Origin of the sequence: Pseudomonas sp. Os17 (assembly GCF_001547895.1) — a bacterium.
Lineage (GTDB): Bacteria > Pseudomonadota > Gammaproteobacteria > Pseudomonadales > Pseudomonadaceae > Aquipseudomonas.
Genome location: NZ_AP014627.1, coordinates 5542749 through 5598431, shown reverse-complemented (window position 1 = coordinate 5598431; position 55683 = coordinate 5542749). Strand labels below are relative to the sequence as shown.

At 58.5% G+C, this 55683-nt stretch carries 57 protein-coding genes, 1 tRNA gene and 1 pseudogene (2 of these 59 running past the window's edge); 32 read left to right on the top strand and 27 right to left on the bottom strand.

From position 1 onward, the window contains the following. Positions 1–427, top strand: partial view of a GNAT family N-acetyltransferase gene (locus POS17_RS24625; protein WP_060840925.1) — the 3' portion only. 371 nt of this gene lie to the left of the window's left edge; the window shows 427 of its 798 coding nt (coding positions 372–798); the start codon falls outside the window, past its left edge; its stop codon occupies positions 425–427. Here the strand turns inward: POS17_RS24625 and POS17_RS24620 are convergent. The 12 genes from POS17_RS24620 to wbpA form a co-directional block, all read right to left on the bottom strand. After that, the gene (locus tag POS17_RS24620) at positions 424–1293 is read right to left on the bottom strand and encodes a DUF4087 domain-containing protein (RefSeq protein ID WP_060840924.1); all 870 of its coding nucleotides are present in this window, start codon (positions 1291–1293) and stop codon (positions 424–426) included. The genes POS17_RS24625 and POS17_RS24620 overlap by 4 nt on opposite strands. A 78-nt stretch (positions 1294–1371) precedes the next feature. After that, complete coding sequence (locus POS17_RS24615; protein WP_060840923.1) at positions 1372–2001, bottom strand: SMI1/KNR4 family protein; 630 nt, start codon at positions 1999–2001, stop codon at positions 1372–1374. 212 nt (positions 2002–2213) lie between these two features. Continuing rightward, entirely contained in the window at positions 2214–3068 is an 855-nt protein-coding gene (locus POS17_RS31270; RefSeq protein ID WP_159426433.1) for a glycosyltransferase family 2 protein, read from the bottom strand. A gap of 21 nt (positions 3069–3089) precedes the next feature. Continuing rightward, entirely contained in the window at positions 3090–4220 is a 1131-nt protein-coding gene (locus tag POS17_RS31970) for a glycosyltransferase family 4 protein (RefSeq protein WP_148654991.1), read from the bottom strand. Between the two features lie 5 nt (positions 4221–4225). Continuing rightward, positions 4226–6115: an asparagine synthase (glutamine-hydrolyzing) gene (gene asnB / locus POS17_RS24605; RefSeq protein WP_060840921.1), complete on the bottom strand. Its 1890-nt coding sequence runs from the start codon at positions 6113–6115 to the stop codon at positions 4226–4228. Between the two features lie 3 nt (positions 6116–6118). Next, positions 6119–7312 (bottom strand): glycosyltransferase, encoded by a 1194-nt coding sequence (locus POS17_RS24600; RefSeq protein WP_060840920.1) that lies wholly within the window; start codon positions 7310–7312, stop codon positions 6119–6121. Beyond that, entirely contained in the window at positions 7309–8037 is a 729-nt protein-coding gene (locus POS17_RS31265; RefSeq protein ID WP_082729927.1) for a class I SAM-dependent methyltransferase, read from the bottom strand. The genes POS17_RS24600 and POS17_RS31265 overlap by 4 nt, the downstream gene beginning before the upstream one ends. Beyond that, the gene (locus tag POS17_RS31260; RefSeq protein ID WP_082729926.1) at positions 8034–9287 is read right to left on the bottom strand and encodes an oligosaccharide flippase family protein; all 1254 of its coding nucleotides are present in this window, start codon (positions 9285–9287) and stop codon (positions 8034–8036) included. The genes POS17_RS31265 and POS17_RS31260 overlap by 4 nt, the downstream gene beginning before the upstream one ends. Then, positions 9284–10396, bottom strand: coding sequence for a DegT/DnrJ/EryC1/StrS family aminotransferase (locus POS17_RS24595; protein ID WP_060840919.1), 1113 nt, complete (start codon positions 10394–10396; stop codon positions 9284–9286). The genes POS17_RS31260 and POS17_RS24595 overlap by 4 nt, the downstream gene beginning before the upstream one ends. Next, positions 10397–10981: a UDP-2-acetamido-3-amino-2,3-dideoxy-D-glucuronate N-acetyltransferase gene (wbpD, locus tag POS17_RS24590; RefSeq protein WP_060840918.1), complete on the bottom strand. Its 585-nt coding sequence runs from the start codon at positions 10979–10981 to the stop codon at positions 10397–10399. It lies immediately after the preceding gene. A gap of 4 nt (positions 10982–10985) precedes the next feature. Next, positions 10986–11933: a Gfo/Idh/MocA family protein gene (locus tag POS17_RS24585; protein WP_060840917.1), complete on the bottom strand. Its 948-nt coding sequence runs from the start codon at positions 11931–11933 to the stop codon at positions 10986–10988. A 110-nt stretch (positions 11934–12043) separates the two neighbouring features. After that, the gene (gene wbpA, locus POS17_RS24580) at positions 12044–13357 is read right to left on the bottom strand and encodes a UDP-N-acetyl-D-glucosamine 6-dehydrogenase (protein ID WP_060840916.1); all 1314 of its coding nucleotides are present in this window, start codon (positions 13355–13357) and stop codon (positions 12044–12046) included. Between the two features lie 566 nt (positions 13358–13923). Here wbpA and POS17_RS24575 point away from each other — a divergent pair. The 7 genes and pseudogenes from POS17_RS24575 (at position 13924) to POS17_RS24545 (ending at position 20479) form a co-directional block, all read left to right on the top strand. Then, entirely contained in the window at positions 13924–15135 is a 1212-nt protein-coding gene (locus POS17_RS24575) for a glycosyltransferase family 4 protein (RefSeq protein WP_060840915.1), read from the top strand. A gap of 160 nt (positions 15136–15295) precedes the next feature. Beyond that, positions 15296–16154, top strand: a pseudogene (locus tag POS17_RS24570) (dTDP-4-dehydrorhamnose reductase family protein). A gap of 18 nt (positions 16155–16172) precedes the next feature. Beyond that, positions 16173–17183, top strand: coding sequence for a polysaccharide biosynthesis protein (locus POS17_RS24565; protein ID WP_060840914.1), 1011 nt, complete (start codon positions 16173–16175; stop codon positions 17181–17183). Beyond that, positions 17176–18303, top strand: a complete 1128-nt coding sequence (gene wecB, locus POS17_RS24560; protein WP_060840913.1) for a non-hydrolyzing UDP-N-acetylglucosamine 2-epimerase — start codon at positions 17176–17178, stop codon at positions 18301–18303. Before POS17_RS24565 ends, wecB begins: the two co-directional genes overlap by 8 nt. A 169-nt stretch (positions 18304–18472) precedes the next feature. After that, positions 18473–19303: an amidohydrolase family protein gene (locus tag POS17_RS24555; RefSeq protein WP_060840912.1), complete on the top strand. Its 831-nt coding sequence runs from the start codon at positions 18473–18475 to the stop codon at positions 19301–19303. Positions 19304–19449: 146 nt separating this feature from the next. After that, a complete protein-coding gene (locus POS17_RS24550) occupies positions 19450–19890 on the top strand; it encodes a DUF3592 domain-containing protein (RefSeq protein ID WP_231978980.1) in 441 nt (146 codons plus the stop codon). Positions 19891–19894: 4 nt separating this feature from the next. Then, positions 19895–20479 carry a hypothetical protein gene (locus POS17_RS24545; protein WP_060840910.1) on the top strand — a complete coding sequence of 195 codons (585 nt, stop codon included), beginning with the start codon at positions 19895–19897 and terminating at the stop codon, positions 20477–20479. A gap of 24 nt (positions 20480–20503) precedes the next feature. On the opposite strand, the gene POS17_RS24540 is transcribed toward POS17_RS24545, so the two are convergent. The 4 genes from POS17_RS24540 to POS17_RS24525 all read right to left on the bottom strand — a co-directional run bounded on the left by POS17_RS24540 (position 20504) and on the right by POS17_RS24525 (position 23787). Next, the gene (locus POS17_RS24540) at positions 20504–21751 is read right to left on the bottom strand and encodes a 2-aminoadipate transaminase (RefSeq protein ID WP_060840909.1); all 1248 of its coding nucleotides are present in this window, start codon (positions 21749–21751) and stop codon (positions 20504–20506) included. 120 nt (positions 21752–21871) lie between these two features. Further along, a complete protein-coding gene (locus POS17_RS24535; protein WP_060840908.1) occupies positions 21872–22453 on the bottom strand; it encodes a DedA family protein in 582 nt (193 codons plus the stop codon). A gap of 263 nt (positions 22454–22716) precedes the next feature. Further along, positions 22717–23235 carry a hypothetical protein gene (locus POS17_RS24530; protein ID WP_060840907.1) on the bottom strand — a complete coding sequence of 173 codons (519 nt, stop codon included), beginning with the start codon at positions 23233–23235 and terminating at the stop codon, positions 22717–22719. Positions 23236–23277: 42 nt separating this feature from the next. Continuing rightward, positions 23278–23787 carry a DUF2938 domain-containing protein gene (locus POS17_RS24525; protein ID WP_060840906.1) on the bottom strand — a complete coding sequence of 170 codons (510 nt, stop codon included), beginning with the start codon at positions 23785–23787 and terminating at the stop codon, positions 23278–23280. 109 nt (positions 23788–23896) lie between these two features. On the opposite strand from POS17_RS24525, the gene POS17_RS24520 reads away from it, so the two are divergent. The 3 genes from POS17_RS24520 to POS17_RS24510 all read left to right on the top strand — a co-directional run bounded on the left by POS17_RS24520 (position 23897) and on the right by POS17_RS24510 (position 27600). Further along, positions 23897–24562, top strand: a complete 666-nt coding sequence (locus POS17_RS24520; protein WP_060840905.1) for an ArsR/SmtB family transcription factor — start codon at positions 23897–23899, stop codon at positions 24560–24562. 214 nt (positions 24563–24776) lie between these two features. After that, complete coding sequence (locus POS17_RS24515) at positions 24777–26825, top strand: c-type cytochrome (RefSeq protein ID WP_060840904.1); 2049 nt, start codon at positions 24777–24779, stop codon at positions 26823–26825. 205 nt (positions 26826–27030) lie between these two features. Further along, positions 27031–27600, top strand: a complete 570-nt coding sequence (locus POS17_RS24510; RefSeq protein WP_060840903.1) for a hypothetical protein — start codon at positions 27031–27033, stop codon at positions 27598–27600. A gap of 7 nt (positions 27601–27607) precedes the next feature. On the opposite strand, the gene POS17_RS24505 is transcribed toward POS17_RS24510, so the two are convergent. The 5 genes from POS17_RS24505 to gcvA all read right to left on the bottom strand — a co-directional run bounded on the left by POS17_RS24505 (position 27608) and on the right by gcvA (position 32246). Beyond that, complete coding sequence (locus POS17_RS24505; protein WP_173655915.1) at positions 27608–27970, bottom strand: DUF7079 family protein; 363 nt, start codon at positions 27968–27970, stop codon at positions 27608–27610. A 75-nt stretch (positions 27971–28045) separates the two neighbouring features. Continuing rightward, on the bottom strand, positions 28046–28513 hold the full coding sequence (locus POS17_RS24500; protein WP_060840901.1) for a hypothetical protein: 468 nt from the start codon (positions 28511–28513) through the stop codon (positions 28046–28048). Between the two features lie 37 nt (positions 28514–28550). Continuing rightward, positions 28551–30479, bottom strand: coding sequence for an alkaline phosphatase D family protein (locus POS17_RS24495; RefSeq protein ID WP_060842012.1), 1929 nt, complete (start codon positions 30477–30479; stop codon positions 28551–28553). Positions 30480–30582: 103 nt separating this feature from the next. Continuing rightward, a complete protein-coding gene (locus tag POS17_RS24490) occupies positions 30583–31191 on the bottom strand; it encodes a LysE family translocator (protein WP_060840900.1) in 609 nt (202 codons plus the stop codon). A gap of 125 nt (positions 31192–31316) precedes the next feature. Further along, the gene (gcvA, locus tag POS17_RS24485) at positions 31317–32246 is read right to left on the bottom strand and encodes a transcriptional regulator GcvA (protein ID WP_060840899.1); all 930 of its coding nucleotides are present in this window, start codon (positions 32244–32246) and stop codon (positions 31317–31319) included. A gap of 100 nt (positions 32247–32346) precedes the next feature. Here gcvA and POS17_RS24480 point away from each other — a divergent pair, with 100 nt between their 5' ends. Both POS17_RS24480 and POS17_RS24475 read left to right on the top strand, forming a co-directional pair. Next, entirely contained in the window at positions 32347–33507 is a 1161-nt protein-coding gene (locus tag POS17_RS24480) for an MFS transporter (RefSeq protein WP_060840898.1), read from the top strand. 373 nt (positions 33508–33880) lie between these two features. Next, on the top strand, positions 33881–34159 hold the full coding sequence (locus POS17_RS24475) for a DUF3077 domain-containing protein (RefSeq protein WP_016968356.1): 279 nt from the start codon (positions 33881–33883) through the stop codon (positions 34157–34159). Positions 34160–34329: 170 nt separating this feature from the next. On the opposite strand, the gene POS17_RS24470 is transcribed toward POS17_RS24475, so the two are convergent. Further along, positions 34330–34602: a hypothetical protein gene (locus POS17_RS24470; protein WP_231978979.1), complete on the bottom strand. Its 273-nt coding sequence runs from the start codon at positions 34600–34602 to the stop codon at positions 34330–34332. A gap of 218 nt (positions 34603–34820) precedes the next feature. Here POS17_RS24470 and POS17_RS24465 point away from each other — a divergent pair, with 218 nt between their 5' ends. Together POS17_RS24465 and POS17_RS24460 are read left to right on the top strand one after the other, a co-directional pair. Continuing rightward, a complete protein-coding gene (locus tag POS17_RS24465; protein WP_060840896.1) occupies positions 34821–35531 on the top strand; it encodes a response regulator in 711 nt (236 codons plus the stop codon). Continuing rightward, on the top strand, positions 35528–36868 hold the full coding sequence (locus POS17_RS24460; protein ID WP_060840895.1) for an ATP-binding protein: 1341 nt from the start codon (positions 35528–35530) through the stop codon (positions 36866–36868). The genes POS17_RS24465 and POS17_RS24460 overlap by 4 nt, the downstream gene beginning before the upstream one ends. Positions 36869–36967: 99 nt before the next feature. Here POS17_RS24460 and POS17_RS24455 read toward each other — a convergent pair whose 3' ends face one another. Next, positions 36968–37696, bottom strand: coding sequence for a hypothetical protein (locus tag POS17_RS24455; protein ID WP_016968352.1), 729 nt, complete (start codon positions 37694–37696; stop codon positions 36968–36970). A 51-nt stretch (positions 37697–37747) separates the two neighbouring features. Further along, positions 37748–38590, bottom strand: coding sequence for an AraC family transcriptional regulator (locus POS17_RS24450; protein WP_060840894.1), 843 nt, complete (start codon positions 38588–38590; stop codon positions 37748–37750). Positions 38591–38670: 80 nt separating this feature from the next. On the opposite strand from POS17_RS24450, the gene POS17_RS24445 reads away from it, so the two are divergent. Together POS17_RS24445 and POS17_RS24440 are read left to right on the top strand one after the other, a co-directional pair. Next, positions 38671–39297 (top strand): glutathione S-transferase family protein, encoded by a 627-nt coding sequence (locus POS17_RS24445; RefSeq protein ID WP_060840893.1) that lies wholly within the window; start codon positions 38671–38673, stop codon positions 39295–39297. 49 nt (positions 39298–39346) lie between these two features. Then, positions 39347–40246: a DMT family transporter gene (locus tag POS17_RS24440; RefSeq protein WP_060840892.1), complete on the top strand. Its 900-nt coding sequence runs from the start codon at positions 39347–39349 to the stop codon at positions 40244–40246. Positions 40247–40342: 96 nt separating this feature from the next. On the opposite strand, the gene ppk2 is transcribed toward POS17_RS24440, so the two are convergent. Continuing rightward, on the bottom strand, positions 40343–41239 hold the full coding sequence (gene ppk2 / locus POS17_RS24435; protein WP_162492860.1) for a polyphosphate kinase 2: 897 nt from the start codon (positions 41237–41239) through the stop codon (positions 40343–40345). 381 nt (positions 41240–41620) lie between these two features. On the opposite strand from ppk2, the gene POS17_RS24430 reads away from it, so the two are divergent. Then, entirely contained in the window at positions 41621–42085 is a 465-nt protein-coding gene (locus tag POS17_RS24430; protein ID WP_060840890.1) for a hypothetical protein, read from the top strand. Positions 42086–42172: 87 nt separating this feature from the next. Here the strand turns inward: POS17_RS24430 and POS17_RS24425 are convergent. Next, a tRNA-Leu gene (locus POS17_RS24425) sits at positions 42173–42257 on the bottom strand. Between the two features lie 108 nt (positions 42258–42365). Here POS17_RS24425 and queA point away from each other — a divergent pair. The 6 genes from queA (at position 42366) to POS17_RS24395 (ending at position 48478) form a co-directional block, all read left to right on the top strand. Continuing rightward, entirely contained in the window at positions 42366–43430 is a 1065-nt protein-coding gene (gene queA, locus POS17_RS24420; RefSeq protein ID WP_060840889.1) for a tRNA preQ1(34) S-adenosylmethionine ribosyltransferase-isomerase QueA, read from the top strand. 14 nt (positions 43431–43444) lie between these two features. Continuing rightward, positions 43445–44560 (top strand): tRNA guanosine(34) transglycosylase Tgt, encoded by a 1116-nt coding sequence (gene tgt / locus POS17_RS24415; RefSeq protein WP_162470478.1) that lies wholly within the window; start codon positions 43445–43447, stop codon positions 44558–44560. A 47-nt stretch (positions 44561–44607) separates the two neighbouring features. Then, the gene (gene yajC, locus POS17_RS24410; RefSeq protein ID WP_060840888.1) at positions 44608–44946 is read left to right on the top strand and encodes a preprotein translocase subunit YajC; all 339 of its coding nucleotides are present in this window, start codon (positions 44608–44610) and stop codon (positions 44944–44946) included. Between the two features lie 62 nt (positions 44947–45008). Continuing rightward, positions 45009–46877 carry a protein translocase subunit SecD gene (secD, locus tag POS17_RS24405; protein ID WP_060840887.1) on the top strand — a complete coding sequence of 623 codons (1869 nt, stop codon included), beginning with the start codon at positions 45009–45011 and terminating at the stop codon, positions 46875–46877. 9 nt (positions 46878–46886) lie between these two features. Next, positions 46887–47801, top strand: coding sequence for a protein translocase subunit SecF (gene secF, locus POS17_RS24400; RefSeq protein WP_060840886.1), 915 nt, complete (start codon positions 46887–46889; stop codon positions 47799–47801). A gap of 122 nt (positions 47802–47923) precedes the next feature. Next, entirely contained in the window at positions 47924–48478 is a 555-nt protein-coding gene (locus POS17_RS24395) for a glycine zipper 2TM domain-containing protein (RefSeq protein WP_011063221.1), read from the top strand. Positions 48479–48611: 133 nt separating this feature from the next. Here the strand turns inward: POS17_RS24395 and suhB are convergent, their stop codons facing one another. Further along, positions 48612–49427 carry a type III secretion system regulator SuhB gene (suhB, locus tag POS17_RS24390; protein ID WP_011063220.1) on the bottom strand — a complete coding sequence of 272 codons (816 nt, stop codon included), beginning with the start codon at positions 49425–49427 and terminating at the stop codon, positions 48612–48614. Positions 49428–49673: 246 nt separating this feature from the next. On the opposite strand from suhB, the gene trmJ reads away from it, so the two are divergent. From trmJ to hscA, 8 genes are all read left to right on the top strand, one after another. Continuing rightward, positions 49674–50447: a tRNA (cytosine(32)/uridine(32)-2'-O)-methyltransferase TrmJ gene (gene trmJ / locus POS17_RS24385; RefSeq protein ID WP_060840885.1), complete on the top strand. Its 774-nt coding sequence runs from the start codon at positions 49674–49676 to the stop codon at positions 50445–50447. Further along, a complete protein-coding gene (gene cysE / locus POS17_RS24380) occupies positions 50447–51223 on the top strand; it encodes a serine O-acetyltransferase (RefSeq protein ID WP_060840884.1) in 777 nt (258 codons plus the stop codon). The genes trmJ and cysE overlap by 1 nt, the downstream gene beginning before the upstream one ends. A gap of 239 nt (positions 51224–51462) precedes the next feature. Beyond that, entirely contained in the window at positions 51463–51954 is a 492-nt protein-coding gene (iscR, locus tag POS17_RS24375) for a Fe-S cluster assembly transcriptional regulator IscR (RefSeq protein ID WP_011063217.1), read from the top strand. A 50-nt stretch (positions 51955–52004) separates the two neighbouring features. Continuing rightward, positions 52005–53219, top strand: coding sequence for an IscS subfamily cysteine desulfurase (locus POS17_RS24370; RefSeq protein WP_060840883.1), 1215 nt, complete (start codon positions 52005–52007; stop codon positions 53217–53219). A gap of 94 nt (positions 53220–53313) precedes the next feature. After that, positions 53314–53700, top strand: a complete 387-nt coding sequence (iscU, locus tag POS17_RS24365) for a Fe-S cluster assembly scaffold IscU (RefSeq protein WP_003443374.1) — start codon at positions 53314–53316, stop codon at positions 53698–53700. A 42-nt stretch (positions 53701–53742) separates the two neighbouring features. Next, positions 53743–54066: an iron-sulfur cluster assembly protein IscA gene (iscA, locus tag POS17_RS24360; RefSeq protein WP_007929524.1), complete on the top strand. Its 324-nt coding sequence runs from the start codon at positions 53743–53745 to the stop codon at positions 54064–54066. A gap of 8 nt (positions 54067–54074) precedes the next feature. After that, positions 54075–54596: a co-chaperone HscB gene (gene hscB / locus POS17_RS24355; protein WP_060840882.1), complete on the top strand. Its 522-nt coding sequence runs from the start codon at positions 54075–54077 to the stop codon at positions 54594–54596. Positions 54597–54647: 51 nt separating this feature from the next. After that, positions 54648–55683, top strand: the 5' portion of a protein-coding gene (hscA, locus tag POS17_RS24350; RefSeq protein WP_060840881.1) for a Fe-S protein assembly chaperone HscA. It continues 827 nt past the right edge of the window; the window shows 1036 of its 1863 coding nt (coding positions 1–1036); it begins with the start codon at positions 54648–54650; its stop codon lies off the right edge, out of view.

Sequence of the window (55683 nt, the reverse complement as noted above, 5' to 3'; positions counted from 1 at the left end):
CTCTTCGGCGCTGGATATCGAACCGGTGACGGCCTCGACCCTGGAAGACTTCTGCGTGCTGCACGGGGACAGTTTCAAAACGCCTGCGGCGGCCCGACCGGTCAATCAGGCGGCCTTCGGTGGATTGCTCAATGAGGACCGTGGGCACTTGTACCTGTTGCGCGAGCAGGGCATTGCAGTGGCCGGGGCGGCGCTGTTCATCGCTGACAACGCGCTGGCCTACCTGGGCACCGCCTTTACCGCTCGGACCGCCCGGGGCCAGGGTTATCACCGGGCCCTGATCGCCCATCGCTTGCAGCAGGCCGCCGCCCTCGGCGCCCAGAGTGTGGCGGCCACCGCCCTGCTGAACTCGCAAAGCCGGCGCAACCTGGAGCACTACGGCCTGCGCCTGTCCCACCTGCAGACCCTGTATCGGGCCGTGCCTTAGTGCGGGTTCTGTTGCGCCGCTGGCACCGGGTCGAAGCGGATCGAGTGCAGGATCGCGTCCAGGGTCGCGAAGTCCTGGAAGAACCCCACGCTGTCAGCCACCACCTGACGCCGACCACTGTCGAGCAACGCCATCAGGCAGGTGCCACCATAGGCGTGAAAGCCGGTTTCCTCATCGCTGATGCCGCAGGTCTGATAGGCCCGCAAGCCTTTCCAGCCGGGGCCTGAAATGTCCTGCACCGGGCTGGGTGCATCCCTTCCGGCGCTGCGCATCCAGACGCCGTTTTCCTGATAGAAAAACAGCTCCTCGGCGGCCTGTTCCAGGCTGCCCTGCCGCAGGCACAGGTGCAGGGTGTACTCCTCGTTTGGGCGTTTGTTCGGATGGTCCAGGGTGAGGCAGTTCTGCGTCTGGCTGAGCTTCCAGCCTTTGGGGTACTGCAGGCTGAATCCCGGTCCGTTGAAGCGTGGCGAATCCTCGGGCAATACCGGTATCCCGTCTTCCTCCCGCAAGGGTTCATACAGCCTGGGATCGTTGCGACAGGCGGACAGCGGGCGGGCCTGGGCCTTGTGCAACTGGTCGAGGCGATGAGTCCGTGGATCAGCGCTGGCGCTGACACAGGCGCAACCGTAGCCGTAATGATTGTTGGTGCGTACCCATTGCTGGTCGTTGAAGGTGGGCCAGTCGCCTTCGGCCTGATAACCGCCCTGGCTGGCAATTTCCCAGACGCCGTCGCGGTCGGTCAGGGTGGCGTTGGCCGGGGTCGGGTTCTCGAACCAGCCGCAACGACGTTCGACCTTGGCCGGAGCGGCGCTGGCGGGTAAGGCAATCAGTGTCAGGAGTGTGCAGATCAGGGCACGCTGAAACATGGAGCATCCTTGTTCGGGGTTAAGAACCGCAGATTGTGCGCTGGCATTGGCGTTAGTAGAGATCGAGGTCCTTGTTCTTCAGTAGCGCCACTTGCGCACCAAGTCGTCGCCGTAACGCTGGCTGATCAGCGCTTCGGCGCCGTCGTCGTCCTCGTACACCTCGGCTATGCACAGCAGCATCAGCGCATCCAGGTACTCCTCGGGGGAGTCGAAGAAGCGTGTCAGCGCTACACCGGTGTCGTGATCGAAGTAGTAGACCGCGCCGCTGTCCCGGTGGAAACAGAACAGGTTGCCGTTGCCCAGGTAGTCGCCAAAGGCAACCAACTGGTGCGCCAGTGTCAGGTCCAGATCGCTCTCGGGGATATCGACAATGCCAGGGTAGGCCTCCAGCAGAGGCTGGATCGGGGTATGGCCGGGGCCTACGCTGCAAAGGATCTCCGCCAGGGACAGGACCCCCAGCTGCCGATGATAGTCGCGCAGAGAGGACGGCAAGGTACAGCCCAGTCGCTGCTCCAGGGCCACCAGCGCTTCTTCGCTGACGGGGGTTAATTCGGGCTCGTTGACGTGACCTTCCCACAGCGCGCCGTAGGCACCGATGACCGCCAGGTACCAACTCAGCCGTGCACTCTGGTCGGGCAGGTCCTGCCAGGCCAGGGGTGGGCAGCCAGCGGGTGGCCAGTCGGCGTGTGGGGCGTGCTGTTCTGACATGGGGTTCCTTGGATGAGCGTGCGGGGTGGCGGATATGCGCGATGGTGCTGGCGTTCTAGGGGATGTATGAGAGTACTGGTTTGCTAAAAAAGCCAGCATGCAGCATGGTTCGATGCGGATCTCGCGAAGACTGGGCTGCTATGGGCGACCCCAGACGTACTAGTCTGGAGCACCTTCTTTGAATAAAGCCTAACCTAGACGATGACGGCGATTTACCGTCCAGAGAAAAAGCTATAAAAACGCTCTCTAATGGAGTAAAGCCAAGCTGAAGAGTTTAATAGAAGTTTGGCCCGTTCCTTTAAGGATGCTTCTGGGATGAAACATATTATTTTTGAGTAACCAAGATAGCGCAAAAGTTGTAGAAGAAATGCTACAAGAAGTGCTCTCTGTTTTTGAGGGGAAAGTTTTGGTTTGTATTGTTCGTAAAAATAGAATATTGCACGCTGCCTGACCCACATCTGTTCGTTAATTTGTGAGTAGTTGATCCCGCGCTTGTAACTGTTGTTGTCATGAATTCGATAAAAAATTCCAATTTTAGGGACGTGAGTTGCTTCGACGGAAGAGTAGCGTGCGTGGAGCATCATCCACACGTCTTCATTCGGCAAAAAACTTGGGATTGGAAAAGCCAATTGAGCAAATGAACGATTAAACGCCATGCAACCACCTGACTCAAGACCCAGTGCGGGGTTCTTTGGTAGTGTCATTGCATTGTATTTTGAATCAGCGGAGAAAGACTTTAGTTTGCAGTATGAGACTTTTGGTGTGCCTTCTTTCTGTATTGGCGTGATTCGCTCATGAATACTTTCTGCAATCAGTAAGTCGTCAGCTGCCAGCAGGATAAAAATATCTCCAGATGCGTTCTCATAAGCAATATTGAAGGCTTGTGCTTTACCAACGCCCCCGCTTTTTATGAGTTTTACAAAGCTGAAAGCGAGTCTCTCTACAATGTTGAAAGTTTCGTCATCAGATCCATCATCGACAACAATAACTTCGAAGTCGAGATTGTTTATTTTTTCAATGGAACGAAGTGCTGCCTCAATGTAAAGAGCTTCATTTTTGGCGGGCATCAAAATACTTAGCATTTTGTGTCAACTATTTAAGAGTTTTTTTACAGTATCAAATATAAATTTTTTTGTGGAGTCGCCATTTAAGTCTTTGGCCGCTAGGTTGGCCGACTCTTTCATTCGATAGATATCTTTTGATGTCAGCTGAGACAGTTTGTGTGCCATGTTTTTTGGCGAAAAATCGTCGCTGATTATACCCAGGTTATATTGTTTTGTCAGTCGAGCCATTTCGTCAGATGGACCAATAGCAATGGCAAGGCGGGCTTGGATGAACTCGAAAAATTTATTGGGAAGTGCATGCTTGTAGTTGAAGTTTACGGGGGGTAACAAGAATAAGCCGATATCATAGTTGTTGATTTCGAACGATATTTTTTTCATGTCGACAGGCGGGCGAAATTTGATTTTATTATTCTTGGCTGCCATTTTTTTTAATGTTTCAAGGTAACCGCTTCCGTTGTCTACTAACATGAGATCCAAAGTAAAGCGTTCATCAAGATAGTCCATCATTTCGATCATTAGTTCTAGATTTCTTGAGCTAATAGCTGCGCCGTGATGGATTAAGCGGATGACTCCTTCCATAACTGGTGTTGGTGATAGCTCGCTGTAAGCCGGTGCGTTCAGGACAACATTAGAATGTACTCCGAAATTTCTTTCATATTCCTCAGCTATTCCCGTGCAAACAGTAGACATTACAGAAACTTTGGGGATGTACTTTTTACAAATGTATTCGTAGAATTTTGAGAAAAATAAACGCCAAATGAAGCGGTCTTCAAATTCCTTTGGTGAGTACTCGTGGGCATCAAGAAATGTTGGGGATTTTCCTGCGAGGCGAAGAGCAAGCGGCAAACTGTTTATATCGTTTGCTAATACACAGTCAAATTTTTTTCCTTGTAGTAAATTAAGGGTTTTTAGGACGTAGGGCATTTTCCAGTAATAAGTTTCGAAGCATTGGGATATAAGTAAAGTCCCTTTCAAGACTTTTTTAAAAAAATGAGCACCTATAGAGCTGATGTCGATAAACTCAATATCTGGGTACGGAGAGCTACCAAATCCGGCAACAGTTAAATGATATGAACCTCTTAGTGAGTCAATTTGACGCATCACGCGAGGGTCAGTTTTTATGGGAGAAAACGAAATTATTAGTATGTTAGTCATGATTTTCACCCGAAAAAATGTTGGTGCCAGCGAATAAAATTAATCCAGCGCCATACTTGCCAGCTAAAAGCTGCTTTCCCTGAAATTATTTTATCAAACTCTTTTAATATGGCAGATTGATCAAGGAACGGAAGCCCAAGGTCAATTTTTAGCCATTCCCGTATCTGATCGGCCAAATGGGTCAACCATACTTGTTCTGGTGTAGAGAAGCCTATCTTATCTCTGCGATCAAGAATGGCATCGGGCACGATACCTCGCATTGCTGCTCGGAATACTGATTTAGTTTCTCCTTGTTGAGAAATCAGGTAGTTTTCTGGGAGCGAAAGAAGAAAATCTGCCATGTCACCGGTGAGAAATGGTACTCGACTTTCTATGGAAAAACGCATTGAGTTGCGGTCACCATGTCTTAGTAGTGACTGAAGTCCACGGTGGCTTAGAGAGAATGCCAGTTCAGAAGCAAGCTTGCGCCCTTTTATATCATAAGGTGAAATTTGCCGTGGATATCCAATGGTGATTCCGGCCTCACGCAAGATATCCGTATCTATCCATGTTGGCTTAGTGCGCATACCATTTCCACGGCGGAGTAGATCGTACAATTGGCCGTCGACACATTCAGCGACTACTGTTTTTAAGCAGTGTTTCCAGTTTCGATCTGGCCATTTTGACCATTCACGAGAAAAGTTGAGTGCATCTAAGTATTTACGCTGCTCAAGCATGCTCTTTATACGTTTACCCGGATATCCGTGGTAACCAGCAAGTAATTCATCTGCTCCTTGACCGTCAAGGGTCACAGTTATTCCACTGTCTTTAGCAAGTTTAAATACCCTATATTGTGCATAGATACTGGTACTCCCAAATGGTTCACCTTGAGCACGAATCATGTCGTCGAGATCATCGGCCAGTTCATCTGGTTGAACCAAGACCTTGTGTGCTTTGGCTCCGACATAGTCATTGATCATATCGACCCATGACTCTTCTGAAATAGCACTATCTTTGGCAATGAAGCTAAATGTGCTGATATCGGAATTTGGTTCCAGTTTCCGTATCGCGCAAACAACTGCTGAAGAGTCAAGTCCACCCGAAAGAGCCGCACCCAGAGGCACATCGCTTCGTAGATGTAGTTTTATGTTCTCCAAAAAGCGTTCACGCAACTCGTCAGCGGCGCTAGTGAAACTTAGCGTAGATGTCTGCTCAACTTTAGGCGTCCACCATCGACGAGGTTCTGATATAGCGCCAGTAGTTATATCGACCGTCATCAGGCTTCCGGGCATTAACTGATAAATACCATCAATGAAGGTAGAGCTTTTACTATCGTAGTCTCCGTGTACTAGATAGTCGTAGGCTCGCTGAATATTTAGTTTTATTTTTTCTTTTTTAAGTTCTTTGATCGCTGGGAGTTCGGATGCAAAAATAAAGTTGCAGTTTTCTTCTGTGTAATAAAATGGCTTTATACCGAATGGATCTCTAGCGCATGTTAAGACTCCAGCTTGATGGTCGTATATTGCTAGAGAAAACATCCCTTTCAGGAGAGGTAGACATGCCTCTCCCCAACGCTGCCATGCTGCAACTAATACTTCAGTATCGGACTCTGAATGAAAGGATAGTCCAAATTTGCATAACTCAGATCTTAGTTCTTTGAAATTATAGATTTCACCGTTGAATACAATGGTGAAGTTATGATCAAGCGAATGCATAGGTTGATGACCAGCATTCGAGGTATCTAATATAGAAAGCCGAGTATGGCCAAGCCATAGTTCTGCGCCGTTTGGACGATGAAAGCTTTCATATCCTTGGTCGTTAGGGCCGCGCTTAGATAGCGCTTGCAGAGAGGCTTGGAAAAGACGTTGTCTTGAGTTATCAGAACCTGAGTAAACTCCTCCGACGATGCCACACATAATTTACTCACCCTGAATTATTTCTTCATATATATTAAAAATTTTATCGACTACAGCTTTTCTAGAAAAACGTTGTATAAAGTCGTCTCGAATGACTTGCGTATTGAACTCATCTATATGCTCAGAGATGTAACGCATTGCTCCAGCAAGTTCGGAGATGTTTCCAACTTGTACAAGCATGCCATTATTTTCATTAACGATATCTTCCGGGCCACCGCAGCGTGTTGCTATAACTGGCTTACCACAAGCTAGCGCTTCAGCATAAACTACCCCAAAGGTTTCATGTCGGGAAGGTAAAATGAAGACGTTCGACTCCTGAAACTGCTTAACAGCAGAGGCTCTGGATGTGCGCCCTAGCCAACGAACTCTATCGGATATTCCAAGCTTTTCTGCAAGCTGAATATACTCATTCAAGAGGGGGCCATCTCCTCCAATTCGAAACTCAAATTTCTGCGAGTCAGGCGCCCATAAAGAAATAGCATGCAGTAAATGGTCTATACCCTTTTGATGGGATATAACGGCTAAGCTAAAAAATATAAATTTTTTTGACTGGTACAAGGCTGGGTAGAAAAGATCTTCATTCACTAGGTTTGGTACTACCACTGGTGATGAGAGATCGAGCGCATTAATTTTTTTAGCCAATGAAGAGCTAACTGCTATTGTCTTAGCGGCTTTTTTATATGCGAGGTTTACCTTAGGGTTTATTTTTCCTTTTTCAATTAGAAAGGAAAATGGAAAGGGGCTCATATGCTCTGTTAGAACATATGGAATTCCAAACTCTTTTGATAAAATTGAGGCAATATATCCTCCTGGGTAACAAGCGTGTGCATGAATAATGTCGGGCTTTCCATATTTTTTGAACACTGAAAGCATGTTTTTTCTATTAATACTTACGATTCTTTCAATGCCGCTGAATGGAAGTCTCTCTGACCAGTAGAGCATGGGGTTGAATATCTCAATAACACCTGACTTTAATGTGTAAGAATTTCTCTTTGAGAATAACCACCAGAAGAGCGTTTTTATAAATTTTTTTGGAGAGCGGAATGATATTAAGCTGAAGTCATGGCCCCAAGTACTGACAATTATCTGGGTGCCCGGACGACAAAAAGCAATAGCCTCAGCCTGCTCGCGAATAAAAACACCAGCGTGTGCTGATACTTTATTCGGGTACCAAGAGGGGACTACAAAAATTTTCATTCGTCTTTTCGTCCGGTAGCAATAATGCACCAGCCGTCGAGTTGCCCGCGCATAAAAGGGCGTAAAAATAGAACAAGGATATTTAAGAGTGTTATTCTGTTGAGCCCTTCCCAATATATAGCCGGTAAGGTTCCACCAGGAGCCATCTTTATATCCTTGGCGTTAGCGCCGGTCATTACTAACTTTAGCTCCCACGGGGTTATTGGGTTTATATGTCCATAGGACAGGTCGGCATCGGAAAATTGATGAAAGCGACCAGTTCTAAAAAATTGCAGTCGTGACATCCACGATTCAGTATTGGGTGTGGTGATCAGGACAACTCCCCCCGGTTTGAGCATTCGCATTAAGTTTCGAGTATATAGCCACTGATCCTGGACGTGTTCGATAACCTCCACGCCGAGTACCGCATCAAATTTACCCTCGTTGGCGGTTACGAAACGTTCAATTTCAACGGGAGAGTCAAAATTCAACTTGAAAAAATTTACTTCTTTGCATTTGAAGTTTTCGGAGTCCATATCAACTGCGGTAACTTTGTACCCCAGATCTGAAAGTCGTGCAGAGAGCGCTCCTTCGCCCGCGCCAAAGTCTAGAATTTCACCATTTTTTTTGACTTCACTGCAAAGTGTATCTGCAATCTGATCGTGCAGGCCTAAATCTGCCTTAATCAAAAGCTCTTTATAGTAAGTTGGGGTTTTTTGTTTTGCCGAAAAAAACCAACGTTTCATGATCTTAAGTGCCTGAAAATAATATATTGATATATAGATATTTGTAGTATTTCAAGTGTTGTTAGCAATGCAAGTCCTTTATAGATGTCATTTAATATCCAGCCTAAATAAAGGCATAAAGGCCTGTATAAGAAAACGGCTATGCCAAAGTAAAGACTATAGCGCTGTAGGCCCATCACAATTAGAGCGGAAGAGGTTGGTGAAGAAATTAGCATGGCAAGTAACATAGGGGCCAAGTAAGTAGCCATGTGGCCCGCTTCTGACCAGTTTTCACCTAAAACGATAGCGAAAATATCTTGCCCCCAAAATAGCAAGAGGACTGTTGGTATCAAACCAACTAAAGTTAGTCCTCCCCAAGTTTGATACAGTACTATTGCTGCTGATGAGCGGTCAGGCCAGACACTTGCGTAGCGTTGGAAGAAAACTTGACCAACTGCTGCGCCAACCAAAGAAATTGGTAGTGCTGCCATTTTCCAAGCCATGGAAAATTGTCCTGTTACCTCTGAACCGTAGTAAGTAATGAGGATTACTATGGGGAGGTGCATCGTCACAACATCTAAGAGTGAAGTCGGTAGTAAAAATTTTGGAGTGTTTAGATGCGTTTTTGCAGCAGTTGCAAGCAGTTTCGGTGTCTGAAGTGATAGAGACCTTAAAAGAAAACGTGAAAAGAAAGCACAAGTTAGGATGATGACTGTGCATTGGGCGATCAGTAACCCCCACTCACTACCATAGTATCCAAAAATTACTCCTATCGCAGCAGCGGTCACGCTCTGCGCTAGTCTCTGGAGAGTGAGTTTGTTGTATCTTTGTAGTCTGTTAAGCCAAGTATTACCGACGGATATAAGTCCAGAAAAACCACCGAAAATAACGGCTGTTAATATGAGGGGGAATGATATTTCTAGTCTGAGTTTTACAATTGAATTTATTAGCGATAGAATAATTAGTATTAGTGTTGTTGTTGTTAGGGTTGCAATGCTTGCTACCGCTACTAGAGTTTTTGCATCGTTATCATTTTTCGGAAGTAAGATGGTTGTTTCATATCTCAATGTGGAGAATACAGAAGTTATACCAAACACAGCCATAAAAAATGCAAGGCTGCCAAACACCTCAGGGCTGTAAAGCCTAGATAAGATAGGCATAGTTGCCATTGAGATAATTTGTGCGCTAGAGGTGCCTAGCGCTAATAAAATGGCATTTTTGGCGTAGGTACTATTCCGCAATTTTTCTACGCGGGCCCATATAAGTTTCATGCGGAGTACTTATTTAATTTTTCTGTATGAAAAAATTCTATTGCTGAAATTATGGAGGCTTGATCTGTAGGAGAGAGATAAGGATGCATTGGTAAGCTCATAACTCGTGTTGCGACTGCATCACCGACCGGAACTTGTGCTAGTTCGTCTTTAACCGCAGGTTGGAGATTGAGAGGAATGGGGTAGTGCACAGCAGTAGGAATTCCAAGTTTTTTAAGGTGTTTTTGCAGGCTCTCTCGATCTTCAACTTGAATTGTGAATTGAGCCCAAGCGCTGGTGTTATAGTGCTCAATAAATGGGGGAGTGATTTTTGCTTGCTCTAATAGTCGGCAGTAATTACTGGCAACGTTTTGGCGTAGTTGGATCTCTTCTTCAAGAATATCTAATTTTGGTAGGAGAATAGCTGCTTGTAGGGTATCGAGTCGGCTGTTCACACCGACACGTACATGGTGGTAGCGACGATCCTGTCCGTGACGAGCTATCTGCCTAATCACTTTGGCCAACTCTTCATCATTGGTGAAGATCGCACCTCCATCGCCGTAGCAACCTAGGGGTTTGCTGGGGAAGAAGCTGGCGCAGGCAATGGTGCTCAGGTTGCAGGAGGCCTTACTCTTGTAGCGGGCTCCGAAGCTCTGTGCGGCATCTTCTATCACTGGCAGAGAGTACTTGCCAGCGATGGCGTTGATTGCATCAAAGTCGGCGCACTGCCCGTACAGGGATACTGGAATAATTGCTTTGGTGCGGGAAGTAATAGCTGCTTCCAGCAGGGTTGGGTCCAGGTTGTAGGTTTGCGGGTCGATATCCACATAAATCGGCTTGGCACCCAGCAAGGCGACTGTTTCCGCTGTTGCTATATAGGTGAAGCCAGGAGTGATGACTTCATCACCTGGACCTATGCCCAGGGCCATGAGCGCGATTTGCAGGGCATCGGTGCCGTTGGCGCAACTGATGCAGTACTTTGCTCCTGCGTACGTGGCCAGACGCTCCTCCAATTCAGCTACTTCAGGGCCGAGGATGTATTGGCCGTGGGATAGAACGCGAGCGATACCCGCGTCAATCTTGTCCTTGAGACGGGCTTGTTGGGTCTTCAGGTCGATGAATTCGATCATTTACTGTGCGTCCATTTTGCTCAGGTTGTTGCCACGCAAGACATAGCGGGCGCCGGTATGTGGGCAGAGGCATTCGGCTTCTCCCTCGACCGGCAGTTCGAGGCGTTCACCAAACTCGCTCATCCAGCCTAGCTGTCGTGCGGGCACCCCAACCATCAGTGCGTAAGCCGGTACATCCTTGTTGATGACCGCACCTGCGCCGACGAAGGCGTATTTGCCAATGGTGACCCCGCAGACGATGGTGCAGTTTGCGCCCAACGTGGCACCCTTTTTCACCAGGGTGTCGCGGTATTGGTCTTTGCGCTCGATCAATGAGCGTGGGTTGTATACGTTGGTAAAGACCATGCTTGGACCGCAGAACACGCCTTCTTCCAGGGTAACGTTGTCATATACCGAGACATTGTTCTGGATCTTGCAATGATCACCGATGACCACTTTGTTGCCGACGAAGACGTTCTGGCCAAGGGAGACTCCTTTGCCGATCTGTGCGCCTGGGCATACATGCACGAAATGCCAGACCCGTGAACCTTCGCCGATCTGGGCGCCATCATCGACGATAGCGCTTGGGTGCTGGTAATGGCTCATATTGTCAGACCAGGCGGGACAGGAAGGGGTGGCATTCGTTGTCCTGAGCTCTGACAGGGTTCATGGTACGGATAGTCTCGACGGTCTCCACACAGTGCCGGGTATCCTCGATACCGTAGCCCTTGCCGTCGAGTACGGCTTGGTAGCTGACGGTATGGAGATCGGTGAAACCTTCGGAAAACTCTATTTCCGCGCCGTCAACAGTGATCGAGCGGTAAGTAGGTTTCTTGCCTTTGACCGATTCAGGCAGGTCGTTGGCATCGATGGAAAGGAACCAGCGTACTCGGGCGTTCTCATATTCTAGGTAGCCGCAGGCCTTGTCGGCATTGCTGAAATGCACAATGTTGCGCTGTAGATTGCCGAAAATGAAGTGCAGCATGTCGTAGAAGTGCACGCCGATATTGGTCGCGACACCAAAGGACTTGCGAGGGTCGCCTTTCCAGCTTTCCATGTACCAGCGGCCACGGCTGGTGATGTAAGTCAGTTCTACCTCGTGCTTATGGGCACTGGGTTGCGACTGCACACGGTTCTTCAGGTCGATGATTGCCTGATGGTGACGCAGTTGCAGGATATTCCAGAGGCGCTTGCCGGTTTCGCGTTCAGTCAGGCTCAGGTCGTCCAGCAGTGCTGCACTAGGTACCAGAGGCTTCTCGCAGATCACGTCGCATCCAAGGCGCAGGCCGGCAGTGATATGAGAGTGATGGAGGTAATTGGGCGAGCAGATCGAAACGATATCCAGAGCGGTTGCCGGATCTCGTTTGAGGCGCCAGGCGTGATCGTAGAAGCGCTCGAACTCGGTGAAGAATTCGCTTTGAGGCGAAAGGCTGTCGATGATGCCGACGGAGTCGTTGATGTCGTAGGCACAAGCCAGCTCATTGCCGGTGTCCTTGATGGCACGCATATGGCGCGGGGCGATGTAGCCGGCGGCGCCGATCAGGGCAAAGCGTTTCATGGGGTTCCTCGGGGAAGAGTTTCAACTGCCTGTGGCAGGAGGCGTGAAACAGAGGCCGTATGGCGGTGGCCTCTGTCTCATGCAACTTGCTGCGATGTGTTGTGGTTCGATCAGGCTTTGATGACGTTGCTCGCAACAGCGCGGTACTTGCCGCGGCTGTCGATGATCAGTCGAGCGTGATTCTGGATCAGTTCGTAATCGAACTTATCATGATCTGTAGCCAGTACCACTGCGTCGAATGCGGCCAGATTTTCTGCGGTCAACGGCTCGCTATCCAGTTCAAAGTGATGCTCGCGCATTTTCGGGAATACCGGAACATGGGGGTCGCTGTAGGCCACGATACCGCCCTTGGCTTCTATGAGTTCCATGATCTCCACGGATGGAGACTCACGCATGTCATCCACGTTCTTCTTGTAGGCAATGCCCAGGACTAGGACCTTGCAGCCTTTCAGCGCCTTGCCACTGTTGTTCAGACCGTCCATCAGTTTGTTCAGGACGTACTCGGGCATTGCCTTGTTGACTTCGCCGGAGAGCTCGATGAACCGTGTGTGCAAACCGTATTCGCGAGCCTTCCAGGTCAGATAGAAGGGGTCGATGGGAATGCAGTGGCCACCCAGTCCAGGGCCAGGGTAATAGGCCGTGAAGCCGAAAGGTTTGGTTGCAGCGGCATCGACGACTTCGAAGATGTCGATGCCCATGCGGTCGGCAACGACTTTCATTTCGTTGACCAGACCGATGTTGACAGCGCGGTGGATATTTTCCAGCAGTTTGGTCATTTCCGCGGCTTTGGTTGAACTGACAGGCACTACCTGGTCGATGGCCTGCTCGTACAGCGCGATACCAACGTCCAGGCAGCCGGGGGTGTGACCACCGATTACCTTGGGAATGGTGCGGGTTTCAAAGTTGGCGTTTCCCGGATCTTCCCTTTCCGGCGAATACACCAGGAAGATGTTTTCGCCAACGATCAGGCCGTTTTCTTGTACTCGAGGCAGCAGTTCTTCTTCTGTTGTACCCGGGTAGGTGGTGCTTTCCAGGGAAACCACTTGGCCTGGACGCAGGTAAGGCTTGAGTGCGTCAGTGGTGTTGATCACGAAGCTCATGTCCGGCTCGCGATACTTGTTTAGCGGCGTCGGTACGCAAAGGATCAGTGCATCACACTCACTGGCACGGCGAAAGTCGGTGGTTGCCTCAAATCCCGATTTCCTAGCCTGGCTGATGTGCTCGCTGGCAATGTGTTCTATATAGCTGGTGCCATTGTTGAGCTTGGCAACCTTGGAGTCATCGATATCGATACCCAGCACCCGGAAGCCGATAGCGTTGTAACGTAACATCAGCGGCAAGCCCACATAACCGAGCCCTACGATGCCAATCAGGGCTTCCTTGCTCTTGAACTTGGCGATGCTAGTTTGTTTTTGGTCAGGCATTTTAGCTCCGATGTAATACAGGTTCGATGCATGCAGCAGGCGTTTCGTTACTTTTTCGACAGGAGCGTGGGAACTAGTTCTGGTTCTTACACACTTGGGATCAGACCTATCGTAGGATGCGATCAACAAGCGAATGACTCGTAGAGTCCACGCGTCAAGCCGTCAATAAACAGAATGTTCTGCCATCCGACAGCTGCGTGATCGGAAGGCGAACTCATGGTGTATGCGGCCAAATTGGCGGCGATTCTACACTGGCAAGGCGCCTCGGGCGACAGGCCGGGCACATTTACTCCATGCCAGCTTCCCCGCCCCCCGCCCAAGCTGGCTGCTGAGCCTTGCCAGTCAGGAAAAGTAAAATCTCCTTGCCGCTATGGAAGAGGCTGTGGTCCCATCGCGTCCATCAAGCGGGCACCCGTTCTCCCGGCAGGTTACTGCCGGCTCACGTCAATGATTGCTGCTTCCGATGAATGGCAATAGGCGTATATGAGGCGCCGTCCTGAGGTCCCACGAATGAGTAAAGTGGTCGGGCGGGAAGTGTTGTTTTCACCGAATATAAAGTGAACTCTTTGAAGTTATTAATTTTTTCTCAATACTTTAGTCCTGAAAATTTCATCATCAACGATATAGCCAGGACTCTCGTTGCTCAGGGGCATGAGGTAGTAGTTGCTACGGGCAAACCTAACTATCCCGATGGTCGGATATTTGCGGGATATCGTGCATGGGGATGTAACTACGAGCGTTATCTGGATTCTATTGATGTACTGCGGGTGCCGTTATGGCCGCGCGGCGAAGGTGGTGCAAAGAACATGGTTCTTAACTACCTGTCATTTGTTTTTGCCGGACTTGTCTTCTTTCCATGGATGCTACGCAAACGTGAGTTCGATGCGATTCTGGTATTCGCGCCTTCGCCCATCACCCAGGCCATTCCGGCGATCCCTATCAAGTGGCTGAAGAGGGCACAGTTGGTCTTGTGGATACAAGACCTGTGGCCAGAGAGTCTTGCTGCCACCGGATTCGTCAAGAGCCCCTATCTATTGAAAATGGTTGGCTGGATGGTGCGCGGGATTTACGCAGGTTGTGATCGGCTGCTGGTCCAGTCTCATGCCTTTGTCGATTCAGTGGCCCGCTACGCACCCAGAAAGAAGATTACCTACTATCCCAACTCCGTGGATGCCCAGACTTTTAATGCAGAAGTTGAAGTTGACGAGCAGCTATCGCAGGTCTTGAAGGCGCATTTCTGTGTAGTGTTCGCTGGCAATCTTGGAACCGCCCAGGCACTGGAGACATTAGTTGAGGCTGCGAAAAAACTGCGTGACGAGCCGGACATTCGCTTGGTTCTGGTGGGCAGTGGCAGCCGGCTGGAGTGGCTCAGGGAGCAGAAGCAAGTTCATTCACTGGATAATCTGATACTTCCTGGGCGCTTCCCGGCCGTTGCAATGCCTGCAGTTTTTGCACAGTCCAGCGCATTGCTCGTGTCACTTAATAATGAAAGCATCTTTGCCCAGACCATCCCCAGCAAGGTTCAATCCTACCTGGCATCCGGCAAGCCAATCATTGCCAGTCTGAACGGCGAAGGCGCGCGAGTAGTTCAAGATGCCCGGGCGGGACTCACCAGTCCGGCGGAAGAAGTGGCTCCATTGGTCGCCAACATACGGAAGATGTATAGCCTGGGCTGTGCGCAACGGGAGGAAATGGGGCGTTGTGGGCGGAGCTACTTTGCCGCCCATTTCGAAATGGGTCAGCAGGTCCGTAGTCTGGTGGAGTTGCTGAAGACTTGAGGCATATCGTTTGCTTGCCTGGCTCGCGGTGCTTTTTCGAAGCAGTGCTATTTTTTTCCTGTTGCTGGACAATACGGCCATTTTTGAGGGGGCTTGTAGCCCCTCGGTCCTAGGCTGTAGTGCATGGGATACATTCAAGGTCTGGATCTGAGTCATATTTATGAAGGTATTGGTATTGGGTATTACCGGCATGCTCGGTAGTACTGTTTTTAAAGTATTCAGCCAGGACCCGCAGCACGAGGTCTGGGGGACGGCGCGCAGTCTGTCCGCCCTGAAGCATTCTTCTCTACCTGATTATGCGCGGGTCCTGTCAGGCGTCGACGTGCTCGATCAGGATGCCCTGACGGCGGCAATGGTTCAGGTCCGTCCTGATGTGGTCATCAACTGTGTAGGCTTGATCAAGCAACTTGCAGATGCTCAGGACCCGCTGACTGCGCTCCCGATCAATGCCATGTTGCCCCATCGTCTGGCATCCCCTGTGTGCCTTGAGCGGCGCACGTCTGATTCACATCAGCACCGACTGCGTGTTCTCCGGAGCCAAGGGCGGCTACCTGGAAACGGATACTTCCGATGCCGAAGATCTGTACGGAAAGTCCAAGTACATCGGTGAGCTGCATGATGAGCCTCATGCAATTACCTTGAGAACCTCCATTATCGGGCACGAACTGAATTCCGATCATTCCCTGGTGGACTGGTTCCTGAAGCAGCAGGGCAGTGTGCGGGGCTTCACCCGTGCCATTTTCTCCGGTTTGCCTACCGTGGAGCTGGCTCGAGTAATGAAAGACTTCGTCTTGCCGCATCCGCAACTTAATGGGCTGTATCATGTTGCCGCGGAGCCGATTGCCAAGTCCGACCTGCTGGCGCTAATTGCCTGGCAATATGAAAAGGCAATCGATATACATCCAGATGGCAAACTAGTGATCGATCGCTCGCTCAACAGTGATCGGTTCACTCGCGCTACTGGGTACAAGGCTCCATCCTGGCCTCAGCTTATTGAGCTGATGCATGCCAATCGCTAAAAAATTTGGAAGGTGTACATGTTCGACGACAAGGTATTGATGATCACCGGTGGAACCGGTTCTTTCGGTCATACGGTCCTCAAGCGTTTTCTCAATACCGCTGTGCGTGAAATTCGCATCTTCAGTCGCGATGAGAAGAAGCAAGAAGATATGCGTATCGCCCTAGCCAATGACAAGGTCAAGTTCTACATAGGCGATGTTCGCAACTACGACAGCCTGGCCCAGGCCATGGTTGGCGTCGACTATATCTTCCATGCTGCGGCGCTGAAGCAGGTCCCGTCCTGTGAGTTCTATCCGATGGAAGCTGTGCGTACCAACGTATTGGGTACAGAGAATGTACTCAACGCGGCCATCGCTACCGGAGTCCAGCGTGTTGTCGTGCTCAGCACTGACAAAGCTGTTTATCCGATCAATGCCATGGGAATTTCCAAGGCCATGGCGGAGAAACTGATGGTTGCCAAGTCGCGCATGATTCCAGCCAATGGCCCGATCATCTGTGCAACACGTTACGGTAACGTCATGGCCTCGCGAGGCTCGGTGATCCCTCTCTTTGTCGATCAACTGCGCTCCGGCGAAGCGCTGACGGTGACCGACCCGGAAATGACGCGGTTCCTGATGTCGCTGGAAGACTCGGTGGATCTGGTACTGCACGCTTTCGAACACGCACAGCAGGGTGACCTATTTATCCAGAAGGCCCCCGCCTCCACCGTTGGCGACCTGGCCGAGGCACTTAAGCAACTGTTCGGCAAAAGCAATGAAGTCAGAGTCATCGGTACTCGTCATGGTGAAAAGCTTTACGAGTCGCTGGTTTCCCGAGAGGAAATGGCCAAGGCCGAGGACATGGGGCGTTACTATCGGATCCCTGCGGACAATCGTGACCTGAACTACAAAAAGTATTTTGTAGAGGGGGAGCAGCGTATTTCCGAACTCGACGACTACACCTCTCACAACACCTCCCGCCTCGATGTACCAGGTATCAAGGAGCTTTTGCTCAAGCTCGATTACATCAAGGAGCAACTCGATGCTTAAGGTCATGACCCTGGTCGGAACCCGTCCCGAGCTGATCAAGATGAGTCGGGTGATTGCCGAGCTGGACCGTCAGGTCAACCACGTGCTGGTGCACTCGGGACAGAACTACGATTACGAACTCAATCAGGTCTTTTTCGATGACCTACAGATCCGCAAACCGGATCATTTCCTCGGCGCTGCCGGCGAGACAGCTGCGCAGACCATTGCCGAGGTCATCGCCAAGTCAGATGTGATCTTCGAGCTTGAAAAACCCGATGCGCTGCTGCTGTATGGCGATACCAACACCTGCCTGGCAGTGATTGCTGCCAAGCGGCGCAAGATCCCGGTGTTTCACATGGAAGCGGGTAATCGCTGTTTCGATCAGCGTGTTCCTGAAGAGCTCAACCGCAAGGTGCTCGACCACCTCAGCGATATCAATATGGTATTGACTGAACATGCCCGTCGTTACCTGATCGCCGAAGGCATCCGCCCGGAAACCATCATCAAGACCGGCTCGCACATGCAGGAAGTCCTCGACTACTACATGCCGAGGATTGAAAGCTCGGACGTGCTGGCACGCAGCGGCCTGGAGCAGGACAAGTTCTTCATCGTCAGTGCGCACCGTGAGGAAAACGTCGATACCGCCGATAACCTGCGCCACCTGCTGGATACCCTGCGAGCGCTGGCTGATCATTACGGCTTCCCGTTGATCGTCTCCACCCACCCCCGCACGCGCAAGCGCCTAGAGGCCTTGGGAGAGAGCCTTGACCATCCGCTGATTCGTTTCGTCAAACCTTTCGGCCTGTTGGATTACATCAAGCTGCAGATGTCGGCATTCTGTGTACTGTCCGACAGCGGCACCATCACCGAAGAGGCCTCCCTGCTGAACCTGCCGGCGGTAACCTTGCGAAATGCCCATGAGCGCCCCGAAGGGATGGACGAGGGCACGCTGATCATGAGCGGCCTTAAGCGCGAGTCGGTCATGGACGCTGTGCGAGTCGTGACCAGCCAGCATTCTCGCGATCAGCGCAAAGTGCCTTTGGTGCAAGACTATCAAGGTGGGCCTGTCTCAGTTCAGGTGGTGCGGGTGGTGTTGAGTTACACCGACTACATCAACCGCACGGTGTGGCGTAAAGACTGAAACCAACGACGTTGACCGGGGCCGTTGACGGCGCCGGTCATGGGGTTGTTCTGTCCTGCTGCTCTTCACCCTGATGGAATCGGTCAATTCCATCGAGCGCTCGGAACATTGTTGTGGCCAACCGCCAAATTTAGGCTAGGGCTTCAATAGCTAGCGCAGGAGCACCGCCATGAGGTCAGCATTCTCAGCCATCGATGCCTGGGCACAACCGGCCAACGGCCGTGCCCGGGCGCTGTTGCCGGAAGTGGCGCGGTTGTTCGAGAAGTCCGGGTCCGCGCATTGGCTCGACCAGGCCCTGAGCATTGAACAGACCGTGGAACTGATGGATCAGGCTGGGGTGGAGAAAATCATGCTCTCGGCCTGGTGCCGGCCCGAGGGCTGGGTGTTCAGCAACGATGAAATTGCGGCTTACACCCGGGCCTTTCCCGAACGTTTCGTCGGCGTGGCCACGGTGGACCTGAGCCGGCCGATGGCGGCGGTGGCCGAGTTGGAACGGGCCGTCAAGGAGCTGGGCTGCAAGGCTCTGCGCATCGTGCCCTGGTTATGGAAACTGCCGCCCAATCACCGCTGGTATTACCCGCTGTATGTGAAGTGCATCGAATTGGACATTCCCTTTTGTACCCAAGTCGGTCATACGGGGCCGCTGATGCCGTCGGAAACCGGGCGGCCCGTGCCGTACCTGGACGAGGTGGCCCTGGATTTTCCCGAACTGGTGATTGTTGGGGGACACATCGGGCATCCCTGGACCGACGAGATGATCGGCCTGGCCTGGAAGCACGACAACATTCACATCGATACCTCCGCCTACCTGCCGGCCTATTACCCCCCGCAGCTGCTGCATTTCATGCGCACTTATGGCCAGGACAAGGTGTTGTTCGGCAGCAACTTTCCCCAGCTGTCGCTGAAAAAATGCCTGGAACAGGTGCGCGCCCTGGAACTTCCGCCGGCCATTGCGGACAAATTTCTCCAGGGCAATGCCCGTCGGGTATTTGGTTTGTAAGCGTCGGCAACAGACGCTTACCCGCCTGGCCCGGGCGCCTGAACGCCGCTGCCAGATTGCGCTTGCCGCGCGGCAGCGGTTTTTTTGGTCGGAGGTTTCTTGCTATCGTGGCCTCCCTCTTTCACGGACGAATATCGAGACAGCCCATGGCTAACTCCACCCCGTCACGCCTCGGCAAGATCCTCCAGGGTCTGCTGTTTGTTCTGATCGGCATCGGCCTGTTGGTCATCGCCGGCAACCTCACCCTCGATCGTCGCGAATTCATCGCCAGTGCCCAGACCGCCGACGGTATCGTCAGTGACCTGAACGCCGGTGGTTCGCACCCCGAGATCGCCTTTACCACCGGCAGCGGTGAGAAAATTTCCTACCCCCAGGGCGGCTTTATCTTCGGCTACCAGAAGGATCAGCCGGTGCGGGTCTATTACCAGCCCGAACGGCCGGCCAACAGCGCGGTCATCGATGACCCCGCGGCACTCTGGGGCACTCCCGGTGTGCTGGGCCTGATCGGTTTGGTATTCACCCTGGCCGGCCTGGTGGGTGTCATCAGCCAGCGCGGACGAGCCGCACAAAAAGCAAAAGGACTTTGACCCCATGAACCTCAGCATTCCGATTCCGGTCAACGAAAGTAAATGGCTCTACCAGACCGCCAGCGGCGGCGGCCTGACCATCGCCCTCGTGGCCGGCGGTGGTGGGTCGATCACCCTGCGTTCGCCCCAGGGCAAGGACGTCAGCTATCGCTACGGCGGTCTGGGGGTAGGCGCCGGCTTTGGTGGACGCCTGCCGCGTTTCGGCAAGGTCAATATCCAGGTCAAGGGCAAGAGCGTCAGTGGTGCCGGTGCGGCGGAGGCTTTTCCCAGCACCGGCAAGGTCTTTGTCAGCGATGCCCTTCGCAGCCGGGACCTGACCGAGGACGACATCACCGGGCCTTGTTTCTATACCGAAGTCGGTGGCGGACTGGTGGTGGGCGGTTCGGCCACGGCCCTGCTGTTCGGCCTGGACCCCAAGCTACTGGCCCTGGCGGTCGTTTTGGGAAGCAACCCGGGGACCATGATGGCTTCGATCAAGGTCAACGAGCAGCTGCTGCGTTCGGCCAAGGGCGCCGTGGTCATGGCGGGTATGAACGTCGGACCACAGGCCGGTGGCGGCATTGCCACCTACATGGGCTACCTGTTCTAGCCGCGTCCGGAGGCGCGCCGGGAATCACAGGCGCGCCAGGCACTCCTGGAGAATATCCAGGCCTTCCTCGAACACCTCAGGTTCTGTGGTCAAGGGCGCCAGCAGGCGGATGATGTGCCGCGACTTGCCGCTGGGCATCAGCAGCAGCCCGGCCTCCCGGGCGTTGCCGAGCAGGGCGCTCAACTGTTCCGGCGCCGGCTCGCCCTGGGCGTTGACCAGCTCGATGCCACGCATCGCGCCGACCCCGGTCAAGCGTCCCAGATAGGGGCTCAGGCGATCGGCTTTCCAACCCTCATAACGTTGCACGATGGCCTGTTCCTGGCGCTCGCCCCAGGTTTGCAGGTGCTCGTCGGTCATTTCCTCCAGGGTGGCGAGGGCGGCTGCGCAAGCAATCGGGTTGCCGGAATAGGTGCCACCCAGGCCGCCCTTGGGCAACGCGTCGAGCAACTCCTTGCGTCCCACCACGGCCCCCAGCGGAAGCCCGCCGCCAATGCTCTTGCCCAGCAGGATCAGGTCCGGCTCGATGCCCAGGGCAGAGAAGGCAAAGCGTTGCCCGGTGCGGCCGAAGCCGGACTGGATTTCATCGGCGATCAGCAAAATGCCATGTTGGTCACAGAAGCCGCGCAACGCCCGGGCGAAGGTCGGGTCCAGGGCCAGGAAGCCGCCTTCGCCCTGCACCGGTTCGAGGATGAAACAGGCCACTTCCTCGACAGCGATTTCCACGCTGAACAGGCGCTGCATGGCCTTCAGGGCTTCGTCGCAGCTGACGCCGGTGTCGGCGCTGGGGTAGGGCAGGTGATACACCGGCCCCGGCAGCACCCCGACTTTCTGCTTGTAGGGCGCCACCTTGCCATTGAGGTTGAGGGTGGCCAGGGTGCGCCCGTGAAAGCCGCCGTCGAAGGCGATGACCGCGCTGCGCCCAGTGGCCCCGCGCACGATCTTCAGGGCATTTTCCGCGGCTTCGGCGCCGCTGTTGGTGAGCATGCCGCTGACCGGGTAACGCACCGGGATGAAGTCCGCCAGGCGCTGCATGAGCTCGATGTAGGGTTCGTGCTGCGCGGCGTTGAAGGCGTAGTGGGTGAGCCGGGTGGCCTGCTGCTGGATGGCCGCGACGATGCGCGGATGGCAATGCCCAAGGTTGAGCACGCCGATACCGCCGACGAAGTCGATGTAGCGTTTGCCGTCACTGTCCCAGACCTCTGCGTTGCGTCCGTGGCTGAGGCGGATCGGGTGGACGGTGGAAATTGAACGGCTGATGTTCTCGTGGCTCATGGATGCGGGCTCTGGGTGCCGGAAACGAGCCGTTATCTAAGCCGGGGCCGGGGGGCCGGGACAAACGAAATAAAGTCGTCGGGTCAGTATGAAAATTCCCGATGTGTTGCGGCCTTTAGCTCATTTTTGCTGCGCCTTGCGCCGGTTGCGCAGGTGCCGCACCAGCGCTATCAGGGCCACCAGCGCCAGGACCCCGAGGAAGATCGGCAGGCGGTAGGGTTTCAGGTCACCGAGGAAATGCTCCAGGGCTTCGCCGGCCCAGTAACCGGCGCTGACGAACAGGACGGCCCAGACCGCCGCGCCCAGCACGTTGAGCAGGGCGAAGCGCCAGGGCGCCAGGCCGCTGGCACCGATCACCATCGGGCCGACCAGGCGCATGCCGTAGAGAAAGCGCACGGCGAACACCGACGTCGAAGGGTAGCGCTGGATCAGCCCCTGGACCCGTTCGATGGCCGCCTGATGGCGCTTGAGCCTGGGCAGCAGGCGCGCTCCGGAGTAACGGCCGGTCCAGAACAGCAGTTGATCGCCGAGGATGCCGCCGAGGGTGGCCCAGCCGATCACTTGCGGCCAGTGCAGGCTGCCCTGATGCGCCGCCATGCCGCCGAGGATCAACACGGTTTCGCCTTCCAGCAGGCAGCCGATGAAGATCACCCAGTAGCCGTAGGCGGCGATCAGGGCAATGAGGTCGAGGTGTTCGAGCATGGGCAAGAGCTTCCGGAGGGGGCCTGAAAACAAGCCGGGCGATGATCAGGTTACAAATGGCTCTGATTCCATTCCTAGGCACAAGTGCCCAGGATCTTCAGCGCGGGTCCGGCCAGGGCGCCGGCCAGTCCTTCAGAGCCCAGCGTAGACGTCAGTCTCGGCGTAGGACACGGGTAGACATACGGCCATTGTTTCCGCGGAGCAGACTGGGATCGCGGGTGTGAGGAAGCCCCTGTGAGTGCAGGCGGCATGGGGGAGCAGGATCAGTCGTTATCTGCGTCGGCTTTCTCGGCCCAGGCGGATTTGGACGAGGGATAGCGTATTTCAACCTGGGTACCCGCTTGAATCAGGGCCTCCTGCCAGACCCTGAACTGTTGTGGCCAGGCTTGGCTCACCTTGAAGGGGCCGCCGGCCAGCAAGTCCCTGGCCACGCTGGGACTGACGCCCATGGCTTGCCTGATCAGCGCGAAGACTTTCGCGGGGTTGGGCCCCACCTCGGTGATCCAGAGCGCTGGATCACTGGAGGCGAGGGGCGGGTAGTCCGCAAACGGAGCATATTGCCGGGTCAGCACTGTCATGGCATCGCTGTAGCTCAGCGAAGCCAGGGCCTGGGCATTGGCCAGGTGTTCATCGCAGAACCACTCGTAGCCATGAGGGTGTCCTGCGCACCCTTCGCCCAGTGGACGGTAATCGGCGAACTGCACCATGGCGCCGCCACTTCCGGCATGCTGCATCTCTGAGGAAAAATCGTTGTGGCACAGCTCGCATACAGGCGGTTTCATCGCTCTATCACTCTGGGCATGCTTGGCCTTGCGGGGCCGAGGTCACGCAGTCTGCCCCAACACCCACGCCCAGAACATCCCCGCCCCATACAAGCCCAGCCCGAACACCGCATGTGCCATCAGGCTGCGCAGCCGGGCCACATTCGGCTTGGGCGTCTTGCTCGCCGCGATTCCGGCGCCCATGCCCGGTTGCATCAGCAGGAACGGCGCAGCCACCGTCAAGACACCGATGATCAGGGCCGGTGCCAGGGTCGGCTGTCGCGCCCACTCCAGGCCGCAGATCAGCAGCAACAGGGCGGCAAAGCCGACGCCGATCAGGTAGTGAGCCAGCCAGCCCAGTGCATGCTCCCCGGGGACCGCGGCGGCTTGGGCGATGCTTGGATGCACGAAGCGCCCACGAGGAAAATGCCCGATCCAGCGGCCGACCATCGCCCAGTTGGCGCCAGGCATGTTCAGCGCCCGCGCCAGAAACAGCGTCCAAAGATCAAGGATCAAGGTGGCGCCGATGCCCAACAGCAGCGCCTGTGAGATCAACGCGACGAACTCATGCATTACGGACTCCTTGAAGTGCGACGGGCTGTGCTTCAGCCTTGTGCACGGGCGTGATAAGTTTTCATTCAATTAAGTGATTGAATGATCAATAAAGCAGCAGGAGCTGTCAATGAGCGATTCGATTTCCCCCCAGCATCCCCTGGTCGAGATGGCTGAGCTGGCGCGCATTCTCGGCCACCATCACCGGCTGATCCTGTTGGAGCACATTGCTCGCGGCGAGCTGCCGGTGGAGCGTCTGGTGGAAGCCTCGGGCCTGTCGGTGGCCAATACATCACAGCATCTGCAGCAGTTGCGGCGTGGCGGTTTCGTGCAGACCCGGCGCGATGGCAAGCGGGTGCTCTACAGCCTCAGCCAGGGGCCGCTGGCCAGTCTGCTGGGCGCCTTGCGTCAGTACGTCGATTACAACCATGGGCAGATTCGCCAACTGCTGGCCGACAGTGAGCAGCAACCGATGCAACTGGAGGGCATATCCCGTGAGGAACTGCGTCAACGCTTGCAGGAAGGCGGCATGACCCTGCTGGACGTGCGTTCGCCGGAGGAGTTCGCTCAAGGGCATTTGCCCGGGGCAATCAACATCCCGCTGGAGGAGCTGGAGCAGCGTCTGGCCGAATTGGCTGCTGATCAGGAGTGGGTGGCATATTGCCGTGGCCCCTACTGCGTGCTGTCACACAATGCCGCAGCCCTGCTGCGGGCCAAGGGCTTCAAGGTGCGGCGTCTGGAGCAGGGGTTCACCGATTGGCAAGCGGCGGGACTGGGGGTGGAAACCAGCGAGTAAAAGCGCCACCTGGGCCGGCATACAGGACATTGCCTAGGGCGCAATGATCCATATCAACAGGGTTTTCAGAAAAATCCGCTACAAGGGCAACAGGCTCGGACCCACAAGGTATCGAGCCCCGGGCCCGCATCCTGAGGGCCGGGATAACCAATAAGAACCTTTGTGGATATCGGCCGAGGGGACCACCCCAGGCGGATTTTAAAGGAATAACCTGATGGCTTTTTCTCTGTCGCGCCTGCCCCTGCTGGGCGCCGCGCTGCTCTGCGTACCTCTTTTGCATGCCAGCGAGCCGACCCCGGCAGCGGCGCTTTCCACCCCCGACTCCGAGTTGATCCAGCGTGGCCAGTACGTGGCCCAACTGGGCGATTGCATTGCCTGCCACACCGCCAAGGGCGGCGCCACCATGGCCGGTGGCCTGGAGCTGAAGACGCCCATGGGCACCATCTACTCCAGCAACATCACCCCGGATAAAGACACCGGTATCGGCCGCTACAGCTTCGAAGCATTCGATCGCGCCATGCGCGAAGGCGTCACCCCTGACGGCAGCCATCTGTACCCGGCCATGCCATACCCGTCCTACGCCAAGATGACCGAAGAGGACATGCGCGCCCTTTACGCCTACCTGATGCACGGTGTGGAGCCGGTGGCCCAGGTCAACCTGGAAGCCGACATGGGCTTCCCCTTCAACCAGCGCTGGGGCCTGTGGTTCTGGAACCTGGCCTTCGTCGACAAGCAGCCGTTCAAGCCCGATCCGGCCAAGGACGAGCAACTCAATCGCGGCGCCTACCTGGTCCAGGGCCTGGGCCACTGCGGTTCCTGCCATACGCCACGGGGCATTGCCTTCCAGGAGAAGGCCATGAGCGACACCGAGTCCGGCGGCCAGCACTACCTGGCCGGTGAGACGGTGGAAGAGTGGCGGGCCCTGAGCCTGCGCAACCTGTGGACCGTGGAAGACACAGTGCAACTGCTCAAGACCGGGCAGAACCGCTTCGCCACGGTGTCCGGCAACATGGCCGACGTGATCCACCACAGCACCCAGCATTTCACCGACGCTGACCTGACCGCCATTGCCGCCTACCTCAAGTCCCTGCCGGCCGGTAAAGACGATCTGCCCATGCCTTCGGTGGCCCTGACTCCGGCGGCCCCGCCGAGCAACCTGTTCACCTCTCGCGGTGGCCTGGGCTACGCGCAGTTCTGTTCCGACTGCCACCGCCAGGACGGCGCTGGCGTGCCGCAGATGTTCCCGTCCCTGGCGGGCAACCCCAGCGTCGCCTCGGCCAATCCGACCTCCTTGCTGCACATCACCCTGACCGGCTGGCAGACCGCGCAGACCGCCGCTCATCCGCGGGTCTACACCATGCCCGGGTTCGCCCAGCTGGCGGATGGCGAGATTGCCGAAATCCTCAGTTTTATCCGCAGCAGCTGGGGCAACAACGGCTCGGCCATCAGCGCCGAGCAAGTGAAAAAGATGCGTGCGCAACTGAGCCCGCAAGTGGAAAACACCTTGTTCGAAACCCCGCGCCTGGCCAACCTGCTGGCGGCACCGAATGCCGAGCAAGTGGTGCGCGGCATGCGCCTGCACCTGGAAACCAAGGCTCTGCTGCCGGACAACGTCGGCAACTCGCTGAACTGCACCAGTTGCCACCTCAACGCCGGCACCGTGGCCGACGGTTCACCCTTTGTCGGTGTCTCGGCGTTCTTCCCCGGCTACGCGCCGCGGGCGGGCAAGACCATCACCCTGGAGGAGCGCATTAACGGCTGCTTCCGCCGTTCCATGCACGGCAAGCCGCTGCCGGTGAACGGTGCCGACATGCAAGCCATGGTGGCTTATTTCGAATGGATGAAAATGAACACTCGCCCCGAAGACAAGGTGGCCGGGCGCGGTGTCGGCAAGATCGACCCGGCCCTCAAGCCCAACGCCGACAACGGCAAGCAGGTCTATGCCAAGCAATGCGCGGTGTGCCATGGCGCTGATGGCGAAGGCCTGAAACGGGCCGACGGCAGCCTGATCTTCCCGCCGCTGTGGGGCGATCAATCCTTCAACATCGGTGCCGGCATGGCCCGTACCTACACCGCCGCGGCCTTCGTCAAACGCAACATGCCCATCGGCTTCCACGAGAAATTCCCCCTGGGCCAGGGCGGCCTGTCGGACCAGGAGGCCCTGGACGTGGCCGAGTACTTCTCCCACCAACCGCGTCCGGACTTCCCGGACAAGGTCAAGGACTGGCCCAACGGTGGCCGTCCGGCGGACGCCCGCTACTGACTATCGCAACGGCTCTGTAGCCGCTGGCGCAGGCTGCGAAAAAGCCCTCCGCGGCCCTCAAGAGATCGTGCTCTTCGGGGGCCGCGGAGGGCTTCGGCTGCCGCTGCCGAAATCGCAGAAAAGTCTGTGGCGGCACAGTGGCGCCGGAGTAAGATCGCCATCCTTTGCCCGCCGCCTGCGCGGGCGTTCCCATCAAGGATGAATCATGCGGCTTCGCTCGATCCTGTTGCTGACCCTGTCCCTGGGGCTTGGTGGTTGTGCCTTTGTTTCCGAGCTCAAAGCCACCACCGTGAGTTACCGGGTGCCGGCCGATGCCGGTGAAACCGCGCTGATCCGCATCGTCGCCCAAGGGCTGGTGCGTGGCGTGCCCTACAGCGATTGCATTGACTGGAGCAAGCCCGCGTCGGGGCTGATGGTTCGGCCCCATCGCGGCATTGCCCACCCCAACTTCCGCAACCTGGGCATCCCCATGACCGCCGCCACCGACCGCATGCGCCGTCAGGAAGGCTTTGGTGCCAACGAGCTGAAGATTCCGGCCAATCGTCCGTTCGCCTTCATGTTCTACAACACGGAACCGGGGATGGATAAGGACTACCGCTTTGTCTGCGAACAAAGCGTGACCTTCGTGCCCGAGGCCGGCGCGACCTATCAGATGGAGTTTCTCCAGGACCAGATGTGCACCGCGAGGCTGCGCAAGATCGATGAGCGTGGCGAAGCGCTGCCGGACCTGGTGGTTTTGCGCCCCACCGATCTGTGCAGCGCCAAAACCCAATAGGGCGTGACTAGGGGGCGTAGTGCTTGCAGATCTCTTCCCAGATGTAGGCCCCGCGAAAGCGGATCCAACGGATGAACAAGCGCACGCGAAACGCCTGCCAGCGGCTGCGGCGCCGTAGCGCCAGGCTTTCCTCGATCGCCTCCAGCAAGGATTCGCGCGCGAAGCACAGCCAGATTTCTGGGATCACCGCCATCAGGTTGGTGTAGCAGACCGGCGCCACCTCCTCGTAGAGAATGCGCTCCACCTCGACCCGGTCATACGCCTGGGTTTCGCGGGCGATGTAGGCGTAGTCCACCTCGTTATCGACAAAGGCGTCCGACAGTACGTAGCGAATATCGTCCCGCTGTTGCGGGGTGATTGCTGATGACACGGAGCGCTCCTTCCTGGGGCTTTGGCAATCGATCTGAGGCAATCTGCGCGCCGCATGAGGCGCGCTGCGACGGGCTCACCAGCGACGATAGGGGCGGCCGAAGGGAACCCCGTTCAAGGTGTGAGTGCAGCAAGGGCAATTGGGGCTCATGATGGCTGCGCTCAACTGGGGATTGACCTTCTGCAGCAGGCCCTGGGTATCGACGTACAGACCGCTGAAATAGGCGCAACCGCTGAGGCCCACGTAATCCTGTTGTTCGTGCTCATGCAGGGCCACCAACCAGAAAATCGGTTCTTCCCGATCCAGCCGGCCTTTCGCTTCGCTGAACACCCCATCCCACGGCTGGCCGACCCGGCTGAGCAGAAAACGGAACAACGGCGTGTAATCCAGCCCCAGGTGCTTGTCGGAGTGCATGCTGCCGCGTTGTTGTTCCCTGGCCAGGAGGGCCTTGCTGTGACGCTGTTTGGCGTAGGACGGTGAGTTCTTGTGCCCCACGCCCCGGGTCCGGGTGTTGACCTTGCGATACAACGGTTGTTTTTCCATCGGGCGGGTCCTTCCTGGTGGCCGGCGACAGCGGATTCTATCTTGGCGCGATCATTCGTGTCGGCGCTGCGCCATTGGCATTGTGCTGGAGGATGGTCACCGGCTGGCCCTGCTGATTGAAAAACACCTGGCCGATCCCCGACGAATTCCACAGCCGCTCCCCGGCTTCGGCATGCTCGGGCACGTGGGGTATCACCTTCATCCGCCGGCGCTTGGTGAACCAGTTCAACGGCGAGCGCGGCGAGTAGAGCCAGCGGTTGAGGCGGTCGAACCATTCCAGCAGGGCGGCGGGGAATTCGTTCTTGATGCCGCTGCTGGTGATCTGCCAGATGCGCGGGCCGCCCTGGCGGTGACGGATCAGCACTTCGTAGACGAAGGAATAGTGCACATCGCCGGAGAGAATCACGTAGCTGCCCGGGGTACGCGAGTGGCGGAATATGTTAAGGATCACCTGGGCCGAACCGCGGTGGGCCATCCAGTTTTCCGCGTCCACCAGCAGCGGGTAACCGCACCAACTGAAGACTTTCTGCACCGTCTCGATCAGCTTGACCCCGAAGATCGGCGCCGGTGAAACGATGATCGCCGAGGGGTGATCCAGCAGTTCGTGTTGCAGTTCGCACAGGGCCTCCCAGTCCAGCAGGCCCGAGGGCTGGCCCAGGTTGGACTCGCTGCGCCAGCGCCGGGTGCGGGTGTCCAGCACCACCAGGGCCGGGGTGCTGGGCAAGACGTACTGCCACTGCGCAAAGCGCAGCAACTGGTCGATCAAATCGTCCTGGGCCTGACGTTGCAGCAGGTGTTTCGGGCCTTGTGGCGTGGTGCTCAAGGCGCGGATCTGTTCCAGCAGTGGCACGAAGGCGTCCGGGTTGTTGCCCCAGCCTTGGCACAGCATGTACGCCAGCAGGGCGTTGCCGATGATGCGTTTGGAGAAGGGATGACCGTAGGCGGTTTCTTCCCACTGGGCGCTGAGGTTCCAGTCGTCGGTGATGTCGTGGTCGTCGAAGATCATCAGGCACGACAGATGGGCGAAAACCCGCGCGGCCCCCTCCAGTCCCTGGACAAAATCATCGATGCGCTGCTGTTCCCGGGTGTAGCGCGTTTGCTGTTCCGGCGTCAGTTGCGGTGGCTTGGGCGCGATCAGGGTCCAGGGCACCGGTGACCACACCAGCAGGTACATGGCCAGCACCTCGGCGAAGGTCACCAGGTGGTTGTCGGCATTGCTGCTGGTGAAGATCGGCTTTTTCACCCCGCCGAAAAACCGCTCGCGCAGGGTTTCATTGCTTTTGAGGGCCGGGAGCAGTTCGGCCCGCTGGTAGTAGCTGGCGCCATGGCGGTACAGCGCCTGGCTGTCGGCCACCACCGCGCCCTCCAACTCTTCATCGAACAGCCCGAGGCGCTCGATCAGGGCGTGAACTGCCCGCAACATGGGGCCGGCCACATCGTCGGCATACACCTGGTCGCCGCTCATCATCAACAAGGCCGGGCGCTGTGCGGGCTCGGGCTGTTGCGCCAGCAGGCGATCGACGCAGAGCAGGCCATCAGTGGACGGGTGATGGGGCTTGCGGCAGGAGCCGTGGAGCAGGTTGTCGATGCGGCTGTGGAGCACGAACTCCGGAGTCCTGGCATCGCCATACAGCAGGTGCGGCGCCCAGTCGGCAATGGATCGGGCGCCGTCCTCGGCGTCGTTGATCAAGAGGTCATAGGCAATCGTCACGTCCTGGGGCAGGGCGTCGTCCAGGGGCACATCGATCAGATGGATAAAAGCCTGGCGGCCGACGGGGATGACCTGGCATTGCTGCTGATCGAGGGGCCGTTCCAGGGCCGGGCCGCCCGTGGGGTGCAGGCGCAGGGTCAGCGGCAACGACCTTGAACCCACCAGCCACAGCACCAGCCGCGTTGGCTCCAGGCGGCGCAGCAGCGGGCCGGCAAGAACGGGGGGCAGGGCTGGGGCGGGCGTAGTCAGTGGCATCTGCAGCGGGGTCTCTGGCGGTTGCAAAGGGGGCGCAATGGTAGCGCAGCCGATGTCGAAGAAACGTCGGCTGTGGGGGCGGCGGCAAGGCTTTTGTATCCGATTATTTATGGGCGCTGGCCAGCATCACACCGAATCCGAGAAAGGTCATCCCCGACAGTTTGCCGACGATCCTGGCCCCTCGGCGACTGGACAGCCAGCCCCTGGCGCCGTTGGCCATCAGCGCGTAACCGCTGTGCAGCGCAATCACCAACAGGCTGTAGGACGCCACCAGCACAAAGAACTGGCTGTAGTAATCGCCTTGCGGCTGGATGAACTGCGGGAACACCGCGAGAAAGAAAAAGCCGGCCTTGGGGTTGAGCAACTGGATCGACAGGGCCTCGACAAAGCGCCGTGTGGGGCGGCTTTTAGTGTCCTGGAGTGGCGGAATGAAACTCTGCGTGCGCCACATCTTCACCCCCAGATACAGCAAGTACAGGGCGCCGATGTACTTGAGCAGGGTAAAGGCGGTGGTTGAGGCCGCCAGGACCAGGCCCAGGCTGCTGGCGGAAATCCCCGCCACCACAAAGGCGCCCAGGGCGATACCGAGAATGCCCGGCAGTGCCCCGCTCCAGCCGTGGCGCAAGGCGTTGGATAGGGTCAGCACCACCCCGGGGCCGGGGCTGAGGATGGTCAGGGTGGCCAGCAGTAAAAACAGTCCATAACTTGCCATGCAACACTCCAGAAATGAGCCATTGAAGGGGCGCAGCCTGCTCCACGGTTGGCGGCCTGACAAACGCTTTAATTGCACGGCTGATGTGCCTAAATCAGATCCATGCACAGGCTCTACAAAGCGTCTCAGGCGCCGCTGGCCTGAGTGGGCACCTGGGTCCGATTAGTCACCGCGTCCTGCTGAATCTGCGCCAGCATCCACTCGATAAACACCTGGGCTTCGGGGGCGGCATCGGCGGCGAGCGCGTAGTAATAGCGGGTCAGCGGCTGGTGCAGTTCCGGCAACGGGCAGACCAGCCGGCCGCTGCTCAGATCCTTGGCCAGCAACGAGGCCGGGCACAGCGCCAGCCCCAGGCCGTCGACACAGGCCTGGAGCACGAAGTGCAGATGGTCGAAATGCAAGGTCGGTGGCTGGCGCAGTGGCTTCAGACCGCAGTGTTCCAGCCATTTTTGCCAGTCGTTGGCGCGGCTACGACTGACCAACAGGGTATGGCGTCCCAGATCCTTGGGGCTGTTCAGTGCTGTGCTCTGCAACAGCGAGGGCGCGGCCACCACCAGGATTTCATCCTCCAGCAAGCGCTGAGGCTGCAGCGATGGCGCCCAGCCCGAACGCCCGCGACGAATCACCAGATCGAAGGTTTCCTTGGCCGGGTCGGGGAGCAGGGTGCTGGTCACCACTTCCGGCTGGATCTGCGGGTACAGCGCCATGAACTGCGGCAAGCGCGGAATCAGCCAGCGCACCGCGAAGGACGGCCGCACATTGACCGTCACCTTGCGCAGGGCCGCGCCGCGGCGCAGTGAAACCGCGGCCGCGGCGATCTGGGTCAGGGCCACGCTGACCTGTTCATAGAAGGCTTGCCCGGCGGGGGTCAGCACCGACTGGCGAATGCGCCGTTCGAACAGCAACACACCCAGGTGCTCTTCCAGCAGTTTGATATGGCGGCTCACTGCGCTGTGGCTCACGTGCAGTTCTTCAGCAGCGCGGCTGAAACTCTCGTGGCGAGCGGCGGCGGCAAAGGCGCGGACGGCGTTCAAGGGGGGAAGGTCAGTGATCATGTGTCTAATTTAGTCACCTATGTGGCGCAATAAAAGCGTTTGTCAGTGCCATGGCCGAACGTCAGGCTGAAACCATCCGTGACCTGCCGGTTTGCCTGCCATGCCCGATACCCACGCCCGCACCACCGATACAGCTTCGGCCCGCGCCGCCGCGATCCTCGGCCTGTGCCTGCCCGGCGACACCTTGCTCTACCTGCTGCTGCCCATGCAGCACGAAGCCTTTGGCGTGACCCTGAGCCAAGCCGGCCTGCTGCTGGCGGCCAACCGACTGGTGCGGATCTTCGGCTACAGCCATGTGATGCGCTTCTACGCCCGCCGCGGCGACCGCCCGGTCTGTGTGCTGGCTGCCTTTACTGCGGCCCTCTGTGCCCTGGGCTACGCCACCTTGTCCGGTTTCTGGTGGCTGCTGCTGTTGCGCCTGGGCTGGGGCCTGACCTACGCAGCCCTCAACCTATCGACCCAGGTCATGGCCACTGCCGAGCCCAGCGGCGCCGCTCGCCGCACTGGCCGCTCCCGAGCACTGATCGCTACCGGGCCGATGCTGGCCTTGCCCCTGGGCGCCCTGGTCAGCGTCGAATACGGCCCGCGAGTGATCTTCCTTCTTATGGCCCTGACCTCGTTGATCGCCATGCTCCTGGCCTTCGGCTTGCCGAGTAGGCCCCATCCGCTGGCCAGCTCCAGCCGCCGTTTCCAGCGCCCTGACAGTGTGGCGGTTTGGTCCTTTATCGAAGGCCTGGTGCTGGACGGCCTGTTCATCATTGGCCTGTCGCTGCTGGCCGAACAGCTGATGGCGGGCAATGCAGTGCTGGTGGCGGGCGGGCTTCTGGCCCTGCGCTACGTGTCGGAAATGCTCCTCAGTCCCCTGGGCGGTATCGCCGCACAGCGCTGGGGCGCGACGCGGATGTTGATCGTCTTTTCCCTGCTGACCTCTGTGGCCCTGGTGGGTTTTGGTTGCCATTGGCTGATCGTCGGCGGCGCCTTGGTGCTGGTGTTGCGGGCCCTGCAATTGCCGCTGGTGGTCACGGTGGTGGCGCAACGGCATCCGGGTGCGGGAAGGGTGCGGGCCTTGGCGGCCAATGCGGTGTGGCGGGACATCGGCGCCGGGATCGGGCCCTTGATCGCCGGCTTGCTGCTGCCGGTGGCGTCCACGGTGTGGGTGTATTCGCTGGCGGCGGGTTGTTTGGCGCTGAGTGCGTTGGCGTGCCGGGAGGTTCGTATTCGTGGGGAAGAGGTTAAGCCGGCGCCTGCCGAAGAGGTTTGAGGGTTTTTGGAAGAGTTTCTGCAGCCCCCAGCAAGTCAGATCAGTTAAGGAAATTTTGTAGGAGTCACTGACATCCAGCATGGTCGGAGATAGTGATGGCCATAGTCTTGGCAAAGGCAGCAGGTAATTCCCAAAAAGAATCCATGAAATATCTCGCGCCAAAGCCTGGATTGAACACCTCGTGTATCCCGCTAGGCTTGGGTTGTCGCTGCCAATCCAGCGACAGGGCCTGGGAACCCGTAGAAACAATAGGTGGTTGCGTGCCGCCTTTTTTGGTGGCAGCTCATCACTCAGGAGCTGGTTTCATGAACGTTTCGACTCAGTATCTTCCCCCCACCACCCCTCGTACCCAGGCCCACGCCGGAGGTGCGCAATGACCATCAAGACCCTCGGCCATGTCACTTTCGCCGCCAGTGGCGAAGCCCAGCATTCGCTGTTCCGGGTCAACCCGGACGTGCCGCTGCGCGAAGCCCTGGAGCAGGTGTCGCAATTGCTGTTCCACGCCAAGCATCTGGCTCGGGACGCGGCGCTGGAGCGGGACGACCGCTATGCCTGGGCCGCTCATTATTTCAGCGAGATGGGCAAGGCGATTGTCGATGATTTGTGCCTGGGAAGCTGGCCGGCTGCCGGGGAAGGGCAGCGCGCGGGTTGAGGTGAAGCTCTGAAGGTCTGTGCAGGAGGGGAGCTCGGAGGTGAGTCGCTCCACGTCTGAAACTCTGTAGGAGCGAGCTTGCTCGCGATGATGCTGAGAGCGCCGCATTCTTCCCTGTGAACGCGCGTTATCGTTGACGTCCATCGCGAGCAAGCTCGCTCCTACAGGCCTCAGGCCGAGGCCTTGTGCGTTTCACCGCGTTCAATGCTCTGCGGCTGACCCTGTTCGATCACCCAGCGCAGCAGCTCGGTCACCGGCACCCGGTGCTTGCGTTCGACCCATTCCATGCCTTCAGGGCTGTAGTGCTCGCTGTAGCGGGTCAGCACCAGGTAGTGCTGGTCTTCGGACAGGCCCAGGCTGACTTCGCGGCAATGCAGGCTGGCGTCATCGAGTCTGGTCACCCGTTGCAGCAGCATCAGGGCGTGTTGATCGGAGGTGGGCATGGACAGCTCCTTCGCGACGAGAGGGGCCGGGGCGGGGTTGATCAGGCGCATGGTCAGGGTTCTCCAGCAAGGGGAGGCCGATGCTGGCAGCTGAACCTTGCGCAAAGATGTCTGCTTTATTGCGTCGCTGAAGGTTTGTTGCGGCGTTGAAATAAATGACGCCGGGCGGCGAATGGTTTTAGATAACGGCTCATTCCGACTTGAAGTGATCTCCGCCGGTGAGCCGTCTCTTGATCGTGGACGACGACATTGAAGTCCTCGCGCTGCTGAAGAAATTCTTTGTCCAACAGGGTTATCAGGTGGCGGTGGCCACCGATGGCGCGTCGCTGTGGGCGGCGCTGGAGCGCGAGGTGCCGGACCTGATCATCCTCGACCTGATGCTCCCCGGCGACAACGGCCTGACCCTGTGCCAGCGTCTGCGCCAGTTGCATGCCACGCCGGTGATCATGCTCACCGCCATGGGCGAGTTGAGCGATCGGGTGGTGGGCCTGGAGATGGGCGCCGACGATTACCTGAGCAAGCCCTTCGATGCCCGTGAGCTGTTGGCCCGGGTGCGGGCGGTGCTGCGCCGGGCCGGGGAAAGCCGGCCGGTGAGCGGCGAGGTGCCGCGGCCGTTGATCAAGTTCGCCGACTGGCAGCTGGACCTGACCCGCCGTGAGCTGCGCTCGCCGGATCAGGTGATGATTCCGCTGTCGGCGGGGGAGTTCGACCTGCTGCTGGTGTTTGTCGAGCATCCGCAACGCATCCTCACCCGCGAGCAGTTGCTGGACCTGGCCCGGGGTCAGGCCCATGACGCTTTTGATCGCAGCATCGATGTCCAGGTCAGCCGCCTGCGGCGCAAGCTGGAGTTCGACACCAAGCGCCCGGCGATGATTCGCACCGTGCGCAACGGCGGTTATCTGTTCACCCCCAGCGTGACCCGCCAGTGAAGCTGATCAAGCCGTTGTGGCGCTATCGGCTGCGGGACACCGTGGCGCGCTGGATCGCCCTGACCATCATCATGGCCATGCTCACCGCCCTGGCCTTCAATGCGCTGTTCGTGCAGTTGGCCGGGGTCTGGGCCTATCCGCCCCTGGCGGAAACCGGGTTGCTGGAAAAGTCCGCGGCCATCGTGCGCATGATCGAAGCCTCGGAGCCGGGCCAGCGCGCGCGCTTGGCGGCCTCGGTCAGCAGCGATCACTTGAGCATTGCCTGGCAGGCGACGCGGCAGGGCCTGGATCTGCCGCTGCTGGAAGACTCCGAATACCGCGATGGCTCGGAGGCGTTTCGCGCCTTGCTCGGACCTGCGCAGCGGTATATCGAGGCCTATCAGCCCAGCGACTGGAGAAGCGGTAAAGGCCGCTACGCGCTGCTGGTGCAGTTGACCGATCAAAGCTGGGTGATGTTTTCCTCGGCGTCGCGCAGTTGGGGCCTGGAGGAGGGCACGCGCAATCTGATCGTGATCGCCCTGGTGCTGATCTCCACTGGTCTTGTGGCCTTGATCGCCACCCGCCGGCTGGCCAAGCCGCTGCAGCAGTTCGCCCAGGGGGCGCGGCGCTTTGCCGTGGACTTTCGCGCGCCGCCCATCGAGCCGGTGGGGCCCCACGAGATCCGTCAGGCGATTCTCGCCTTCAACGCCATGCAGGCGCAGTTGCAGCACTTCATCAAGGACCGCACCCAGATGCTTGCGGCCATCTCCCATGACCTGCGCACACCGCTGACCCGCATGCGCCTGCGCGGCGAGTTCATCGAAGATGCCGACCAGCAGCAGCGCCTGTTTCGTGATGTGGACGAAATGCAGGCGATGATCAATTCGGCCCTGGAGTTCTTTCGCGACGATGCGCGGTTGGAACAGGCCACCCATTTCGATCTGGCCGAGCTGCTGCAGACCCTGGTGGACGACTATCGCGACCAGTCCATGGAGATTCTGTTCAGCGGCCCGCCGCGCCTGGTGTATTGCGGCCGGCCCCTGGGGCTGAAGCGGGTGATGACCAACCTGCTGGATAACGCGATCAAGTACGGGGGCGAGCCGGCCATCGTGCTGGAGCAGGGCGCCGACCAATTGCGGGTGCGGGTGCTGGACCGAGGCCCGGGAATTGCGCCCGATGCCCTGGAACAGGTGTTCCAGCCGTTTTTCCGCCTGGAGAGTTCGCGCAACAAGAGCACCGGCGGCGTGGGCCTGGGGCTGTCGGCGGCGCGGGCCATCGTGCGTGAGCATGGCGGCGAGTTGCGCCTGTTCAATCGTGAAGGCGGTGGGTTGGAAGCGCGGGTGGAATTGCCGCTGTAGCCGCTGGCGCAGCCTGCGACAAGCCCCGAAGGGCCTTGCGAAGCCCTTCGAGCGCCCTGGCCGGCCGATCCCGGCCTGGGCTCAGTGATCCGTTGCGGCTCAGGACCAGTCGAAGCTGAACAGCACCAGGCCTTCCACCGGTTCGTAGAGCATCACCACCCGGTCGGCGCCGCTGATGCCGTAGTGGTAGGCCGGCACGCTGAGCACGTGCTGAAAGCGCCGGCCCGCCGGGCTCAGGGGCCAGATATTGCAGCTGTCGTCCGACTCTTCGACGTCCATGGGGAACTCCACGGTTTCCACCCAGTTGCCGTAGCCCTCGGCCACACCGCCCATTTCCTCGATATAGGTCAGGCGCTCCTTGTCGTTCTTGGGCCAGGTCAGGTAGCCCAGTTCCTGATGGCGCTGGCGCGCGGTGAGGTAGGCGGCGTGCTGCTTGCGGTAGTGGTGTTGCAGGTTGGCGCGCTGGTTACGCCGGGATTCGGGCAACTCGGCGTTGTCGCCGTGGAGGAAGAAATAGCGTGGACTGCCGCACAGGCGATAGCGGCCGTTCTCGATCTTGAAGCCGATCCAGTTGGTTTTCAGCAGCTCGCTGCCGAATTCGTAATCGTCGGTCAATTCGCCCACTAGCCCCTCGTCGGGCTCGATAGGGCTCAGCAGATGCAGGCGGCCGGACCACTCGGGATTGATCAGGCTGGCGTCGAAGGACAGCAGCGGTAGCAGGTGTTCGGCCAGCTCCTGCTGGTCGGCGACGAACAGCTCGCGGGCGTCGGGGTAGGCGATGGCGCCTTCAGGTAGTTGGGTCAGGTTCGGGGCGGCAACTGTGGGCATGGAGCAATCCTTTGAGGAATGGGCCGGTGCTCGGGGCAAGCGGCACTGGGGTCAGGTGTGGCGATGGCGAAAGTGACCGGGGGTGATGCCGACGACTTTCTTGAAGGCCCGGGTCATGTGGCTTTGATCGAAGAATCCACAGTGAAACGAGGCCTCGGTGATGCTTGCGCCGCTGCGCAACAGGTGCTGGACCCGGGCGATGCGGCGTTGGATCTGGTAGCTGTGGGGCGAGATGCCCAGGCTGTTCTTGAACACCCGGATCATGTACAGCGGCTCCAGGTTCACCAGGGCTGCCAGTTCTTCCAGGCGGATACTCTGTTCGAAGTCGTCGTCCAGGCGCTGCCGGATGCGTTTCACCGCCTCGCGCTCCTGGCGATCAGTGGCTGGCTGGCGCGCGCCGTTTCTCTGGAACAGCTGCGCCAGCAGTTCCAGCAGAATGCTTTCGCGCTCAAGGCTGGAGTCGGCGTGTTCGATCCGTTGGTGCTGTTGCAGGAACCAGCGGGCGAAGGCCGGATCTTCGCTCAGCACGTTGCGAAACAGGTGGATGTGATCCGCTGCCAGGCGCTGACCGAGAACGGCCCGGTTCAGCCACTGCGGGTCGATGTACAGCATTCGATAGACCCAGCCCTGGTCGCAGGCCTGGACTCCGTCGTGGATTTCGCCGGGGCTGATGGTCACCACGCAGCCCTGGGTCGCCAGGTGGTGGCTGCCGCGATAGAAGAGTTTTTCCACGCCGCCGCTGATGACGCCTAGGGCATAGCGGTCATGGCTGTGACGGCCAAACGACTGCCGACTGTAGCGGGCCGCCAGCAGCTCGCAGTCACCTTCCGGAATGCGCCAGAAGCGGGAGAAATCCCCTGGCGGTGGCGGGGGTTGGTTCTGGTGGGCATCCATTCCATGTCCAGTTTTGTGCAATACGCAGTGATTGCCGGCCGCTAAATTTACCACTCCTTGAATCCTGCGAGCTAGACGCGATGAGTGTGATGAAACTGGTGATCGGCGACTACAAGAAGTCCTCCTGGTCATTGCGGGCCTGGTTGGTCCTGGTCACTGCGGATGTGCCTTTTGAGGTCATCCAGATCAAGTTGGAGGCGCCGCAGACCGGCGAGCGAATCCTTGCCTATTCCGCGTCGGGCAAGGTGCCGGTGCTGTTGCAGGACGGCCTGTCGATCAACGACAGCCTGGCGATCTGCGAATACGTTGCTGAACACTGGCCCCAGGCTCAGCTATGGCCTGCGGATGCCGGACTCAAGGCACTGGCGCGCTCGGCCTGCGCCGAAATGCATGCCGGTTTCATTCAGTTGCGCACCCAACTGCCATTCGGGGTCAACCGCGACGAGCCTGCCCAGGCGTTGAGCCTGGCGGCCGAGGCCGAGATCCAACGGGTGTTTTCGATCTGGCGCCAGTTGCTGGCCCGGAGCCGGTCCGAGGCGTTCCTGTGCGGAACCTTTGGGGTGGTGGATGCCATGTTCGCGCCGGTGCTGTTGCGCTTCATGCGCTATGGCATCGCCATTCCCGAGGATCTGAAACCCTACGCCGATGCGGTGTTGCTGCACCCTCCGGTGTTGCTGTGGCTGAAACTGGCGATGCAGGAAACTTGAATGTCCGGCGTGCAAGGCAACAACAAGGTCAATCGCGGTGGGGGGATCTATGTCGAGCAATAGAGCGTTAGTGGAGCTGACCCTGGGAGGGCTGATGCTCAGCCTGTCGGCCCTGGCAGTGGCCTTTGCCCATATCGGCGCGGGCGGGGCGGGGTTCTACCGCATGCTGTTCGCCTCGATCCTGTTCTTGCTGCTGCTCAAGGTGCGCCGCATCCCGGTGCTGCTCAAGAGTGCCAGGGCCCGGTTGTATACGGCCCTGGCCGGGGTATTCCTGGCCATCGACCTGGTGCTCTGGCACCAGAGCATCTACATCGTCGGCCCGGGTATCGGCTCGATTCTGACCAACTGCCAGGTGTTCTTCATGACCCTGCTGGGCCTTTATCTGCTCAAGGAAAAGCCTTCGCTCTACTTTTTGATCTCCATCACCCTGGCGTTTGTCGGACTGTACCTGTTGTTGCTGCCGGAAATGAGCAGTGCCCTGGGCATCAAGGGCTTGGTGTATGGCGTGCTGTCGGGCCTGGCTTACGCCGTCTGTGTGTATTTCCTCAAGGTCAACACCCAGTTGCCTGACGGCGGTGGCGACAAGATCGCGCAGATGCTCAACCTGAGCCTGTGGGCCGCGCTGGTGTTGCTGGTGTATGCCCTGGCCATGGGGGAAAGCCTGGTCATCGTCGACGGGCAGACTTTAGTGATGCTGATCATCTACGGGGTGATGGTGCAGTTCGTGGGCTGGCTGTTGGTCAACCGCTCCATCGGCGCCATCAGCCTGGGATTGGCAGGGCTGATCCTGCTGCTGGAACCGGTGATTACCTATTTCGTCGATGTGGCGTTTCTCGGCAAGGTCAGCTCGGCGCTGCAGATCGCCGGTGCGTTGCTTACGATCTTTGCCGTGTACATCGGTTCGATCAAACCGCCGGTAAAGGTGACGCCGGTGACCGAGGCCGCTTGAGGCCCCGATCTGATGCCGCGTTCCGATTCAGCGTCGTGCTGGATTTTTACTGCGCCCGGACCCGCCTGTCTGTGCGCAGTTTTTTTTGCCGGTCATTCAGGCCGACAGGGCCAGACGCGTAGCACCGGCATCCGCCGCGGCCTGGGCCTGGGTGCGCTCATCCTCTTCGAGTACCCGCGAGGCCCGACCCACCAGCAACGGATCGGGGGCGTGGGCGACTTTCAGGTCCTTGCCCGGGTAGTCCAGCTCATGCAGGAAATGGCGGATGCAGTTGATCCGCGCGCGCTTCTTGTCGTCGGACTTGATCACCGTCCACGGTGCATCGGCGGTGTCGGTGTGGAAGAACATCGCTTGCTTGGCGGCGGTGTATTCGTCCCACTTGTCCAGGGACTTGATGTCGATGGGCGAGAGCTTCCAGTGCTTGAGCGGGTCGTCTCGGCGCGAGATGAAGCGGCGCAATTGTTCTTCGCGGTTCACCGAGAACCAGAACTTGAACATCAGGATGCCGCTGTTGCACAGCATGCGTTCCAGCTCCGGAGTCTGGCGCATGAACTCCAGGTATTGCAGGGGCGAGCAGAACTCCATCACTCGCTCGACGCCGGCGCGGTTGTACCAGGAGCGGTCGAAGAAGACCATTTCCCCGGCGGTGGGCAGGTGCTGGATATAGCGCTGGAAATACCACTGGCCCTTTTCCTGTTCCGAGGGCTTTTCCAGGGCTACGATCCGCGCACCACGGGGGTTGAGGTGTTCCATGAAGCGCTTGATGGTGCCGCCCTTGCCCGCCGCGTCACGCCCTTCGAACAGCACCACGATGCGCTGTCCGGTTTCCTTGACCCAGCTCTGCACCTTGAGCAGCTCGATCTGCAGCTCGCTCTTGGCCTTTTCGTACTCGGCGCGGCGCATGCGGTTGCGATAGGGGTAGTTGCCCGGCAGTGCGGCGGACACGCTGTCTTCATTGGAACCGCGCGGCGCGCTGGCCACTTGCAGGGCCATGGGCTTCTGGCTGATGGCGCTGATTTCGGCCTCGGCGACTTTCACCGGGGCGGCCTTGGTGGTCCGTGGCCGGCGTGGCGTGGCGGCTTTGCGTGGAGCGGCCTTGGTGCTGGCGGTGCCGGAGCTGGCCGGGGCCTTTTGCACTGGGGCGGGAGGCAGGGGCAGGGCGGTGGATTCTTCACTCATGGGAGGGGCCTGTAGTTGCGTTCAATGTCCTCCGGTCATTTTTAGGGCTGGGGGGCTCGGGGCCGTTGATCTCGATCAAATTTGTTACAACGAAAAGTCTGTAATGAGTTTCAGATTTTTCTAGCCTGTTTAAGGACGCATCAGTGCATATGGCGGCTATCGTGCAGTCAGGCGCAGATCAGAAGAGAGGCCACCATGAACCCGATCGTTTGGCCAGCACTGGCTATTTTGCTGGTTGCCCAGTCGCCGGCGTACGCCATCAACGAAAAGTATCGCCAGCAACTTGAGCAATCGGGCTGCACTCAGATGACCGAGCTTCAGGGTTGTGACATCCACAAGAGCAAAGCCGAGAACGCCAAGGCCGGATTTGCTGACCCCGACGCCCCGGCAAGCGCTGACAGCCTGAAGGCACCGACGCCTTATGTCGGGCAATGGACGGCGAAAAGCCCATCCGGCGCGACGGTTGCCACGATCCGTATCGATGCCAGGGAGCGGGTGTGGGTCAATGGCAAACAGGTCAAAGCCAAACGCACGGATGGCGCCCTGCAATTTCGTCAGGGCACGCTGCTCTTCACCATTCAAGGCGATCGGCGGCGGCAGAGCGAAGACATCTGGATGGATACCGATACCGGAGCCAAGGGGCCGATTCAGATCCAGTGAGGATTCGGCCAGGCACAAAAAAACCGGCTCAGGTGGCCGGTTTTTTTGGGTTCAAGACGTATTGAGCAACGTCTTGAGATATGTACTTGGTGCCCCGAGGGAGACTCGAACTCCCACTTCTTGCGAAAACGGATTTTGAATCCGCCGCGTCTACCAATTCCGCCATCAGGGCTCAATGGCGGCGAAGTATAGAGAGGCGGTTACCGTTGGTCAATCGGCTTTCATGGTCAATTTTTAGTTATTCCGCTAAACTTTCCGGCCCTGCTAGACGAACCCCATCATGCGCGTTGCTGACTTTACCTTCGAGCTTCCTGATTCGCTGATCGCCCGCCATCCTTTGGCCGAGCGTCGCGGCAGCCGTCTGTTGACCCTGGATGGGCCAACCGGCGCCTTGGCCCACCGTCAATTCACCGATCTGCTGGAGCATCTGCGCCCTGGCGATCTGATGGTGTTCAACAATACCCGGGTGATTCCGGCCCGCCTGTTTGGCCAGAAGGCCTCCGGCGGCAAGCTGGAGATCCTCATCGAGCGGGTGCTGGACAGCCATCGTGTGCTGGCCCATGTGCGCTCCAGCAAGTCGCCCAAGCCGGGCTCGAAGATTCTGATCGAGGGCGGTGGCGAGGCCGAGATGCTGGCGCGCCACGACACGCTGTTCGAGCTGGGTTTTGCCGAGGAGGTGCTGCCGCTGCTGGACCGGGTCGGGCACATGCCGTTGCCTCCTTATATAGACCGCCCGGACGAAGGCGCGGATCGCGAGCGCTACCAGACCGTGTACGCCCAGCGCCTGGGCGCCGTGGCGGCACCGACCGCTGGGCTGCATTTCGACCAGCCGCTGCTGGAGGCGATTGCCGCCAAGGGTGTGGAGACGGCATTCGTGACCCTGCATGTCGGCGCCGGAACCTTCCAGCCGGTGCGGGTCGAACGCATCGAAGATCACCATATGCACCACGAGTGGCTGGAAGTCGGCCAGGATGTGGTGGATGCGGTGGCCGCGTGTCGGGCTCGCGGTGGCCGGGTGGTGGCGGTGGGTACCACCAGCGTGCGTTCCCTGGAAAGCGCCGCCCGCGATGGTGTGCTCAAGCCGTTCAGCGGCGACACCGACATCTTTATCTACCCGGGCCGGCCATTCCATGTGGTCGATGCCCTGGTGACCAACTTCCATCTGCCGGAATCCACGCTGTTGATGCTGGTTTCGGCGTTCGCCGGTTATCCCGAGACCATGGCCGCCTATCGCGCCGCAGTGGAAAATGGGTACCGCTTTTTCAGCTACGGTGATGCGATGTTCATCACCCGTAATCCCGCGCCGACCGCTCCCAAGGATCTGGCCCCCGAGGAAACTGTATGAGTCGCACTTGTCGTATGTCCTTCGAGCTTCTGGCCACTGATGGCAAGGCTCGTCGCGGTCGCCTGACCTTCCCCCGCGGTACGGTGGAAACCCCGGCCTTCATGCCGGTGGGCACCTACGGCACGGTCAAGGGCATGTTGCCGCGGGATATCGTCGCCACCGGCGCCGAGATCATTCTCGGCAACACCTTCCATCTGTGGCTGCGCCCGGGTACGGAAGTGATCAAGGCCCACGGTGACCTGCATGATTTCATGCAGTGGAAGGGCCCGATCCTGACCGACTCCGGCGGTTTCCAGGTGTTCAGCCTGGGGGCGATGCGCAAGATCAAGGAAGAGGGCGTGACCTTCGCCTCGCCGGTGGACGGTGCCAAGGTGTTCATGGGCCCGGAAGAGTCGATGCAAGTGCAGCGCGACCTGGGGTCGGACATCGTGATGATCTTCGATGAGTGCACGCCGTACCCGGCCGATGAGGACGTGGCGCGGATCTCCATGGAGTTGTCCCTGCGCTGGGCCCAGCGCTCGAAGAACGCCCACGGCGACAACACGGCGGCGCTGTTCGGCATCGTCCAGGGCGGCATGCACCAGGACCTGCGCATGCGTTCCCTGGAAGGCCTGGACAAGATCGGCTTCGACGGCCTGGCCATCGGCGGCCTGTCGGTGGGCGAGCCCAAGCATGAAATGATCAAGGTCCTGGACTACCTGCCGGGCCAGATGCCTGCCGACAAACCTCGTTACCTTATGGGAGTTGGCAAGCCGGAAGATCTGGTTGAGGGTGTGCGCCGCGGTGTGGACATGTTCGATTGCGTGATGCCAACCCGCAATGCCCGCAATGGGCATCTGTTCATCGATACAGGCGTGCTGAAAATCCGTAACGCGTTTCATCGCCATGATGATTCGCCGCTGGACCCAACTTGTGATTGCTACACCTGCCAGAACTTCTCCCGTGCCTATCTGCATCACTTGGACAAGTGCGGGGAAATGCTCGGGAGTATGCTCAATACCATCCATAATTTGCGCCATTACCAGCGTCTTATGGCTGGTTTGCGCGAGGCTATTCAACAAGGTACATTGGCCGCCTTTGTCGATTCCTTCTATGCCAAGCGCGGGTTGCCCGTGCCGCCTTTAGAGTAAGTTCTAAAGACGTTAAGCCACTAATTCTGCAATTATCGGAGTGTTAAATGAGCTTTTTGATCCCTGCCGCGTATGCGGACGCCGCTGCACCTGCTGCTGCCGGTCCTGCCGGCACTGGTTTCGAGTGGATTTTCCTGGTCGGCTTCCTGGTCATCTTCTATCTGATGATCTGGCGTCCACAGGCCAAGCGCGCCAAAGAGCAGAAGAACCTGCTGAGCAACCTGCAGAAAGGCGACGAAGTTGTGACCACTGGCGGTATCGCCGGCAAGATCAACAAAGTGACCGACGACTTCGTGGTTCTGGAAGTGTCGGACTCCGTTGAGTTGAAGTTCCAGAAGGGCGCGATCGCAGCCACGCTGCCAAAAGGCACGCTGAAAGCGATCTAAGTTTCATCTTTTACCAATCGACGGGGCGCGCAAGGCGCCCCGCGTCATAAACGGGCGGCGTGATGCTGAACAAATATCCTCTGTGGAAGTACCTACTGATCCTGGCGGTGCTGGCGATCGGTTTTATTTATTCCGCTCCCAATCTATACCCTGATGATCCGGCCATTCAGGTCAGCGGTGCGAGCACTGCGTTGCAGGTCACTCAGGCGGATCTGGATCGTGCGAGCAACGCGCTCACCGACGCCGGTATCAAGGTCAAGGCTTCCTCCATTGCCGCCAACGGCAAGGGTGGCCTGCTGCGCTTGATCAACAAGGAAGACCAGCTTCCGGCCAAGGATGTAGTGCGCAAGGCGCTGGGCGATGACTATGTGGTGGCGTTGAACCTGGCGCAAACCACCCCGCAATGGCTGCGCAACCTCGGTGCGCACCCGATGAAACTGGGTCTGGACTTGTCCGGTGGTGTGCACTTCCTGCTGGAAGTGGACATGGACAAAGCCCTCGACGCCCGCCTGAAAGTCTATGAAGGCGACGTCAAGAGCCTGCTGCGCAAAGAGCGTCTGCGCTATCGCAGCCTGCCGCAGCTCAACGGTGCCATCCAGCTGGGCTTCAGCGATGAAGACAGCCGTGAACAGGCCCGCTCGCTGATCCGCAAGAACTTCAATGATTTCGATATCGTACCGGCCGACCTCAATGGCCAACCGGTGCTGCGTCTGGCGATGACCCCGGCCAAGCTGGCGGAAATCCGCGAATACTCCATCAAGCAGAACTTGACCACCGTGCGTAACCGGGTCAACGAGCTGGGTGTGGCCGAGCCTCTGGTTCAGCGTCAGGGTGCCAACCGTATCGTGGTTGAGCTGCCGGGCGTGCAGGACACCGCTGAAGCCAAGCGGATCCTGGGCAAGACCGCCAACCTGGAATTCCGTCTGGCCGCCGAGCCGGGTGCTTCCAAGGCGACTTCCGAGTCCTTCGAATTCCGTGAGGGCAACCGTCCTCCAGCGCTGATCGAGCGTGGCCTGATCATCACCGGCGACCAGGTGACCGATGCCCAGGCCGGCTACGACGAGCACGGCCGTCCACAGGTGAACATCAAGCTCGATGGTCACGGTGGCGAACTGATGAACCGTTCGACCCGCAGCAACGTCGGTCGCAGCATGGCGGTGATCTTCATCGAGCAGAAGCCGATCACTACCTACACCAAGCAGATGGTCGACGGCGTCGAGAAAGATGTGCCGGTCCAGGCGTTCAAGGAAGAGAAGAAGATCATCAGCCTGGCGACCATCCAGTCGCCTCTGGGCAGTCAGTTCCGCATCACCGGCCTGAACGGCCAGGGTGAGTCCTCCGAGCTGGCGCTGCTGCTGCGTGCCGGTGGTCTGGCGGCACCGATGTACTTCGCTGAAGAGCGCACAATCGGTCCGAGCCTGGGTGCTGACAACATCACCAAGGGTATCGATGCGTCGCTGTGGGGCATGCTGTTCGTGTCGCTGTTCATCATCGCCATCTACCGCTTCTTCGGCGTGATCGCCACGGTGGCCCTGGCGCTGAACATGGTGCTGCTGCTGGCCCTGATGTCCTTGCTGGGGGCGACGCTGACCCTGCCGGGCATCGCCGGTATCGTGCTGACCATGGGTATGGCGGTGGACGCCAACGTACTGATCTTCTCGCGGATACGTGAAGAGATCGCCGCCGGCATGACGGTGCAGCGGGCAATCAACGAAGGCTTCGGCCGGGCATTCACCGCGATTCTCGATGCCAACCTGACCACCTTGCTGGTGGGCGGCATCCTCTTTGCCATGGGCACCGGCCCGGTCAAGGGTTTTGCAGTGACCATGTCCCTCGGGATCTTTACCTCGATGTTCACGGCCATCTGGCTGACCCGCGCGATGGTCAACCTGATCTTCGGCGGTCGTGACTTCAAGAAGTTGTGGATTTAAGGGGCTGCCATGTTACGTACTATCAACTTCATGGGCGTCCGCAACTTTGCGTTCGGCGTCACAGTGCTCCTCACCGTTCTGGCGTTGTTCAGCTGGTTCCACAAGGGGTTGAACTACGGTCTGGACTTCACCGGCGGTACGCTCATCGAGCTGACCTACGAGCGTCCGGCGGATGTGATGAAGGTGCGTTCGCAACTGAACGACGCCGGTTATCACGAAGCCATCGTGCAGAGCTTTGGTGCGACCACCGACCTGCTGGTGCGGATGCCGGGTGAAGACCCGCAACTGGGCCATCAGGTGGCCGAAGCGTTGCAGAAGGTCGGCGGCGACAATCCGGCGCAGGTCAAGCGTGTCGAGTTCGTCGGCCCGCAAGTGGGTGAAGAGCTGCGCGACCAGGGCGGTCTGGGCATGCTCATGGCGCTGGGCGGCATCCTGATCTACCTGGCTTTCCGCTTCCAGTGGAAGTTCGCCGTGGGCGCCATCGTTTCGCTGATCCACGACGTGATCGTGACCGTGGGTATCCTGTCGTTCTTTCAGATCACCTTCGACCTGACGGTGCTGGCGGCGGTGCTGGCGATCATCGGTTACTCCCTCAACGACACCATCGTGGTGTTCGACCGGGTGCGTGAGAACTTCCGGGTGCTGCGCAAGGCCAGCCTGATCGAGAACATCAACATCTCGACCACTCAGACCCTGCTGCGGACCATGGCGACGTCGATCTCCACCTTGCTGGCGATCATTGCGCTGCTGTTCTTCGGTGGTGACAACCTGCACGGCTTCTCCATCGCCCTGTTTGTCGGTGTGCTGGCGGGTACCTACTCGTCGATCTATATCGCCAACGTGGTGCTGATCTGGCTGAACCTGAACAGCGAGGACCTGATTCCTCCGGCCAACACCGAGAAGGAAGTGGACGACCGTCCTTGAGGATCTAGCCCTTTTCCGGCTGTCAGTTAAAAAGGCGCGAGTGTTGAACTCGCGCCTTTTTTATTGCTCCAACGCTGGGAGAAGCGCGGGCTAAGTCCCGTTTGTATGGTCAGGAGGTTCACGTGAACAAGTCGTTGCTGGTTGGTGCGGTATTGGGTGCTGTCGGTGTCACCGCCGGGGGTGCTGTTGCCACCTACAGCCTGGTTAAAAGCGGCCCTGAGTATGCGCAAGTGCTGGCTGTGCAGCCGGTCAAGCAACAGATCAAGACTCCTCGCGAAGTCTGCAAGGACGTTGCGGTCACCCGTCAGCGCCCGGTCAAGGATGAGCATCAGATCCTCGGCACCGTGGCCGGTGCGGTGGGCGGTGGCCTGCTGGGCAGCATGATTGGCAATGGTAACGGCAAGAAGCTTGCCACTGTGGCCGGTGCCGTGGGTGGCGGTTATGCGGGCAACAAGGTGCAGGAAGGCATGCAGGAGCGTGACACCTACACCACCACGCAGACTCGCTGCAACACGGTCAATGACATCAGTGACAAGATCGTCGGTTACGACGTGAAGTACGATCTGGGCGGCAAGCAAGGCCAGGTGCGCATGGATCGCGATCCGGGCAACCAGATCCCGGTGGATAAAGAAGGGCGTCTGATTCTCGGCCAGAACCAGAATCAGCCAGGCCAATAACCCGCGCTTGCAGGAGTCTGCTTGCCGGCGAATGGGCTCTGAGATTGCCTTTGCCGGCAACTCGGCTCCTGCGGGGCGGGTTTTGCGGGCATAAAAAAAGCACCCCGAAGGGTGCTTTTTTTGTCGCTGGCGCTTAGCGCTTCAGCGAGGCCGGCAGGTGCGGCTGGATGGCGGTCAGGACCGCTTTGAAGCATTTGGTGTTGCCGGCTACCACATGGCCTTTTTCCAGGAAGTCGTGACCGCCGGTGAAGTCGCTCACCAGGCCGCCGGCTTCTTGAATCAGCAGGGCGCCTGCTGCCATGTCCCATTCGGACAGGCCCGACTCCCAGAACGCATCGAAACGACCGGCGGCGACGTAGGCCAGGTCCAGGCTCGCAGCGCCAGCGCGGCGAATACCGGCGGTCTGGCCCACCAGGGCGCGGAACATGCCCAGGTAGTTGTCGAGGTTGTCCATTTGGTCGTCACGGAACGGGAAGCCGGTGCCCAGCAGGGCGCCGTCGAGGCTGGTGCGACCGCTGACCCGCAGGCGGCGACCGTTCAGCTGGGCGCCACGGCCGCGGCTGGCGGTGAATTCTTCCTGGCGAACCGGATCGAGGACCACGGCGTGTTCCAGGCGGCCACGGTATTTGCAGGCGATGCTTACGGCAAAGTGCGGGATGCCACGCAGGAAGTTGGTGGTGCCGTCCAGTGGGTCGATGATCCACAGGTAGTCTTCACCTTCGCCGCTACCGGCATGCAGGCCGGTTTCTTCGCCGAGGATGGCGTGGGTCGGGTAGGCCTTGCGCAATGCGTCGATGATCTTCTGCTCGGCGGCACGATCAACTTCGGATACGTAGTCTTTGGCGTCTTTTTCGTCGACCTTGATGGTATCCAGGCGCTCGATGGAGCGGAAAATCAATTCACTGGCGCTGCGGGCGGCGCGCAGCGCGATATTCAGCATTGGCTGCATGGATAGGTCACCTAAGGTTGTTAAAGAAAGCCGAGCATTCTAGCAGAAAACTTTTGCAGATGAAGGTCGGCGTTCGCTTTGATTGCATCGATCCGCTGTGTGGCGCAGTTCGAGGGTGTGGGTGCGCCTCGCTGGCCGACTACGCTTGATGGGCGGGTCGTTGGTTGTGGATGGTTATTTTTGAGGCGGGAGTCTTGCCTGTTCTGTAAGATTTGCTCCCCTTTCCCGTGTCCGAGAGCGCCTCCCTTGCTGCAGAACATTCGTGTCGTCCTGGTCAATACCAGTCATCCCGGCAATATCGGCGGGGCTGCGCGTGCCATGAAGAACATGGGCCTGTCGCGGCTGGTGCTGGTGGAGCCCCGGGTGTTTCCGTCCCATGAGGCCGATGCGCGGGCTTCCGGTGCCACCGATATCCTGGAGAGCGCCCAGGTGGTCGCCACCCTTGAGGAGGCCCTGGCCGGTTGCACTCTGGTATTTGGTACCAGTGCTCGTGATCGACGCATTCCCTGGCCGCTGCTGGATCCTCGTGAATCCGGCCTGAAAGTGGTGGAAGAGGCCGGGCAGGGTGCGCAGATCGCTCTGGTCTTCGGTCGTGAAGATTCCGGCCTGACCAATGACGAGCTGCAGCGATGTCATTTCCACGTGCATATCCCGTCGGACCCGGCGTTCAGCTCGCTGAACCTGGCCACGGCGGTGCAGGTGTTGACCTATGAAGTGCGCATGTCCTGGCTGGCGGCCCAAGGTCGGCCGACCAAGGTTGAGAAGGATGAAGTGGCCTCGCCGCGCAGTGAAGAGCTGGCGACCATTGATGAGTTGGAGCGGTTTTACGAGCATCTGCAGCAGACGCTGGTGGCCATCGACTTTCTCGATCCGGAAAAACCGCGGCACTTGATGGCGCGCCTGCGTCGGTTGTACGGTCGCAGCTCGGTCAGCCGGGCGGAAATGAATATATTGCGTGGCATTCTCACGGAAACCCAGAAAGCGGCCCGTGGAGAGCTACAAAAGCGGAAGGATCAATGATGTTCGAGCGTCTGCGTGAAGATATCCAAAGCGTATTTCATCGTGACCCGGCGGCGCGCAATGCGTTCGAGGTGCTGACCTGCTACCCGGGGATGCACGCGATCTGGATTCACCGCTTGTCCGCTGCCCTGTGGGGTATGGGCTGGAAATGGCTGGCGCGGCTGGTGTCGAACTTCGGTCGCTGGCTGACCGGGATCGAGATCCACCCGGGGGCCAAGGTGGGGCGTCGTTTCTTCATTGACCATGGCATGGGCATCGTCATTGGTGAAACCGCCGAGATCGGTGATGACGTCACGCTCTATCAGGGGGTGACCCTGGGCGGTACCAGCTGGAACAAGGGCAAGCGCCATCCGACCCTGGAGGACGGCGTGGTGGTGGGTGCGGGCGCCAAGGTGCTGGGCCCCTTCACGGTCGGTGCGGGGGCCAAGGTCGGTTCCAATGCGGTGGTGACCAAGGCGGTGCCGGCGGGCGCGACAGTGGTCGGCATTCCGGGGCGGATCATCATGAAGTCCAGTGACGAGCAGGAAGCCAAGCGCAAGGCGATGGCGGAGAAGCTCGGTTTCGATGCCTATGGCGTCAGCGAGGACATGCCTGATCCGGTGGCGCGGGCCATTGGTCAGTTGCTCGACCACCTGCAGGCGGTGGACGCTCGCCTGGAGGGTGTGTGCGGCGCTCTGAAGGATCTGGGCAGTGACTACTGCGCCAAGGATCTGCCAGTCCTGCGAGAGGAAGACTTCGCAGCAGTCAAAGGCAAGAGCGACAGCCAGATCGGCTGATGGCCTGGCCGGCGGCTCCTCGTCCAGGGGGCCGCTTGCCGGCGAAAGGGGGCTGAGGCGCCCTGGGTGACCCGCAGGTCAGTTGTCGGCAACCCGCTGTGCCATTACGTCGCGGACTTTGCTATGATTCGCGCGCTCTTTTGCGGGTAAACCCGACTAAAGTAGTTGGTCTTATAGTTGACCTGATTACTCGGGTATTGCATACTCGCCTCCATTCCGAAACTCCGTGGTACTTGTCCATGCGACTGACTACTAAAGGCCGATACGCGGTGACCGCCATGCTTGATCTGGCGTTGCACGCGCAACATGGCCCGGTCTCCCTGGCCGATATCTCTGAGCGCCAAGGCATTTCCCTGTCCTACCTCGAACAGCTTTTCGCCAAACTGCGTCGCAGTAATCTGGTGTCCAGCGTCCGTGGTCCGGGTGGCGGCTATCAGCTGTCCCGCGACATGCAGGGGATCCAGGTGGCCCAGGTGATCGATGCCGTGAACGAATCGGTCGATGCCACCAAATGCCAGGGGCTGGGTGATTGCCATGCCGGCGACACCTGCCTGACCCATCACCTGTGGTGCGACCTGAGCCTGCAGATCCACGAATTTCTGAGCGGTATCAGCTTGGCAGACCTTGTCACTCGCCGTGAGGTACAAGAAGTTGCCCAGCGTCAGGATCAGCGCCGTTGTAATGGCAAGGCGCCGCGCCTGGACAAGATTGAAGCGTCAGCCGTCGAATGACAGCCATAGAGCTAGCGGCACGCCAGCCAGCCTGATTTAGGAGAGAGTCCATGAAATTGCCGATTTACCTTGATTACTCTGCAACCACCCCGGTTGATCCGCGCGTGGCGCAGAAGATGAGTGAATGCCTGCTGGTCGACGGAAACTTCGGTAACCCGGCGTCCCGCTCCCACGTGTTTGGCTGGAAGGCCGAAGAGTCGGTGGAAAATGCCCGTCGCCAAGTGGCAGACCTGGTCAACGCCGACCCGCGTGAAATCGTCTGGACCTCCGGTGCCACCGAGTCCGACAACCTGGCAATCAAGGGTGTCGCGCATTTCTATCACACCAAGGGCAAGCACCTGATCACCTCGAAGATCGAGCACAAGGCTGTCCTGGACACCATGCGCCAGCTTGAGCGTGAAGGCTTCGAAGTGACCTACATCGAGCCGGGCGAAGACGGTCTGATCACTCCGGCCATGGTTGAAGCGGCTCTGCGTGACGACACCATCCTGGTTTCGATCATGCATGTGAACAACGAGATCGGCACCATCAACGACATCGCCGCCATCGGTGAGTTGACCCGCTCCAAAGGCGTCCTGTTCCACGTCGACGGCGCTCAGTCCACCGGCAAGGTCGAGATCGACCTGCAGGCCCTGAAAGTCGACCTGATGTCCTTCTCGGCCCACAAGACCTACGGTCCTAAAGGCATCGGCGCGCTGTACGTCAGCCGCAAGCCGCGGGTGCGCCTGGAAGCCACCATGCACGGCGGCGGTCACGAGCGCGGCATGCGTTCCGGCACCCTGGCCACTCACCAGATCGTCGGCATGGGCGAAGCCTTCCGCGTCGCCAAGGAAGACATGGCGGCCGAGAATGCCCGCATCAAGGCCTTGAGCGAGCGCTTCTACAAGCAGGTCGAGCACCTGGAAGAGCTGTACATCAACGGCAGCATGACTGCCCGCGTGCCGCACAACCTGAACCTGAGCTTCAACTACGTTGAAGGCGAGTCGCTGATCATGGCCCTCAAGGACCTGGCGGTGTCTTCCGGCTCGGCTTGCACTTCGGCGTCGCTTGAGCCTTCGTACGTGCTGCGCGCCCTGGGCCGCAACGACGAGCTGGCTCACAGCTCGATCCGCTTCACCTTCGGCCGCTTCACCACCGAAGAAGAAATCGATTACGCAGCGCAGAAAGTCTGCGAAGCCGTTACCAAGCTGCGCGCTTTGTCGCCGCTGTGGGACATGTACAAAGATGGCGTCGATATCTCGAAGATCGAGTGGGCGGCACACTGAATATAAGTCGCCGCACAGGGTTCTGTAGAACTTGCCGATAACGGCGATTTGCGGAACCCGAGAGCGACTCTCTGATGAGTGAGGATTAAGAATCATGGCTTACAGCGAAAAGGTCATCGACCACTACGAGAACCCGCGTAACGTCGGCAAGATGGACGCGGAAGATCCTGATGTCGGCACCGGCATGGTCGGCGCTCCCGCCTGCGGCGACGTGATGCGTCTGCAGATCAAGGTCAACGAGCAGGGCATCATCGAGGACGCCAAGTTCAAGACCTATGGCTGCGGTTCCGCCATTGCCTCCAGCTCCCTGGCCACTGAGTGGATGAAGGGCAAGACGCTGGATGAAGCCGAAACCATCAAGAACACCCAGCTGGCAGAAGAGCTGGCCCTGCCTCCAGTGAAGATTCACTGCTCGGTACTCGCCGAAGACGCCATCAAGGCCGCCGTTCGCGACTACAAGCAGAAGAAAGGCCTGATCTGATCGATCGGCTTTCACAGATTTGGCGACAAGTAAGGAGTCACGATGGCTATCAGCATGACAGAAGCGGCTGCTCAACACGTGCGACGCTCCCTCAACGGGCGCGGCAAGGGTGATGGGATTCGTCTGGGTGTTCGCACCACGGGCTGTTCCGGCCTTGCCTATGTGCTGGAGTTCGTCGACGAGATCGGCGAGGACGATCAGGTGTTCGAGAGTCACGGCGAGAAAGTGATCATCGACCCGAAAAGCCTGACCTATCTGGACGGCACCGAGCTTGATTTCGTCAAGGAAGGGTTGAACGAAGGCTTCAAGTTCAACAACCCCAACGTGCGCGGTGAATGTGGCTGCGGCGAAAGCTTCAACATCTGAGGCTTCCAGTGGGTACTCCTTGTCATTTCGCTTTATTTGAGCTGCAACCGAGCTTCCGCCTGGATCTCGAGCAGCTGGCCGCGCGCTACCGTGAGTTGGCGCGCGGGGTTCATCCTGACCGTTTTGCCGATGCGTCCGAGCGTGAGCAGCGCCTGGCCCTGGAGCAGTCGGCAAGCCTCAATGAGGCTTATCAGACGCTCAAGAGTCCGCCCAAGCGTGCCCGTTATCTGTTGGCGTTGAAGGGTGGCGAGTTGCCGCTGGAAGTCACGGTGCATGATCCCGAGTTTCTTCTGCAGCAGATGCAGTGGCGCGAAGAGCTCGAAGACTTGCAGGACAGCGCCGACCTGGCCGGCGTGGCGGCATTCAAGCGGCGGTTGAAGATTGCCCAGGATGAACTGAACGAAAGCTTCGCAGCCTGTTGGGATGATGCAGCGCAGCGCGAGCAGGCCGAGCGCCTGATGCGGCGCATGCAGTTCCTCGACAAGCTCACCTACGAAGTGCGCCAGTTAGAAGAGCGCCTCGACGATTAACCCAGTGCCGCTCCGGTCGCACGCCTGATATACAGATAAGTCCAGATAAGCATGGCCCTACTGCAGATCGCCGAACCCGGCCAAAGTCCTCAACCGCACCAGCGTCGCCTGGCTGTGGGAATCGACTTGGGCACTACCAATTCGCTGGTCGCTGCCTTGCGCAGTGGTCTTTCCGAGCCTCTGGCCGACGCGCAGGGTCAGGTGATTCTGCCGTCCGCCGTGCGTTATCACGCCGACCGCGTCGAAGTGGGCGAATCCGCCCGCCTGGCCGCGCCCACCGATCCCTTGAACACCGTGCTTTCGGTCAAGCGCCTGATGGGGCGCGGGCTGGCCGACGTCAAGCAGCTGGGCGAACAACTGCCCTATCGCTTCGTTGACGGCGAGTCGCACATGCCGTTCATCGAGACCATCCAGGGGCCGAAAAGCCCGGTGGAGGTCTCCGCGGAAGTGCTGAAGGTGTTGCGTCAGCGCGCTGAGGCGACCCTGGGTGGCGAGCTGGTGGGGGCGGTGATCACTGTTCCGGCCTATTTCGACGATGCCCAGCGTCAAGCCACCAAGGATGCGGCCAAGCTGGCCGGTCTGAATGTGCTGCGCTTGCTCAACGAACCGACCGCGGCTGCCGTGGCCTACGGCCTGGACCAGCACGCCGAGGGCGTGGTGGCGATCTATGACCTGGGTGGCGGTACCTTCGATATTTCCATCCTGCGCCTGACCGGCGGTGTCTTCGAGGTGCTGGCCACCGGCGGCGATACCGCCCTGGGTGGCGATGACTTCGATCACGCCATTGCCGGCTGGATCATCGAGGGCGCGGGCTTGTCCGCCGACCTGGATCCGGGCACTCAGCGCAACCTGTTGCAAACCGCCTGCGCGGCCAAGGAAGCCCTGACCCATGCCACCTCGGTGGAAGTGGTTTACGGTGACTGGCGCGCCGCGCTGACCCGCGAAACCTTCGATGCCCTGATCGAGCCCATGGTGGCGCGCAGCCTCAAGGCCTGCCGTCGAGCCGTTCGTGACTCCAATGTCGAATTGGACGAAGTGCAGGCAGTGGTCATGGTGGGCGGTTCGACCCGGGTGCCGCGAGTGCGGG

What these genes read in the sequence shown, in the direction of transcription:
- POS17_RS24620 (WP_060840924.1), bottom strand. Translation starts at nt 1,293, where the DNA reads ATGTTTCAGCGTGCCCTGATCTGCACACTCCTGACACTGATTGCCTTA.
- POS17_RS24615 (WP_060840923.1), bottom strand. Translation starts at nt 2,001, where the DNA reads ATGTCAGAACAGCACGCCCCACACGCCGACTGGCCACCCGCTGGCTGC.
- POS17_RS31270 (WP_159426433.1), bottom strand. Translation starts at nt 3,068, where the DNA reads ATGCCCGCCAAAAATGAAGCTCTTTACATTGAGGCAGCACTTCGTTCC.
- POS17_RS31970 (WP_148654991.1), bottom strand. Translation starts at nt 4,220, where the DNA reads ATGACTAACATACTAATAATTTCGTTTTCTCCCATAAAAACTGACCCT.
- asnB (WP_060840921.1), bottom strand. Translation starts at nt 6,115, where the DNA reads ATGTGTGGCATCGTCGGAGGAGTTTACTCAGGTTCTGATAACTCAAGA.
- POS17_RS24600 (WP_060840920.1), bottom strand. Translation starts at nt 7,312, where the DNA reads ATGAAAATTTTTGTAGTCCCCTCTTGGTACCCGAATAAAGTATCAGCA.
- POS17_RS31265 (WP_082729927.1), bottom strand. Translation starts at nt 8,037, where the DNA reads ATGAAACGTTGGTTTTTTTCGGCAAAACAAAAAACCCCAACTTACTAT.
- POS17_RS31260 (WP_082729926.1), bottom strand. Translation starts at nt 9,287, where the DNA reads ATGAAACTTATATGGGCCCGCGTAGAAAAATTGCGGAATAGTACCTAC.
- POS17_RS24595 (WP_060840919.1), bottom strand. Translation starts at nt 10,396, where the DNA reads ATGATCGAATTCATCGACCTGAAGACCCAACAAGCCCGTCTCAAGGAC.
- wbpD (WP_060840918.1), bottom strand. Translation starts at nt 10,981, where the DNA reads ATGAGCCATTACCAGCACCCAAGCGCTATCGTCGATGATGGCGCCCAG.
- POS17_RS24585 (WP_060840917.1), bottom strand. Translation starts at nt 11,933, where the DNA reads ATGAAACGCTTTGCCCTGATCGGCGCCGCCGGCTACATCGCCCCGCGC.
- wbpA (WP_060840916.1), bottom strand. Translation starts at nt 13,357, where the DNA reads ATGCCTGACCAAAAACAAACTAGCATCGCCAAGTTCAAGAGCAAGGAA.
- POS17_RS24565 (WP_060840914.1), top strand. Translation starts at nt 16,173, where the DNA reads ATGTTCGACGACAAGGTATTGATGATCACCGGTGGAACCGGTTCTTTC.
- wecB (WP_060840913.1), top strand. Translation starts at nt 17,176, where the DNA reads ATGCTTAAGGTCATGACCCTGGTCGGAACCCGTCCCGAGCTGATCAAG.
- POS17_RS24555 (WP_060840912.1), top strand. Translation starts at nt 18,473, where the DNA reads ATGAGGTCAGCATTCTCAGCCATCGATGCCTGGGCACAACCGGCCAAC.
- POS17_RS24550 (WP_231978980.1), top strand. Translation starts at nt 19,450, where the DNA reads ATGGCTAACTCCACCCCGTCACGCCTCGGCAAGATCCTCCAGGGTCTG.
- POS17_RS24545 (WP_060840910.1), top strand. Translation starts at nt 19,895, where the DNA reads ATGAACCTCAGCATTCCGATTCCGGTCAACGAAAGTAAATGGCTCTAC.
- POS17_RS24540 (WP_060840909.1), bottom strand. Translation starts at nt 21,751, where the DNA reads ATGAGCCACGAGAACATCAGCCGTTCAATTTCCACCGTCCACCCGATC.
- POS17_RS24535 (WP_060840908.1), bottom strand. Translation starts at nt 22,453, where the DNA reads ATGCTCGAACACCTCGACCTCATTGCCCTGATCGCCGCCTACGGCTAC.
- POS17_RS24530 (WP_060840907.1), bottom strand. Translation starts at nt 23,235, where the DNA reads ATGAAACCGCCTGTATGCGAGCTGTGCCACAACGATTTTTCCTCAGAG.
- POS17_RS24525 (WP_060840906.1), bottom strand. Translation starts at nt 23,787, where the DNA reads ATGCATGAGTTCGTCGCGTTGATCTCACAGGCGCTGCTGTTGGGCATC.
- POS17_RS24520 (WP_060840905.1), top strand. Translation starts at nt 23,897, where the DNA reads ATGAGCGATTCGATTTCCCCCCAGCATCCCCTGGTCGAGATGGCTGAG.
- POS17_RS24515 (WP_060840904.1), top strand. Translation starts at nt 24,777, where the DNA reads ATGGCTTTTTCTCTGTCGCGCCTGCCCCTGCTGGGCGCCGCGCTGCTC.
- POS17_RS24510 (WP_060840903.1), top strand. Translation starts at nt 27,031, where the DNA reads ATGCGGCTTCGCTCGATCCTGTTGCTGACCCTGTCCCTGGGGCTTGGT.
- POS17_RS24500 (WP_060840901.1), bottom strand. Translation starts at nt 28,513, where the DNA reads ATGGAAAAACAACCGTTGTATCGCAAGGTCAACACCCGGACCCGGGGC.
- POS17_RS24495 (WP_060842012.1), bottom strand. Translation starts at nt 30,479, where the DNA reads ATGCCACTGACTACGCCCGCCCCAGCCCTGCCCCCCGTTCTTGCCGGC.
- POS17_RS24490 (WP_060840900.1), bottom strand. Translation starts at nt 31,191, where the DNA reads ATGGCAAGTTATGGACTGTTTTTACTGCTGGCCACCCTGACCATCCTC.
- gcvA (WP_060840899.1), bottom strand. Translation starts at nt 32,246, where the DNA reads ATGATCACTGACCTTCCCCCCTTGAACGCCGTCCGCGCCTTTGCCGCC.
- POS17_RS24480 (WP_060840898.1), top strand. Translation starts at nt 32,347, where the DNA reads ATGCCCGATACCCACGCCCGCACCACCGATACAGCTTCGGCCCGCGCC.
- POS17_RS24475 (WP_016968356.1), top strand. Translation starts at nt 33,881, where the DNA reads ATGACCATCAAGACCCTCGGCCATGTCACTTTCGCCGCCAGTGGCGAA.
- POS17_RS24470 (WP_231978979.1), bottom strand. Translation starts at nt 34,602, where the DNA reads ATGCCCACCTCCGATCAACACGCCCTGATGCTGCTGCAACGGGTGACC.
- POS17_RS24455 (WP_016968352.1), bottom strand. Translation starts at nt 37,696, where the DNA reads ATGCCCACAGTTGCCGCCCCGAACCTGACCCAACTACCTGAAGGCGCC.
- POS17_RS24450 (WP_060840894.1), bottom strand. Translation starts at nt 38,590, where the DNA reads ATGGATGCCCACCAGAACCAACCCCCGCCACCGCCAGGGGATTTCTCC.
- POS17_RS24445 (WP_060840893.1), top strand. Translation starts at nt 38,671, where the DNA reads ATGAGTGTGATGAAACTGGTGATCGGCGACTACAAGAAGTCCTCCTGG.
- POS17_RS24440 (WP_060840892.1), top strand. Translation starts at nt 39,347, where the DNA reads ATGTCGAGCAATAGAGCGTTAGTGGAGCTGACCCTGGGAGGGCTGATG.
- ppk2 (WP_162492860.1), bottom strand. Translation starts at nt 41,239, where the DNA reads ATGGCCCTGCAAGTGGCCAGCGCGCCGCGCGGTTCCAATGAAGACAGC.
- POS17_RS24430 (WP_060840890.1), top strand. Translation starts at nt 41,621, where the DNA reads ATGAACCCGATCGTTTGGCCAGCACTGGCTATTTTGCTGGTTGCCCAG.
- queA (WP_060840889.1), top strand. Translation starts at nt 42,366, where the DNA reads ATGCGCGTTGCTGACTTTACCTTCGAGCTTCCTGATTCGCTGATCGCC.
- tgt (WP_162470478.1), top strand. Translation starts at nt 43,445, where the DNA reads ATGTCCTTCGAGCTTCTGGCCACTGATGGCAAGGCTCGTCGCGGTCGC.
- yajC (WP_060840888.1), top strand. Translation starts at nt 44,608, where the DNA reads ATGAGCTTTTTGATCCCTGCCGCGTATGCGGACGCCGCTGCACCTGCT.
- secD (WP_060840887.1), top strand. Translation starts at nt 45,009, where the DNA reads ATGCTGAACAAATATCCTCTGTGGAAGTACCTACTGATCCTGGCGGTG.
- secF (WP_060840886.1), top strand. Translation starts at nt 46,887, where the DNA reads ATGTTACGTACTATCAACTTCATGGGCGTCCGCAACTTTGCGTTCGGC.
- suhB (WP_011063220.1), bottom strand. Translation starts at nt 49,427, where the DNA reads ATGCAGCCAATGCTGAATATCGCGCTGCGCGCCGCCCGCAGCGCCAGT.
- cysE (WP_060840884.1), top strand. Translation starts at nt 50,447, where the DNA reads ATGTTCGAGCGTCTGCGTGAAGATATCCAAAGCGTATTTCATCGTGAC.
- iscR (WP_011063217.1), top strand. Translation starts at nt 51,463, where the DNA reads ATGCGACTGACTACTAAAGGCCGATACGCGGTGACCGCCATGCTTGAT.
- POS17_RS24370 (WP_060840883.1), top strand. Translation starts at nt 52,005, where the DNA reads ATGAAATTGCCGATTTACCTTGATTACTCTGCAACCACCCCGGTTGAT.
- iscU (WP_003443374.1), top strand. Translation starts at nt 53,314, where the DNA reads ATGGCTTACAGCGAAAAGGTCATCGACCACTACGAGAACCCGCGTAAC.
- iscA (WP_007929524.1), top strand. Translation starts at nt 53,743, where the DNA reads ATGGCTATCAGCATGACAGAAGCGGCTGCTCAACACGTGCGACGCTCC.